This is a genomic window from Chloroflexota bacterium, assembly GCA_038040195.1.
Lineage (GTDB): Bacteria > Chloroflexota > Limnocylindria > QHBO01 > QHBO01 > DASTEQ01.
On the sequence record JBBPIR010000001.1, the window covers coordinates 488539 to 546209 of the forward strand.

At 69.6% G+C, this 57671-nt stretch carries 56 protein-coding genes and 1 tRNA gene (2 of these 57 only partly in view); 37 read left to right on the top strand and 20 right to left on the bottom strand.

The features are described from left to right. The 3 genes from AABM41_02475 to AABM41_02485 form a co-directional block, all read left to right on the top strand. A protein-coding gene (locus AABM41_02475; GenBank protein MEK6191172.1) for an amino acid permease crosses the window boundary here: on the top strand, positions 1-553 show its final stretch. Its footprint begins 1070 nt before the window's first position; 553 of the gene's 1623 nt are visible here — the last part of the coding sequence; its start codon lies beyond the left edge, outside the window; the stop codon is at positions 551-553. Positions 554-641: 88 nt separating this feature from the next. Further along, a complete protein-coding gene (locus AABM41_02480; protein ID MEK6191173.1) occupies positions 642-1607 on the top strand; it encodes a phosphotransferase in 966 nt (321 codons plus the stop codon). Next, positions 1600-4026, top strand: a complete 2427-nt coding sequence (locus tag AABM41_02485) for an FAD-dependent oxidoreductase (GenBank protein ID MEK6191174.1) — start codon at positions 1600-1602, stop codon at positions 4024-4026. The genes AABM41_02480 and AABM41_02485 overlap by 8 nt, the downstream gene beginning before the upstream one ends. 23 nt (positions 4027-4049) lie before the next feature. Here AABM41_02485 and AABM41_02490 read toward each other — a convergent pair whose 3' ends face one another. From AABM41_02490 to AABM41_02500, 3 genes are read right to left on the bottom strand one after another with little or no spacing between them, the layout of a single operon-like run. Further along, positions 4050-4787, bottom strand: a complete 738-nt coding sequence (locus tag AABM41_02490) for a gamma-glutamyl-gamma-aminobutyrate hydrolase family protein (GenBank protein ID MEK6191175.1) — start codon at positions 4785-4787, stop codon at positions 4050-4052. Between the two features lie 52 nt (positions 4788-4839). Beyond that, complete coding sequence (locus tag AABM41_02495) at positions 4840-5106, bottom strand: GlsB/YeaQ/YmgE family stress response membrane protein (GenBank protein ID MEK6191176.1); 267 nt, start codon at positions 5104-5106, stop codon at positions 4840-4842. A 25-nt stretch (positions 5107-5131) separates the two neighbouring features. After that, on the bottom strand, positions 5132-5344 hold the full coding sequence (locus AABM41_02500; GenBank protein MEK6191177.1) for a hypothetical protein: 213 nt from the start codon (positions 5342-5344) through the stop codon (positions 5132-5134). Positions 5345-5498: 154 nt separating this feature from the next. Between AABM41_02500 and AABM41_02505 the strand changes: the two genes are divergently transcribed. Continuing rightward, positions 5499-6347 carry a neutral zinc metallopeptidase gene (locus AABM41_02505; GenBank protein MEK6191178.1) on the top strand — a complete coding sequence of 283 codons (849 nt, stop codon included), beginning with the start codon at positions 5499-5501 and terminating at the stop codon, positions 6345-6347. A 64-nt stretch (positions 6348-6411) separates the two neighbouring features. Here the strand turns inward: AABM41_02505 and AABM41_02510 are convergent, their stop codons facing one another. The 3 genes from AABM41_02510 to AABM41_02520 all read right to left on the bottom strand — a co-directional run bounded on the left by AABM41_02510 (position 6412) and on the right by AABM41_02520 (position 10754). Beyond that, positions 6412-7404 (bottom strand): phosphoribulokinase, encoded by a 993-nt coding sequence (locus AABM41_02510; protein ID MEK6191179.1) that lies wholly within the window; start codon positions 7402-7404, stop codon positions 6412-6414. Positions 7405-7407: 3 nt separating this feature from the next. After that, complete coding sequence (locus AABM41_02515) at positions 7408-8745, bottom strand: ribulose-bisphosphate carboxylase large subunit (protein ID MEK6191180.1); 1338 nt, start codon at positions 8743-8745, stop codon at positions 7408-7410. Between the two features lie 689 nt (positions 8746-9434). Continuing rightward, positions 9435-10754, bottom strand: coding sequence for an ATP-grasp domain-containing protein (locus tag AABM41_02520; protein MEK6191181.1), 1320 nt, complete (start codon positions 10752-10754; stop codon positions 9435-9437). Between the two features lie 35 nt (positions 10755-10789). Between AABM41_02520 and AABM41_02525 the strand changes: the two genes are divergently transcribed. The 3 genes from AABM41_02525 to AABM41_02535 all read left to right on the top strand — a co-directional run bounded on the left by AABM41_02525 (position 10790) and on the right by AABM41_02535 (position 14312). Next, positions 10790-11377, top strand: a complete 588-nt coding sequence (locus AABM41_02525; GenBank protein MEK6191182.1) for a NifU family protein — start codon at positions 10790-10792, stop codon at positions 11375-11377. Positions 11378-11501: 124 nt separating this feature from the next. Next, on the top strand, positions 11502-13256 hold the full coding sequence (locus AABM41_02530) for an FAD-binding protein (GenBank protein MEK6191183.1): 1755 nt from the start codon (positions 11502-11504) through the stop codon (positions 13254-13256). 84 nt (positions 13257-13340) lie between these two features. Next, on the top strand, positions 13341-14312 hold the full coding sequence (locus AABM41_02535) for a glycosidase (protein ID MEK6191184.1): 972 nt from the start codon (positions 13341-13343) through the stop codon (positions 14310-14312). On the opposite strand, the gene AABM41_02540 is transcribed toward AABM41_02535, so the two are convergent. The 9 genes from AABM41_02540 to AABM41_02580 form a co-directional block, all read right to left on the bottom strand. Next, positions 14309-16642: a glycosyltransferase family 4 protein gene (locus AABM41_02540; GenBank protein ID MEK6191185.1), complete on the bottom strand. Its 2334-nt coding sequence runs from the start codon at positions 16640-16642 to the stop codon at positions 14309-14311. The two genes, AABM41_02535 and AABM41_02540, sit on opposite strands and share 4 nt — an antisense overlap. A gap of 345 nt (positions 16643-16987) precedes the next feature. After that, positions 16988-17062 (bottom strand) — tRNA-Thr (locus AABM41_02545). After that, on the bottom strand, positions 17042-17914 hold the full coding sequence (gene nth / locus AABM41_02550; protein MEK6191186.1) for an endonuclease III: 873 nt from the start codon (positions 17912-17914) through the stop codon (positions 17042-17044). Before nth ends, AABM41_02545 begins: the two co-directional genes overlap by 21 nt. 23 nt (positions 17915-17937) lie before the next feature. Continuing rightward, complete coding sequence (locus AABM41_02555) at positions 17938-18225, bottom strand: hypothetical protein (protein ID MEK6191187.1); 288 nt, start codon at positions 18223-18225, stop codon at positions 17938-17940. A gap of 1 nt (position 18226) precedes the next feature. Continuing rightward, positions 18227-19402, bottom strand: coding sequence for a glycerate kinase (locus tag AABM41_02560; GenBank protein ID MEK6191188.1), 1176 nt, complete (start codon positions 19400-19402; stop codon positions 18227-18229). Beyond that, positions 19399-21309 (bottom strand): glucosyl-3-phosphoglycerate synthase, encoded by a 1911-nt coding sequence (locus tag AABM41_02565; GenBank protein MEK6191189.1) that lies wholly within the window; start codon positions 21307-21309, stop codon positions 19399-19401. The genes AABM41_02560 and AABM41_02565 overlap by 4 nt, the downstream gene beginning before the upstream one ends. Continuing rightward, entirely contained in the window at positions 21309-22610 is a 1302-nt protein-coding gene (locus AABM41_02570; GenBank protein ID MEK6191190.1) for a glycosyl transferase family 2, read from the bottom strand. Before AABM41_02570 ends, AABM41_02565 begins: the two co-directional genes overlap by 1 nt. Then, positions 22607-23305, bottom strand: a complete 699-nt coding sequence (locus AABM41_02575; GenBank protein MEK6191191.1) for a hypothetical protein — start codon at positions 23303-23305, stop codon at positions 22607-22609. Before AABM41_02575 ends, AABM41_02570 begins: the two co-directional genes overlap by 4 nt. Further along, on the bottom strand, positions 23302-24570 hold the full coding sequence (locus AABM41_02580; GenBank protein ID MEK6191192.1) for a DEAD/DEAH box helicase: 1269 nt from the start codon (positions 24568-24570) through the stop codon (positions 23302-23304). Before AABM41_02580 ends, AABM41_02575 begins: the two co-directional genes overlap by 4 nt. 102 nt (positions 24571-24672) lie before the next feature. Here AABM41_02580 and AABM41_02585 point away from each other — a divergent pair, with 102 nt between their 5' ends. Together AABM41_02585 and AABM41_02590 are read left to right on the top strand one after the other, a co-directional pair. Further along, positions 24673-25419 carry a ZIP family metal transporter gene (locus AABM41_02585; protein MEK6191193.1) on the top strand — a complete coding sequence of 249 codons (747 nt, stop codon included), beginning with the start codon at positions 24673-24675 and terminating at the stop codon, positions 25417-25419. Continuing rightward, a complete protein-coding gene (locus AABM41_02590; protein MEK6191194.1) occupies positions 25416-25907 on the top strand; it encodes a transcriptional repressor in 492 nt (163 codons plus the stop codon). The genes AABM41_02585 and AABM41_02590 overlap by 4 nt, the downstream gene beginning before the upstream one ends. Here AABM41_02590 and galE read toward each other — a convergent pair. From galE to AABM41_02605, 3 genes are all read right to left on the bottom strand, one after another. After that, positions 25897-27006, bottom strand: a complete 1110-nt coding sequence (gene galE, locus AABM41_02595) for a UDP-glucose 4-epimerase GalE (protein ID MEK6191195.1) — start codon at positions 27004-27006, stop codon at positions 25897-25899. The genes AABM41_02590 and galE overlap by 11 nt on opposite strands. Before the next feature lie 113 nt (positions 27007-27119). Then, entirely contained in the window at positions 27120-28553 is a 1434-nt protein-coding gene (locus AABM41_02600; GenBank protein MEK6191196.1) for an HD domain-containing protein, read from the bottom strand. Then, positions 28508-29038, bottom strand: a complete 531-nt coding sequence (locus tag AABM41_02605; GenBank protein MEK6191197.1) for an HNH endonuclease — start codon at positions 29036-29038, stop codon at positions 28508-28510. The genes AABM41_02600 and AABM41_02605 overlap by 46 nt, the downstream gene beginning before the upstream one ends. Positions 29039-29141: 103 nt before the next feature. On the opposite strand from AABM41_02605, the gene pdxS reads away from it, so the two are divergent. From pdxS to AABM41_02725, 24 genes are all read left to right on the top strand, one after another. Then, on the top strand, positions 29142-30056 hold the full coding sequence (gene pdxS, locus AABM41_02610) for a pyridoxal 5'-phosphate synthase lyase subunit PdxS (GenBank protein MEK6191198.1): 915 nt from the start codon (positions 29142-29144) through the stop codon (positions 30054-30056). Then, positions 30050-30655, top strand: a complete 606-nt coding sequence (pdxT, locus tag AABM41_02615) for a pyridoxal 5'-phosphate synthase glutaminase subunit PdxT (GenBank protein MEK6191199.1) — start codon at positions 30050-30052, stop codon at positions 30653-30655. The genes pdxS and pdxT overlap by 7 nt, the downstream gene beginning before the upstream one ends. Beyond that, positions 30652-31713 (top strand): hypothetical protein, encoded by a 1062-nt coding sequence (locus AABM41_02620; protein MEK6191200.1) that lies wholly within the window; start codon positions 30652-30654, stop codon positions 31711-31713. Before pdxT ends, AABM41_02620 begins: the two co-directional genes overlap by 4 nt. Before the next feature lie 26 nt (positions 31714-31739). Further along, complete coding sequence (locus AABM41_02625) at positions 31740-33437, top strand: R3H domain-containing nucleic acid-binding protein (protein MEK6191201.1); 1698 nt, start codon at positions 31740-31742, stop codon at positions 33435-33437. A 2-nt stretch (positions 33438-33439) separates the two neighbouring features. Further along, entirely contained in the window at positions 33440-34060 is a 621-nt protein-coding gene (gene tmk / locus AABM41_02630; GenBank protein ID MEK6191202.1) for a dTMP kinase, read from the top strand. Positions 34061-34075: 15 nt separating this feature from the next. Continuing rightward, positions 34076-34405 carry a cyclic-di-AMP receptor gene (locus tag AABM41_02635; protein ID MEK6191203.1) on the top strand — a complete coding sequence of 110 codons (330 nt, stop codon included), beginning with the start codon at positions 34076-34078 and terminating at the stop codon, positions 34403-34405. Positions 34406-34417: 12 nt separating this feature from the next. After that, on the top strand, positions 34418-35026 hold the full coding sequence (locus tag AABM41_02640; GenBank protein MEK6191204.1) for a DinB family protein: 609 nt from the start codon (positions 34418-34420) through the stop codon (positions 35024-35026). Next, positions 35023-36153, top strand: a complete 1131-nt coding sequence (locus AABM41_02645) for a hypothetical protein (protein MEK6191205.1) — start codon at positions 35023-35025, stop codon at positions 36151-36153. Before AABM41_02640 ends, AABM41_02645 begins: the two co-directional genes overlap by 4 nt. 98 nt (positions 36154-36251) lie before the next feature. After that, positions 36252-36611: an NADH-quinone oxidoreductase subunit A gene (locus tag AABM41_02650; protein MEK6191206.1), complete on the top strand. Its 360-nt coding sequence runs from the start codon at positions 36252-36254 to the stop codon at positions 36609-36611. 77 nt (positions 36612-36688) lie between these two features. Next, positions 36689-37231, top strand: a complete 543-nt coding sequence (locus AABM41_02655; protein MEK6191207.1) for an NADH-quinone oxidoreductase subunit B — start codon at positions 36689-36691, stop codon at positions 37229-37231. Continuing rightward, on the top strand, positions 37171-37806 hold the full coding sequence (locus tag AABM41_02660; protein ID MEK6191208.1) for an NADH-quinone oxidoreductase subunit C: 636 nt from the start codon (positions 37171-37173) through the stop codon (positions 37804-37806). Before AABM41_02655 ends, AABM41_02660 begins: the two co-directional genes overlap by 61 nt. Then, a complete protein-coding gene (locus AABM41_02665; GenBank protein MEK6191209.1) occupies positions 37803-39086 on the top strand; it encodes an NADH-quinone oxidoreductase subunit D in 1284 nt (427 codons plus the stop codon). The genes AABM41_02660 and AABM41_02665 overlap by 4 nt, the downstream gene beginning before the upstream one ends. 9 nt (positions 39087-39095) lie before the next feature. Then, complete coding sequence (gene nuoH / locus AABM41_02670; protein MEK6191210.1) at positions 39096-40115, top strand: NADH-quinone oxidoreductase subunit NuoH; 1020 nt, start codon at positions 39096-39098, stop codon at positions 40113-40115. An 11-nt stretch (positions 40116-40126) separates the two neighbouring features. Further along, positions 40127-40975 (top strand): NAD(P)H-dependent oxidoreductase subunit E, encoded by an 849-nt coding sequence (locus AABM41_02675; protein ID MEK6191211.1) that lies wholly within the window; start codon positions 40127-40129, stop codon positions 40973-40975. After that, the gene (locus AABM41_02680; protein MEK6191212.1) at positions 40975-42321 is read left to right on the top strand and encodes an NADH-ubiquinone oxidoreductase-F iron-sulfur binding region domain-containing protein; all 1347 of its coding nucleotides are present in this window, start codon (positions 40975-40977) and stop codon (positions 42319-42321) included. The genes AABM41_02675 and AABM41_02680 overlap by 1 nt, the downstream gene beginning before the upstream one ends. Before the next feature lie 10 nt (positions 42322-42331). Next, positions 42332-44716, top strand: coding sequence for an FAD-dependent oxidoreductase (locus AABM41_02685; protein MEK6191213.1), 2385 nt, complete (start codon positions 42332-42334; stop codon positions 44714-44716). 41 nt (positions 44717-44757) lie between these two features. Next, positions 44758-45162 (top strand): PAS domain-containing protein, encoded by a 405-nt coding sequence (locus tag AABM41_02690; GenBank protein ID MEK6191214.1) that lies wholly within the window; start codon positions 44758-44760, stop codon positions 45160-45162. Continuing rightward, positions 45159-46004 (top strand): MBL fold metallo-hydrolase, encoded by an 846-nt coding sequence (locus AABM41_02695; GenBank protein ID MEK6191215.1) that lies wholly within the window; start codon positions 45159-45161, stop codon positions 46002-46004. The genes AABM41_02690 and AABM41_02695 overlap by 4 nt, the downstream gene beginning before the upstream one ends. A 30-nt stretch (positions 46005-46034) precedes the next feature. Further along, entirely contained in the window at positions 46035-46577 is a 543-nt protein-coding gene (locus AABM41_02700; protein MEK6191216.1) for an NADH-quinone oxidoreductase subunit J, read from the top strand. Between the two features lie 3 nt (positions 46578-46580). Next, complete coding sequence (gene nuoK, locus AABM41_02705) at positions 46581-46889, top strand: NADH-quinone oxidoreductase subunit NuoK (GenBank protein MEK6191217.1); 309 nt, start codon at positions 46581-46583, stop codon at positions 46887-46889. Positions 46890-46920: 31 nt separating this feature from the next. Beyond that, positions 46921-49131, top strand: a complete 2211-nt coding sequence (gene nuoL, locus AABM41_02710; GenBank protein MEK6191218.1) for an NADH-quinone oxidoreductase subunit L — start codon at positions 46921-46923, stop codon at positions 49129-49131. Position 49132: 1 nt separating this feature from the next. After that, positions 49133-50659: an NADH-quinone oxidoreductase subunit M gene (locus AABM41_02715; GenBank protein MEK6191219.1), complete on the top strand. Its 1527-nt coding sequence runs from the start codon at positions 49133-49135 to the stop codon at positions 50657-50659. A gap of 7 nt (positions 50660-50666) precedes the next feature. Beyond that, positions 50667-52118 (top strand): NADH-quinone oxidoreductase subunit N, encoded by a 1452-nt coding sequence (locus AABM41_02720; protein MEK6191220.1) that lies wholly within the window; start codon positions 50667-50669, stop codon positions 52116-52118. Beyond that, positions 52103-52801 (top strand): hypothetical protein, encoded by a 699-nt coding sequence (locus AABM41_02725; protein ID MEK6191221.1) that lies wholly within the window; start codon positions 52103-52105, stop codon positions 52799-52801. The genes AABM41_02720 and AABM41_02725 overlap by 16 nt, the downstream gene beginning before the upstream one ends. A 10-nt stretch (positions 52802-52811) precedes the next feature. On the opposite strand, the gene AABM41_02730 is transcribed toward AABM41_02725, so the two are convergent. Further along, entirely contained in the window at positions 52812-53504 is a 693-nt protein-coding gene (locus tag AABM41_02730) for a hypothetical protein (protein MEK6191222.1), read from the bottom strand. Continuing rightward, positions 53501-54274, bottom strand: a complete 774-nt coding sequence (locus tag AABM41_02735; GenBank protein MEK6191223.1) for an ATP-binding cassette domain-containing protein — start codon at positions 54272-54274, stop codon at positions 53501-53503. Before AABM41_02735 ends, AABM41_02730 begins: the two co-directional genes overlap by 4 nt. Before the next feature lie 130 nt (positions 54275-54404). Between AABM41_02735 and AABM41_02740 the strand changes: the two genes are divergently transcribed. The 4 genes in view from AABM41_02740 to AABM41_02755 are tightly spaced (at most 24 nt apart) and all read left to right on the top strand, a layout consistent with a single transcriptional unit that may run on beyond the window. Further along, positions 54405-54770, top strand: coding sequence for a metalloregulator ArsR/SmtB family transcription factor (locus AABM41_02740; protein ID MEK6191224.1), 366 nt, complete (start codon positions 54405-54407; stop codon positions 54768-54770). Continuing rightward, on the top strand, positions 54760-55434 hold the full coding sequence (locus AABM41_02745; protein ID MEK6191225.1) for a CDP-alcohol phosphatidyltransferase family protein: 675 nt from the start codon (positions 54760-54762) through the stop codon (positions 55432-55434). Before AABM41_02740 ends, AABM41_02745 begins: the two co-directional genes overlap by 11 nt. 5 nt (positions 55435-55439) lie before the next feature. Further along, positions 55440-56657: an inositol-3-phosphate synthase gene (locus AABM41_02750; protein ID MEK6191226.1), complete on the top strand. Its 1218-nt coding sequence runs from the start codon at positions 55440-55442 to the stop codon at positions 56655-56657. Between the two features lie 24 nt (positions 56658-56681). Then, a protein-coding gene (locus tag AABM41_02755; protein MEK6191227.1) for a lysophospholipid acyltransferase family protein crosses the window boundary here: on the top strand, positions 56682-57671 show its 5' portion. The gene runs 18 nt beyond the window's last position; only the first 990 of its 1008 coding nucleotides appear in the window; it begins with the start codon at positions 56682-56684; the stop codon falls past the right edge of the window.

Consider the following 57671-nt stretch of genomic DNA (forward strand, 5'->3'; position numbering starts at 1 on the left):
CGGCCGGACCTGGGGTCACGTCACCAAGGCCTTCAAGACGCCGGCCAATGCCGCAGTCGGGGTTGGAGTGCTGGCGGCCATCCCGTTCCTGATCACCGGCGGATACGCCGCGTATTACCTTGCGATTGCCGCTACCGGGATGATTTACCTCAGCTACCTGATGTGTAACTGGGGCGTGCTCCGGGCCCGCCGGCGCGGCTGGCCGCACCAGGGCGCCTGGTTCAAGCTCGGCAGCTGGGGAACGATCATCAATATCCTGGCCCTGATTTGGGGCACCGCTATGGTCATCAATATCGGGTTGTGGGAGAGCCCGATGTTCGGCGACTTCGGAAACGAGCTGCGGAGCATCTGGACCAACCCACCGATCAACACCTTCCTGCAATGGCAGGGTGAGTTCCTGAGCGACCTGCCAGCGTGGCCCGTCTTCGAGACGGTGGTGATCGCGGTGCTCGGACTTGGGGTGATTTACTACTTCGCCACCGGTCAGCGCGGCAAGGAAGACACCTCCACCCTGGAGGCGGACACCGCCACCGGCGAGACCCTGATCGCGTAAGGTCCATTCGCGCCCCCCAGGCGAGCGGCTCGGCGCTCCGGCGTCCGAGCCGCTCGCGTTTCCGCACTGACCACGAGGGCTGCGTTCGTTGACCGATCCCCCCGCGCCTCCCGCTGATGAGCCCCTCCGCGGCGAGCTGGCAGACGAGCTGACCGACGCCCTGCAGCGGGTTCCCGAGACAGCCGGTCGCGACCTCACCTTCGTCCCGCTCTCAGGCGGGATCACCAACCGCAACTTCCTGATCACGCTGGCCGGCGAAGCCGATCGGTACGTCATCCGCCTGGCCGGGAACGACACCCACCTGCTCGGCATCAGCCGCGAGGTCGAGCACGCGGCCACCGTGGCCGCCGCCGGGGTGGGCGTCGGGCCCGAGGTGGTGGCCTTCATCCGGCCCGAGGGCTACCTGGTGACGCGCTTCATCGTCGGCACCCCGGTCTCCCTGGAACAGGTCCACGACCCGGCGACCCTGGCCCGCGTGGCGGACTCCATCCGCCGCATCCATGGCGGCCCGGCCATCCCCGGCCTGTTCGTCCCGCTGCGCGTGGCCGAGGCCTATCGCGCACTGGCGGCCGCGCGCGGCGTCCCCGATCCCGCGGACTGGGAGGCGGCCTACGCCGCCGGCCGCCGGATCGAGCGGGCCCTCCTCGACGCTCCGCTGCCCCTCCATCCGTGCCACAACGACCTGCTCAACGCGAACTTCATCGACGATACGGAGCGGATCCGAATCGTGGACTGGGAGTACGCCGGGATGGGCGATCCCTTCTTCGACCTGGGCAACTTCAGCATCAACCACGAGCTGACCGCCGACGAGGATGCGGCGCTCCTGTCCGCCTACGACCGGACCGATGTGCCCGATCCCGCCCGCCTGGCGCGAGTGGCCCTGATGCGGGTGGTCTCCGACTTCCGCGAGGCGATGTGGGGCGTCCTCCAGCAGGCCATCAGCACCCTCGACGTGGACTTCGTCGAGTACGCCGACGGGCATTTCGCGCGCCTGCTGCGCCACGCGGCGGAGCCACGCTTCGAGCGGGCCTTGACCGAGGTCGAGGGTGGCTGACGCCGTCCGGGTGGTCATCATCGGGGGCGGCGTCGGCGGCACGGCCATCGCCTACCACCTGGCGCGGCTGGGCTGGACCGATGTCGCCCTGGTCGATCGGGCCGAGCTGACATCGGGATCGACGTTCCACTCGGCCGGCCTGGTGGGGCAGCTGCGGGCCAGCCCGACCCTGACCCGGATGATGGTCGACTCGGTGGCCACCTACCGCCAGCTGGCCGCCGAGACCGGGGTCGACCCCGGCTGGCGGGAGGTCGGTTCCCTCCGCCTGGCGTCTTCGCCGGAGCGGATGGAGGAGCTGCGCCGCCAGGCCGGTTGGGCCAAGGCCTACGGCCTGGAGATGGAGCTCGTGTCGGCCGATGAGGCTCACCGGCGCTTTCCGCTCATGTCGACCGACGGCGTCCTGGGCGCCGCGTGGCTGCCCACCGATGGCTATCTCGACTCTTCGGGCCTGACCCAGGCCCTGGCCGCCGGCGCCCGCCAGAACGGGGTGTCCATCCGGGCCCGGACCCGGGTGACGGGGATTGCCGTCGAGCGTGGGCACGTGACCGGCGTCGAGACCGAGGAGGGGCCGATTCGATGCGAGGTGGTCGTCAACGCCGGGGGCATGTTCGCGCCCGAGATCGGCCAGATGGCGAATGTGACGGTGCCCAGCATCCCGTTCGCGCACCAGTACCTGGTGACCGAGCCGATTGCCGGCGTCACGGCCGACCTGCCGCAGCTGCGCGACCCGGACAACCTGGTGTACTTCCGGCCCGAGGTGGCCGGGCTGGTCATGGGCGGCTACGAGCGGAATCCGGCGGCCTGGGGCCTGGACGGGATCCCGGCCGACTTCAATGGCAAGCTCCTGCCGCCGGACTGGCCGCGATTTGAGGAGATCAGCCGCGGCGCGCAGCGGCGCGTGCCCGCCATGGCCGAGGCCGGAGTCCGACAGGTCGTCAACGGCCCGGAGGCCTTCACGCCCGACAACGAGTTCATCCTCGGCGAGTCCGAGGTGCGCGGGTTCTTCGTGGCGGCCGGCTTCTCGGCCCACGGGATAGCCGGCGCTGGCGGGGTCGGTCGCCAGTTGGCCCGCTGGATCGTGGACGGGGAGCCGGAGTACGACCTGTGGAAGATGGACATCCGCCGCTTCGGGGCCCAGTACCGCTCGCGTGACTACACCCTGGCACGCGCTCACGAGAACTACGCGACGTACTACGACATCCATTACCCGAAAGAGGAGCGCCAGTCGGCCCGCCCGCTGTGGATGTCCCCGACCTACTCCCGGCTGACGGAGCTGGGCTGCGCGTTCGGCGAGAAGTCGGGCTGGGAGCGGCCGAACTGGTTCGACGCCAACGCCCCGGCCGGCGACGAGTCCCTTCGCCCGCGGGGCTGGGCCGGAATGCACTGGTCGCCCGCCATCGGCGCCGAGCACCAGGCCACCCGTCAGACCGCCGCCCTGTTCGACGAGACGAGCTTCTCGAAGATCGAGATCAGCGGCCCAGGCGCGCTGGCCTTGCTCCAGCGCCTGTGCGACAACGACGTCGACCGGGCGGTGGGCCGCATCACCTACACCCAGATGCTGAACCGGCGGGGCGGGATCGAGTGCGACTTCACGGTGACCCGGCTGGGAGAGGATCGGTTCTTCATCGTCACCGGCACGGCCTTCGGCAACCACGACCTGGGCTGGATCCGCTCGCATGCGCCGAAGGACGGATCGGTCCAAGTGGCAGACGTCACCTCCGCCTGGGCGTGCCTGGGCATGTGGGGCCCGCGAGCCCGCGACATCCTGGCATCGGTGAGCGCGGATGACGTGTCGAACGAGGCGTTTCCGTACCTGACGGCGCGGAACATCTCGGTCGGGCAGGCGCCGGTGCAGGCGTTGCGAGTCACCTACGTCGGGGAGCTGGGCTGGGAGCTGTACACCCCCATGGAGCACGGGGCGGGGCTGTGGGACACGCTGTGGGCGGCGGGGCAGAGCCACGGGATGGTGGCCGGAGGCTATCGGGCCATCGACAGCCTGCGGCTGGAGAAGGGCTATCGGGTGTGGTCGAGCGACATCACCCCTGACGACAACCCCGACCAGGCGGGCCTGGGGTTCGCGGTGCGGATGAACAAGGCTGTCCCGTTCATCGGTCGCGAGGCGTTGCTGGCGGCACGCGACGCCGGCCTTGATCGGCGCCTGTGCTGCCTGGTGCTGGACGAGCCGTTGGCGGTGGCGCTGGGCAATGAGCCGATCCAGGTTGGGAGCGCGGTGGTGGGCCGGGTGACGAGCGGGGGCTACGGGTTCACGGTCGCGGCCAGCATCGCCTACGGCTACCTTCCGGTGGAGCTGGGCGCGGTCGGCACCCGGGGCGAGGTCGAGGTCTTTGGGGAGTGGGTCGGCTGCACCGTGAGCGCCGAGCCGCTGTACGACCCGGAGGGGCTCCGGATCAAGTCCTGACCCCCGCCCGCCAGGGTTGGCGCTCAGCGCGCGGCGTACTCCCGGGCCGCGGCCAGGAACGAGGCCCACAGGTTCTCGAACTCGGGCGACGTGAACTCGGTCCGCTCGGGATGGCTCTGGACTGCCATCAGCCAGCGGTCCGGATCGGTGTCCTCCAGGGCTTCCACCAGGTCACCGTCGGCATGCGCGCTGTAGCCGCTAATGCGCAGGCGCTGCCCCACCTGTTCGGGCCGGATGGCCTGGTGGTGGTAGGTGTTTACCGAGGCCACTGTCTCGCCCAGGATCACCTCGAGCCGCGTGCCGGGTTCGATGTCCAGGTCATGGGAGGTGGCCTCCGGCGCGGGGTACGCGGGGCTGGTGTGGCCCTCGAGGTCCTGGACCAGGGACCCACCCCGGAAGACGTTGATGGCCTGCATCCCGCGGCAGATGCCGAACACCGGGACGCGGCGCTCCTCGGCCACGGCGAATGCGGCCTGCTCAAGGGCGTCGCGACCGGGCTCCACCACGGTCGTCGGGTGCGGCTCCTCGCCGAACAGCGCGGGGTCCAGGTCGGCCCCGCCGGAGAGGAGCAGGCCATCCATGGCCACGAACGCCGCCTCACGCTCGGCGGGGCTGCTGTCCTCGTTGAGGACGATGACCTCGCCTCCGTGCCGCCGCACCCCCTCGAAGTAGCGGTCGTTCTTGCGCCACGCCACTTCTTCGTTGCGCGCGTGCTCCGGCGACTGCACGGTGACCACGATCCGCGGGTTTCGCTGTACCACGGCCCGATCTTACGCGGCCCGGGCACCCTTCACGCTTCGCCCGCGTGCTGGGTCACATAGGCCGTCGTCGACTGGTCACCATCTGGAACAGGAAGACGACGATGATCGCGCCCACGGTGGCGGCGACGAGTGTCGAGATGTTGATGCCGGTTGTGTAGTCCTCGCCGGTCAGCGAGCTGAAGAGGAAGCCCCCAAGCACGGCGCCAACGATGCCGGCCACCAGGCCGCCCAGCCATCCATAACGCTCGTCACCAGGAACCACTTTGCTGGCGATCCAGCCGGCAATTGCCCCCACCACTAACCACGCAATGATGCTCATGTCTCCACTCCCTTCGGTTTGCCGGTCAGCCGAGAGATCGGATCACCCACGCGCTCGGGGCGGGGGCGGGTGGCTCTTCAGCCGGAGGTGCGGTCGTTCCGCCCCCGCTGCCACCCAAGAGGAAGTACCACACGATGAAGCCGATGACCAGGATCGCCACGACAAGCCCGACGATCATGCCGGCTCCGTAGCCACCTGACGAGCCATCGCTCGGAACGTTGACGTTCGTCTGTCCCATGGGCCGATAAACCTCCGTGCTCTGGGGCGACTGGTGTCGGAACTAACGCCCGTGAGATCATCGAGTGGGACGCTGGCTTCGTCAAGCCCTTAGGTCCCTCCTGAGCACGGGTAAAGATGCAAACTGCAAGGATGCAAACCGGATTGAGGACGAGATGACCTTCGAGCCAGGCGCGCGCCTCGACCCCGGGCAGGTCCGTGACGTGCGAGGCAAGGGAGGCGTGCTGGCGGTCGGGGGTGGCATCGGCGGCGTGATTCTGCTGGTTCTCTTTGTCGCGCTGGGCGGCGACCCGTCCCAGCTGCCGCCGGGGCTGCTCGAGGGCCAGACGGTCGGCACCGGCCAAGAGAGTGACCTGACGGAGGAATGCCAGACGGGGGCGGATGCCAACCTGCGCGACGACTGCCGCATCGTCGGCTACGTGAACAGCGTCCAGGCCTACTGGACTGAGGCCGTGGACGGCTATACCCCGGCCCTGACCACGTTCTTCACCCAGGCGGTCAACACGGGCTGCGGCACGGCCTCGAGCGCGGTCGGCCCCTTCTACTGCCCGCCTGACGAGAGCGTCTACATCGACCTCGGCTTCTTCGACCAGCTGGAGACCCGCTTCGGCGCCGAAGGTGGGCCCTTCGCCGAGGCGTACGTCATCGCGCACGAGTACGGCCACCATATCCAGAACCTGCTCGGGGACCTCCAGCCTGGCGGAGGAACGGGTGCCGAGAGCCATGCGGTGCGCACCGAGCTCCAGGCCGACTGCTACGCGGGGGTGTGGGCCAGCAATGCGGTTGAAACGGGCTACCTGGAGCCGATCACGCCTGAGCAGGTCGCCCAGGCGCTCGACGCCGCCTCAGCCATCGGCGACGATCGGATCCAGGAGCAGACGCAGGGACAGGTGAACCCCGAGACCTGGACGCACGGCTCGTCCGAGCAGCGTCAGGCGTGGTTCCGCGTCGGGCTCGACAGCGGCGACCCGAACGACTGCGACACGTTCAGCGCCGACATCTAACTGAGTAGCCGCCCTCGACCGATGAGCAGAAGGCCCTGCTCGTCGAGCGCTTCCGGCAGTGGGTTCAGCCGCTCGCCGCCGCCGAGGCCGCGGAGGCTCCGAACGTCAACCCGCGCTCCAAGCCGGCCTGCACGACCTGATAGGCGATGAGGAGTTGCGTGAGCGCCAGCGGGTCGGAGTGCCGCTCCACGCTGCCGTCGAGGTAACTGCCGATCTCCCCGGGACGGAGGTGACGATGCGTCTCCATGTGCGCCCAGATTCGCTCATCGAGCTCGAGAGAGCGTGAGGGCGAAACCGCTCCGTCGATCTCCAGGATGGAAGCGCCCGTAGCGTCCGCCTCCTGCTCGAGGCGAATCGGGGGTGGCTCGTCCGCGGCGGCGCTCGCCAACACGTCGCCGAGGTCGAGCCGAGGAAGCCCAGGGCCGAGCCTGAGACGCACGTTCAGATGGGCGTCGTGATCGACGGCGGTTCCGGCCCGGAAATAGCCGGCCGGTGGGTAGAACTGGACGAGCATATCGGCGTACGCGCGCTGGGGTGCGAGGTACCGCCGATGGTCATCGCGCCTGTCGACGATCTGGCGGATGACTTCCGGCACGCTGTATCCGCGCTCCGCGCAGTCCCGCTTAACCTTCCAGGCCCACTTCAGCTCCTCCTGCGGCTGCAGCCACACGCGAACATCAAACGCGTTTCGCAGGTTCGCGGTCATCAGCGGAAAGAGGCCGCGGATGACGACGATCTCGCGCGGCTCGACATCCTCGCGCTGGCCGAAGGTCCCCGTCGAGTGGTCATAAGTTGGCTTCGAGATGGTCTCGCCGCGTGCAACAGCGGCGACCTGTCGCGCCATGAGCTCAATGTCGTTCGCGGCCGGGTTGAGGGCGGTCACGCCGAGCCGCTTGCGCTCTGCTCGGTCCAGCTTGTGGTAATCGTCGAGGCACAGGTTGGTGATCCGCTCCGCGCCGAAGATCCGATACAGGCCCCTGACCAGCGTCGTCTTGCCGCTGCCGCTGTCGCCTCCCACGGCCACCATGATCGGGCGATGGAAGTTCGTCGCCGCCATCAATCAGAACCTCACGCCCGACCACAGGTCGAGCGCCTGGCGCAATTCGGGGCAGGTACGCGCCGCGTGCGCGAGCGTCTGCCCGGCGGCCACCGCCTCCACCGCAACCCGCGCGGCGGTGGCACCGGCCCGGCTGCCGCCCGGATGGCCGTGCACGCCTCCACCGAACAGGAAGAAGGCGTCCGTCCCGAAGACCTCGTCGAGCTGGGGAACGTGGCCCGGGTGCAACCCGCCTGAGGCGACGGGAACCAGGGGCTTGAGCTCGCCCCAGGCCTGGTCGAACAGCGTCCCACCCCCGGCCGGCGCGAACGCGGCGGTCATCATTCGACGCCGCTCGCCCATCTCCTGGATGGTTCCCTCCAGCTTCCCGACCCCGGTGCCGACGTGGACGTGGTCCGCGCCCATCAGCCGCGCCCACTTGGCGATGACCAAGAAGTCCACGCCGTGGTCGGGGTGGCGATCCATCACCGCATGCATCGCCCGATGCGCGTGCAGCGCCAGGCCCAGCCGCTCGGTCTCCGCACGCAGCGACGCAGTCGCCGCGAAACCCGCCGTCAGGAAGTCGACCATCACGAACCGGCCGCCCTCGTCGGCCACCAGGTTGGCGCGGCGAAGCATCTCGCTGGTCTCGGCGGCGGTGACGTTGGCCCAATAGCCCTTGCGCTCCCCGGTCTCGGCCTCCGCGCGTTGCACGAGCTCCAGTGTCCGCCGGATGCGCTCGTCGAACGGCGACCAAGCCTGACTGTTCAGGTTCTCGTCGTCCTTGACGGTGTCGATCCCGCCCCGCAGCGTCTCGTAGGCGCGCCGCGCATGCTCGGCGGGCGAGAGCCCCAGTTTGGGTTTGATGGTAGATCCGGTCATCGCCCGGCCATGAACGTTCAGCTTCTCCCGGACGCCGGAGATGCCGAACGCAGGCCCTGGGAACGATTCGACCAGGGGTAGGGGGATACGCATGTCGAGCAGGCGAAGCGCGCTCACCGCCTTGAACCCAAAAACGTTGCCCACCACGCTGGACAGGATGTTGGGGATGCTGCCGAACTCGAACAGGTCAATCGGGTACGCGATCAAGGCGACGTCGGCGGCGATCCGGTACACCCGCGCCCGGAGCTGGTAGGCCAGGCCCTCGTCATCCTCGCTCACCTCGGTCCAGGTCCCCGTCGAGGACTCGGCCGCCACCGCCGCCGCGGCCTCCTCCATCGAGGTGTCCTCACGCGGGGCGAGCTTGAACGCAACCAGCAAGTCAGTCGCGGCGGGAACGTAGTCGAGGGCCAGATACAGCTCTTGGTACGAATGAACCCCACTGGTCCGCTCAGGTCCCGTCTGCGTTGAAGGCTGGGTCATGGCACCGTGGCTCCCTCTTCGCTTCCCATCTCAGGCCTCCCTACACCTCCGCGGCCGCGTTGAATTATGGTCAGCCTGAGTGCCCTCGGCAGGTTCGAACAGGGCCGTTCGTACCGAAAACGCCCCGGCAACGAACCTTCGCGACACAGGATCAGCCGCACCGGCAGCCGTTGTCCAACCGCGCCGGCTCCGGTGGTGAGCGTCAACAGGGGCTCTGACCGAACAAACGGTCGAGGTCAAAGCCTTCTGGCCTGGCTTCGTGCTCGATGTTGGAGCCGAAGGTGGGATTCGAACCCACGACCGACGGTTTACGAAATGCGGCCAGCTCCGTCCACTGGCGTCGTGTCATGCTCACTGAGAGTGGACGCCGCAGAATTGCCGTCCGCCGAAATCCGCAGGTAGCGCTCCCGTCCATCCCGTGGGGCGTCAGCAGGGGCGTCACCCGCTAGATGCAGCCCTGGAAACGTTGTCCAGGGCCTCGGCTGGGGCCGGCGGGACGAGAACTCCAGTCGGGCAACTGCGGGGAGTCTACGGGCGCCTTAAGGCGGGTGCCAGTTGGTGAGTGGGGTAGTAGACATAGCGGTCCGAAGTTGCCGGTAGCGCGGTATTGGTCAGAAGTTGCCGGCGCAGTCCGAGTCGCGCCACTCTCAGCGAGGAAGCTGGTACAGGATCCTGCCTCCGGGCAACGGTCAGGATGGTGGGTCCGGGGGTGCCGTCCGCACTGAGCCATCCGCCTCGTCGATGATGACCTCGAGCATGGACCAGGCAACGCGGAGGGCCATCTCCACCGCAGCTGGACTCGCGGCCCGGGCGAACAGGAAGCCGAGGTACCGGTCACCTTCGGGGAGCGGAACGAGCGCCTCCCCGCGCGGGATCGTGATCGACAGGCCGTCGATGTTGGGGACGGCCCGGGCGGCCGACTGACCGCGAACCTCGCGAAGCCGCCCGGCGTGCCGGATCGGGAGCATGAGGACGCCCGACGCGGACCGCTCGCGGTGGTGGGGCGGCAGGTCGAGGCCGGCGGCGTGGCGGAGGATGAGCTCCTCCAGGCTGACGCCGGCGCCGAATCGAAGGGTCCGAGCGCACAGCCCGCCGATCGAGCGAGCGGCGACCTCGAGGACCCACGCCCCCTCGTCGTTCAGGCGGACCTCGGCGTGGATCGGGCCTTCGCGAAGGCCGAGCGCCCGAGTGGCCAAGGCGGCGGTCGCCTCAACCTCGCGTCGTCGCTTCGGGGAGAGGCGCGACGGGGTAACGAAGAGAGTCTCTTCGAAGAACGGTCCGTCGAGCGGGTCGGGCTTGTCGAAGACCGCGAGGACCTCGAGCTCACCGGCGCGGAGCAGGCCTTCGATCGCCAACTCGACACCGGGAATGAAGTCCTCGACCAGGATCCCGGGGACGCGCGCAGGTTTGGCGGGCGCCGCGGGCTTGCCGACCGTGGCGGCGGTGGCGGCGGTCTCATCGCAACCGAGGATTCGGGCAACCCGCCGGAAGGCGGCAACCAGCTCGGCCGGGTCGTTCGCCCGGATGACGCCCTGGCTCCCCGACCGATCGAGTGGCTTCACGACGCACGGGTAGCGGGTATCGGCCGCGAGCGCAGCGAGGGCGGCCGGGCCTGACGTGGCCGGATACGTTGCAAATCGTGGGGTCGGCAGACCGGCGGCCGCGAACGCCGTGCGGGCGTGCGCCTTGTCACGGCTCCGCTCGACCGCGGCCACCGAGTTGTGCGGCAGGCCGAGCCGTTCGGCTGCCGCGGCGGCCACTAGGGTCGACCCGTCGTCGACGCCGACGACGGCATCGAGCCGACGTTCGCGGGCGTACCGCTCGATCGTCGCGGCGCCCCGCTCGGCATCGTCGAGCTGGACACGGATCGTCCCAGCCCCGGCCACCGACTCGAGCACGTTCCGTCGCTCCGCCCCGACCACCACGTCCACCCCGAGCCGATCCGCAGCGGCGAGGAAGTCGGCCGTACGGTAGGTCCGCGTCGGGAGGAGCAGGAGGATCCGGGTCATGGCCGAATTCTGCGCCAGTTGTACGATTCAGCGAAATGGACGCCCCGCTCCTGCTCATCACACGCGAGGCGCAGGCCAAGGTCGCGGCGGCCGCCAGGAGCGCCGGCTACCCCGACGCCCGGCTTCGCGTGGCGATTGCCGGTCGGCGCGGAGCGAGCTTCGCATATGACCTCTCTCTGGTTCGGCCGGACCGGGTCGACCCGGCGGACCTCGTCGTCGAGACCCCGCTCGGCGTCGTCTATGTCGCGGCTGCCGATGCCGAGCGACTGCGCGGCGCCACGATCGGCCTGGACGCCACCGTATCCGGCGGGGCGATCGCGATCGACAACCCGAACGTCGGCTGGACCGATCCACTCGCCGTGCGGGTCCAGGAGGTACTCGACACGCAGGTCAATCCCGGCGTTGCCGCCCACGGCGGCTACATCGACCTCCTCGAGGTCCGGGACGGGACGGCCTACATCTCGATGGGCGGTGGATGCGTCGGCTGTGCCCAGGTGGACGTCACCCTCCGTCAAGGGGTGGAGGTTGCTATCAAGCGGTCCGTTCCCGAGATCGTCGCTATCGTCGACACCACCGACCACGCGTCGGGCACCAATCCCTACTACCAGTCCGCCAAGAAGTAGGGATGAGCATCACGCACTTCCTCGATGGCGACTAGCCGATTCGTGCGCGTTGACACTGTCGTGGGATTGACCGTGACGACATGATTGCGCCCGGCACGGCCGGCCTCGGAGAGCTGGCGACCGTATGAGCCCCAGACCAGAGAGCCGCACGCGCCCGTGCAACGTCCTGGTCATCGGGACCGGCGGGGCCGGCCTCAGAGCTGCGATTGCGGCCCGCCAGGCCGGTGTCGACGTGGTGGTCATCGGCAAGCGGAGCCGACTGGATGCCCATACCGTGCTCGCCGCCGGCGGTATCAACGCGGCGCTTGGCACCGTCGACCCGGAGGACTCATGGCAGCAGCATTTCGCCGACACCATGCGAGAGGGCTATTACCTGAGCGACCCGCGCGTCGTCGAGATCATGACCAGCGAGGCACCGCTGGCAATCAATGAGCTCGCTGAGTGGGGCTGCCCATTCGCGCGCACCGACGACGGCAAGCTTGACCAACGCTACTTCGGCGCCCACACGTTTCGGCGCACGTGCTACGCCGGGGACTACACCGGGCGAGCCGTCCTGTCTACCCTGGCCGAACAGGTGCAGAAGCTCGATATCCCGGTGATCGAAGACCAGTACGTCTCGCGCCTGCTCACCGCCGACAGCCAGTGCTTTGGTGCGCTTGCCTTCGATCTCCACACCGGGGATCGCACGGTCTTTGAGGCCGACGCAGTCGTCCTGTGCGGCGGCGGGCATACGCGCATCTGGCGTCGCAGCTCGTCGCGGCGCGACGAGAACTACGGCGAGGGCATGTGGCTGGCCTTCCAGGCCGGGGCGCGCCTGATGGACATGGAGCTCGTCCAGTTCCATCCCACCGGGATGCTGCTGCCGGAGGAGGCCGCCGGCACGCTGGTCACCGAGGCCGTGCGCGGCGAAGGCGGGCGACTGTACAACGCCGAAGGCGAGCGCTTCATGCAGCGCTACGACCCCCAGCGGATGGAGCTGAGCAGCCGCGACCGCATCGCCCTGGCCAACTACACCGAGATCCAGGAAGGCCGGGGCGGCCCCAACGGCGGCGTCTTCCTCGACGTGACCCACCTGGGCAAGGACGTGATCCTGGAAAAGCTGCCGCGGATGTACCGCCAGTTCGTGGAGTATCAGATGCTCGACATTGCCAAAGAGCCCATGGAGGTCGCGCCCACGGCGCACTACTCGATGGGCGGGATCGTGGTCGATCCGCCGACCCACGCCACCGACGTTGGCGGACTGTACGCCGCCGGCGAATGCACGGCGGGACTGCACGGTGCCAACCGGCTGGGTGGCAACTCGCTGGTGGAGACTCTGGTGTTCGGTCGGCGCGCCGGTGAGGCAGCGGCGCGATCTTCGCTGGAGCGCGAATCGCGGCTTCGCTCCAAACAAGTCACCGACGAGGCACACGCCGACCTCGACAGGCTGATCGACAACGGTACCGAGCTCAGCCGGGCCCTGCAGCGCGCGGTCCGCAACATCATGTGGGAGCACTGCGGCGTGGTGCGCGAAGCCAGCGACATGGAGCGGGCACTCGGCATGCTGGACGAGGTCCGCTCAGCGCTGCCGAGCGTCGACGTGCGCCCCAGCGAAGAGGGATGGGGCGACCTGGCCCACGTCCTCGACGTCCAGGCCATGCTGGGCACCGCCGAAGCCACCCTGCGGGGGGCGATCGCGCGCGAAGAGAGCCGTGGTGCGCACAACCGTTCGGACTTCCCGGAGCTGGATCCGGCGATGGAGGTCAATTTCATCGTCGGGCGCGGCAGTGACGCCCGGATGGCGCTGGAACCCGCACCCGTTCCGGCGGTCTCCGTGGAGCTCCGATCGTGGCTCGCGCGAGCGGGGAATATCGACCCCGCGGGGCGGCTTCTAGAATGACGCGCTCGCGTAGGTAGATAGAGCGGTCCGAAGTTACCGGACTTCGTCGAACCCGCCGACCGAGCCGGTCTAGACTCACTGCCAATGTCCTCCGGCCGCGCCCTTTTCACGCGCTTTCCCGGTAATCCGATCATTCGTGCAGCCGACCTTCCCTACGACGCGAACGCGGTCTTCAACCCGGGCGCAGCCGAGGTCAACGGTGAGACCGTCCTTCTCCTTCGCGTGGAGGACCTCCGCGGCATCAGCCACCTCACCGTTGCCCGCAGCCGGGACGGGGTCAGCGACTGGCGAATCAACAGTGAGCCGAGCTTGCGCTCCGCCCCGGTGCGGTACCCGGAGGAGGTGTGGGGCATCGAGGATCCGCGGCTGACGTGGCTTGAGGAGATGCAGGCCTGGGTGATCGCCTACACCGCCTACAGCCGGCGCGGCCCGCTCGTCTCCTTTGCACGCACGGCCGACTTCCGATCCTTCCGGAGGTTTGGCGCGGCGCTTCTGCCGGAGGACAAGGACGCCGCCCTGTTTCCGCGGCGATTCGGCGGCCGATGGGCGGTCATCCACCGTCCGACGCCGGTGCACGGGAACGCGAGCATGTGGATCTCCTATTCGCCCGACCTACGCCACTGGGGCGATTTCAGCCTGCTCCTCGAGCCACGCGAGGGCGCGTGGTGGGACTCGGCCAAGATCGGGCTGGGACCCCCGCCGCTGGAGACCCCCGAGGGCTGGTTGGTCATGTACCACGGTAGTCATCTCACGGCCAGCGGCGCCCTGTACCGGACTGGGCTCGCCCTGCTCGATCTCGAGGACCCCAGGACCGTCCTGCGACGCAGCGACGAATGGGTGATCGGGCCGACTGAGCCCTATGAGCGGGTCGGCGACGTGGGCGGCGTCGTCTTCCCGTGCGGCTGGGTGCTGCATCGGGCGACCAACGAGCTCCGCGTGTACTACGGCGCAGCCGATACGTCCGTCGCGCTCGCCACCGCGCGCCTGGACGATGTGCTCGAGTACCTGCGCAGCTCCCCCCGGCCGACGCCGCAGAGGCGCCGGGTGCGCCTCTAGCGGGCGACCTTCACGGCCGCCTGCAGGCCACGCAGGCTAGCGGGTGCCTGCCGAACCTCGCGGATCCGTTCCACGGCCAGCAGCCACGCGAGCGTCGACTCGGCGCCGCAGTTCGCGTTCACCCCATACGGACCCAGCCCGTCGTGGCAGGCTCCGGCCTGCGGGACGGCCAACGCCAGCCCGAGATGATTCTCGCCGAGGAACCACGCGTAGGCGCGCTCCATGTCGTCCAGCCAGCGGGCATCACCGGTCACGATCAGGGCAGCGCGAGCGGCCTCCAGCAGCGACGTCGCTTCGATCGGCTGCTGGTCGAAGGACGCCGGGCGCCCACCACGGGGCCACCAGCCGCGGTTCCCGATGGGGACCAGGTGTCCGTCGGCGTCCGTCTGCGCGGCGAGCAGCCAGTCCAGCAGGCGGGCGCCGAGCTCGACCCAGCGGTCCTGGTTCAGCAAGTCGCCGGCGCTGAGGAGCGCCTGCGGCAGGGTCCCGTTGTCGTAGGTCACCGTCGCCTCTGGCCATGGCCAATCGGCAGTTGCAGGCGGGATGGATGCCGCCAGCGTTGTGGTGAGGCTCGCGAGCGATTGCCGCAGCGCTGGGCTCCCCGCAGAACGCAGGGCGGCCGCGCAGCCTAGGATCGCGTAGCAGCGTGGCCGGAGGTGAGCGAAGGCCAGCGCAGCCGGCAGGGCGGTGGTGAAGAGCTTCGACGCCAGGCGACGCGCCACATGGTCGTCGGAGCGGGCCAGGAACTCCCCGAGCGCCTGCAACGCGCGGCCGTGGCAGTCCTCGGAGCCGATCCGTTCAAGCCACACACCATCGGCACTCCGGAGGTTCCGGAAGCGTCCCGCCGCTGGGTCATAGGCGTCATCCAGAAAGCGCAGCGATCGGTGAATCGAGGCCGTCACCGCTGGCCCTGGAGCCTGCTCCGCGTGGAGCAGATCCACCACCAGGGCACGCGCCACGTCATCGGTGCAGGTGCCGTGGCGCGGATCGGCAGTTTCGCCAATCGCATGCTGCCAGATCCCGCGCCCGGTCCCCAGGCGGGAAAGATGATGCCGTTCGATCCGCGGGAGGACCCGCGCCGGCAGAGTCTTGGCGGTGACGCGACCGTCAGACCGGGCGGCCTCTGGCCCGATCATCTGGACCGGTCGCAGCGCATGGCGCGCTTCGCCGGCCACCTGGGAGAAGATTGCCCGGTAGCCGTCGCCGACGGCGTCCCAACTCATGTCGGCGGCCAGCGCGCGTGCGCGGTTCCCGATTTTCTGCCGCTCAACGGGATGGGTGAGGAGCGCGAACAGCCGGTCGGCGAGCGCCTCGACGTCGTCGAATGGAAACAGGACCCCGCGGCCGTCGGCGAGGAGCTCCCGCGCGTACTCGTAGGGTGTCGAGATGCACGCTCGACCGGCGGCCACGGCATATGCCAGCGTCCCCGAGGCAGCCTGCTCGGCGTTCCCGTACGGGGTGACGAAGAGGTCCGCGGCCTGCAGCCAGGCCACCAGCTCGTTGTCATCGACGTAGCGATCCACGAACAGGAGGTGACGCTCGAGGCCGAGCGCCTGCGCCCGCGCAGCGAGGGCAGCGCGATAGCGTTCCCCGTTTCGGAGCCGCACCTCTGGGTGCGTGGCACCGACGATCGCGAATCGAGTCTGTGGGACACGATCGCGGATTCTGGCGAGGGCATCGATCACCAATTCGAGGCGCTTGGCTGGACCAAGCAGGCCGAACGAAAGGATGAGAGGCCCTTCTGGCAAGCCGAGGCGGGCCCGTGCCTCGGCTGGGTCGACTATCTCGATCTGCGGTACGCCGTGGGGAATGACCTGCAATGCATCGGACGGGGCCTCGTATTCGGTGCTGAGCAGGTGCCGCGCACGTTCGCTCATTACCACGACACGCGCCGATCGCCGCACCAGCTCGACGAGGATGGCGCGCTGGAGCGGTGTGGGATGGGGGCGGACCGTGTGCAGGGTGGTGACGAGGGGCACCCGCAACGCCGCCGCGAGCCCGAGGACGTGACGGCCGGATGGGCCACCGAATATGCCGTACTCGTGCTGGAGCGAGACGACCTCGGTACCAGCGACGGCCAGGTGGGCGGCGGCGGCGACATACGCCTCGGCGTCGGAGCGCTTCAGGCGGAAGGTGACCTCGGGCGGATACCGGGGCGGGTCCCGGCGGCCGCGGTCTACCGCGACCACCAGCGGTGTGCGCGCGCCCGGCGGTGTGAGATCTACCAGTGCGTCGCGCAGGTCACGCGTGAAGGTGGCGATCCCGCAACGCCGAGGCGGATAGGTCCCTACCAAGGCCAGGGCCGGAAGGTCCTGCCACGTCGCGGTCATCCTCACCTCCCGGCGCGGGCACAGCAGGTGTCGCGGATGGAGCGACGCCATGCCCGGCCCTGATGGCTGCGACGACCACGTGCATCAGCAGAGATCGTGGACCTGAGCAGCGGGGTCCGGATCTGCGAACACGCGTCGCGGCTGCACGTGCTCATGGAGCTGCGCAACTTGAGCGGGCCCCGTCGCGGGGCCTCGTGGTAGCACCCGATGGTATCGCCGGCGGTGGCCGCGGGTCAAATCGCCGCATTCGCGGCGAGCCGGCGTTCAGGTCGCAGCCGGGGCGTCAAACCGAACAGACGATCGCGCCTCCGATTCGTGAGCGGGGCAACTTCGTGCTCAGAAGACTGGAGCCGAAGGTGGGATTCGAACCCACGACCGACGGTTTACGAAACCGTTGCTCTACCCCTGAGCTACTTCGGCCCGATCGCCGGCCGATTTTAGCGCCTCTCCCTTTGCGCTCCCCAACCTGACCGAGGGCGGCGCCCAGCCGTGGAGCAGCTCGTCGTGGTAGCGCGGCCCGCGCTCCAGCGAACGGGGAATGGGGGCCATCCGCGCCTTTCCGCGCTGGACCAGGGCGAAGTACGGGCACAGGTCGGTGAGCGGGCACAGGCCGCAGATGGGGCGCGGGGCGCGGCACACCTCCCGCCCGTGGCGTATGAGCAGCACGTGCCCGGCGTACATGGCCTCGGGCGGCACCACTTCCTCCAGCAGGTCGTGGGCCCGGGTCAGGTCGGTCTTGGGCGGGAGCAGGCCCAGCCGGGAGGCGACTCGATAGACGTGGGTGTCGACCGGCAGCGCGGGCCGGCCGAACGCGAACAGGAGCACGATCGATGCCGTCTTGCGCCCAATCCCGGGCAGGCCCACCAGCCACTCGCGGGCCCGCTCGAGCGGCCACTCCCGCAGGTACCCGAGGTCCCAGGTCCCGTTCGTGGCGTCGTGGACCTCGGCCAGAACGAGCTGGATGCGGCGGGACTTGGTTGGGGCCAGCCCGCCGGGCCGGATGACGTCTGCCAGTTCGTCGGTCGGCGCAGCCAGCACGGCGTCCCACGACGGGTAGGCAGCCCGCAGGGCCACGAAGGCGCGGTGCGAATTCGTGTCGGCCGTGTTCTGGGCCAGCACGGTCAGGACCAGCTCCGCGACGGGGTCCAGCCGCGGACCGGACCAGACCGGCATTCCGTATCGGTCAGCCAGGCGTTCCAGGATGGGACGGATGCGCGCGCGCCGCACGCGGCGCAGCGCGGCCAGCCGGCGGCGGTTGACCCGCGATCGCACCCTGCGAGGTCGTGCGGCGTCCGTCACGCGGCTCCCAGCCTCGCGGTCTCGCGGGCATACCCGGCCCAGGCCCCGGCTCCGAGTCGCGAGGCCTGGCCCAGGTCGACGATCCGACCCCGACCATCCTGCCGCGTGGCCCACGCGTCCGCGTGGTCGGGTGAGCAGAGCAGCACGGTTGGGGTGCAGAACTCGGCCCTCAAGTCCGTTCCGCCGGCGGCCAACCACAGGCGCTGGGGTGGCTCGGCCTCGGCCCCGATCGGTACCCGGAGCGTGAATGCGGTGCGCCGCACGATCTCGTCGACGTCTCGCACGTTAGCCTCGGCTCCCCAATCCCTGACCGATGTCGATGCTGCGCGCCAACCGGGCAGCCGCATTGGCCAGCAGGCGTTCGGTGTCGGCCATGGCGATTTCCAGGCCGAGTGGTCGATCGATGATGGGCTGCACCACGGCGAACGCCCCCGACTCCTCGACGATCTCGGCGCCTGGGCCCAGGCCGCCGCACAGCAGGACGACCGGGGCATTGCCGGCATGATGGGCCACCCCCAGCGCCGCCTTGCCGGCCAGGGTCTGCTCGTCGGCCCGCCCCTCCCCGGTGATGACCAGGTCCGCCCCCTCGCAGGCCGCCGCCAGGCCCACCAGGTCGGCCACGACCTCCACGCCGGAGCGCAGCTCGGCGGAGGTGAAGCCCAGCAGCCCGGCCGTTGTCCCGCCGGCCGCGCCGGCGCCTCGGACCTCCGCCACGTCGCGACCCGTCGCTCGTCGGATCTCGGCTCCCCAGCGCACCAGGGCCTCGTCCAGCTCGGCGACGGCGTCGGGGTCCGCGCCCTTCTGCGGCCCGTAGCTCGCGGCTGCGCCGTTCGGCCCGGTCAGGGGGTTGGTGACGTCGGAAGCGATCAGGATCTCGACCTCGGCCAGCCGCGGATCGAGCCCGTCGGCGTCGACGTGGTCCAACGTCGCCAGGGCCGCGCCGCCGTCCGGCACCTGGCCCCCGCGGGCGTCGAGCAGCCGGAGCCCCATCTCGACCAGCAGCCCCGCCCCGCCATCGGTGGTGGCCGATCCGCCAAGGCCAACCACGATCCGTCCCGTGCCGGCATCCAGCGCCGCCGCGATGAGCCGTCCCGACCCCCGGGTCGTGGCCAACCGAGCACTGGTCGACGTCCGCTCCGCCAAGGCCAGCCGCGCCAGCCCGCTGGCCGCCGCCATCTCCACGAACCCCGTTGCACCGCCGTCGAGCGCCAGCCAGTCCGCGCTGATCGGCCGGCCCAGGGGATCGGTCGTCATCACCGTGTTCCGGGTGGCCGCGCTTCCCCGAGCTGCGGCGATCGCGGCCAGGGTCCCCTCGCCCCCGTCCGCCATCGGGATCTTCACCACCACATCGTCGGGCCGCGCCGAGGCCCAGCCGCGGGCCATGGCCTCGGCGACCGCCACCGAGTCCAGCGCACCCCCGAACGAGTCGGGAGCCACGACCACGCGCAGCGGCGGGCTCATCGGGAAAGCTCCTTGCGCCTCGCGAGGTAGGCGGGGATCGTGTTCATCGGCGGTCGAATCTCGTCCCCCACCTCGCGGACCTCCAGGCTGAATTTGTCACCTTCCTGGCGGATCTGCTTCATCCGCTCGCCCATGTCGGTCAGCAGCTCAATCCGCTGACGCTCCTCCAGCTTGGTGATCCCGGCCTTGAGGATGACAAAGGCCATCCGCGACAGGTCCAGCAGCGACTGGTTGCGATGGATGCGGCGCTCGAGGTCGACCTGCCCGATGCCGGACAGGCCGACGCGGTCCAGGATGTCGATGAGCAGCCCGATCTCGACCGCGTAGCCGGTGAAGAACGGCACCGACTCGAGGAGCGCGCGACGCCCCGCGTACTCCCCGGCCAGGGGTTGGATGATGCCGGACAGCTCGGGGAAGAACAGGTTGATGAGCGGGCGAGCGGTCAGCTCTGTCACCCGTCCGCCCTCGTCGGGCTGGCGCCGCCCGCCAGCCGTCAGGGGCCGTTGGTAGAAGGCCTTCACGTAGTGGATCCGCGACTCGCGCAGGAGCGGGCCCAGCAGGCCGTACACGAAGCGAGGCTGGATGTTGCGGATGTCGGTGTCGACCCAGACCACGATGTCCCCGCGCAGCTCGTACAGGCTCTTCCACAGCGCTTCGCCCTTGCCGACGTGGCTCCCCAGCTCCGGGAGGATGGTGTCGTGCTGGCGGACGGGTGCCCCCAGCTCGCGGGCGATCTCCACCGTTCGGTCGGTGGAGGCCGAGTCGATGACGAGCAGCTCGTCCACCAACGGCACGCGGTCCATGAGCGCATCGCGAATGCGACGGATGACCAGCCCGATGGTCTTCTCTTCGTTCAGGGTCGGTAGTCCCACGCTGATGGTCAGGCCCTGGCGCTCCTTGAGGTCCACCAGGCGCTTGAGGTCGCGAAATTCGCTGGTGTCGAACGTGTTCTCGGCAAACCAGCGGTCGACCACGCTCGGCAGGCTGCGGGTCTGCTCGATGGCGGCGTCCGCGGCGGGCAGGCTTCCGGTCTCGGCCCGGAGATGTTCGAAGGTGACTGCGGTGAACGGTTGTCGGGTCTTGACCACCATCACGGTTGGCTTGGCGCGGCTGGCGACTGTCTCCGCCAGCCGCCCGAACAGGCGCCGGCCCGATCCGGCTCCGGTCGGCTGGGCAGAGGCCCCGACCACAACCAGGTCGTGGTTCGCGGCCTCTTGCAGGATGGCGCCCCGAACGGTCGGCGCCTCCACCAGCAGCTGGCGGACCTTGACCCCTCGGGTATTACGCCTGACCAGGCGGCCAAGCGCCGCCCGCTCGTCCTCGAGCGCGGCCGAGCCACCCTCGGGCGGGACCACGTGCAGAACGACCAGCTCAGCGCCGAAGCCGCGCGCCAGGTCGGTGGCCAGCGAGAGCGCCAGCTCGGCATTCGGACCTCCCCGAACCGGGACCAGGATGGAGCGGACGGTTCCCAGTGCGCGCTGCTTGACCACGGCGATATCGCATGGGGCCTCACGGACGACCTGGTCAATGGTGGTCGAGAAGACCGCGTGCCGCAGGCCGGTCGGTTGGGGGCCGCCCCAGCCGAAGACCACCAGGTCGGCCCCGATCTCGGCCACCGCCTCCACGATCCCCTCCGACGCCTGGCGGCCGATGCGGACCGCGGTATGGACCTCGACCGACGCGTCGTCCCGGAAGTCAGGCACCCGCTGGAGCAGGCGGCGGGCCTGGCGCGCGCGGCTGGCGCCCTCCGCCAGCGACACGCCCTCGGGGACCTCGACGATGCCCAGCGCGGTGATCTCGGTGGGCCGCCGGTGGGCGAGGTGGGAACCGATGCGGATCAGGTCGCGCGCGGTGCGCGGGTTGGCCAGCGGCATGAGGACCCGATACGGACCACGCCGGCGGGCCATCAGCCCGGCCCCCCGACCTTTCCCCCGGCCGACTGCGCCTGCCAGGCGCGGACCAGCCAGGGCTTGAGGTCCTCGAACTCGCGGGCCTGGCTCTCGACCAGCCGTTCGGCCTGCTCATCGGTCATCTCACGAGCCTCATTGAAGAAGCCCGCGGTACGCCCGAAGTACAGCCCGGTCAGGCCCGCCAGCAGCGCGTCGCGGTCGATGCCCGGCCGTTGAAAGGCGAGCAACGCGTCGTAGAGGCAGCGGATCCAGAGCTCCGAGGGGAAGGTGAAGGCCGCAGGGTCCTCGGCAGGCAGCGCCAGCACCCGTTCCAGCTGCTCCCCGGCCAGGGTCCGCTTCCACACCTGGCGCTGGGCCAGGCGCGCGGTCTCGAACGCGTCCACGAGCTTGGCCTGGTTGACCGTTATCGCCTCTGGCAGCACCACCCGCTCGAAGCCGTACTCGGGAACCGGCTGCGAGCCGCGGACCGGGAGCCACGCCTCGGACATCGAGCCAGCCAGCCGGAACAGGGTGCCGACCACCTGCCGGAACATGGGTCCCAGGTCAGAGGCGGGATCCTTGGGGTCGTGGATCTTGGCCCCCAGCCTGGTCTGGCACACCGCAAACCCGGCGGCCAGGGCGTGGTGAGTCATCCAGACGTCGATCCCGAACTTCGCCGTGGCCTCGTCCCAGTCGTCGAGTTCCAGCAGGGCGTTGACCAGGTCGCGGCTGAAGGCGAACTCGCCCCCGATCGGCTGGCGCATCCGCCGCCCATACAGGGTCCGCGTCAGGGGGTAGGCGATCTGGTTGGTGATGGTCCCGTCGAACTTGTGGCGCGCGTACAGAGGGGCCACGTAGTCGTAGCCGCCCTTCAGGATCGGACCCGCCAGCAGCTCTATCCACTCGGGCACGATGCTCCGCAGGTCGGAGTCGACCAGCACCAGGGCCTCGACCTTCAGCTCGCGGGCGACCTCCAGCAGCGCCCGGACGGCGGACCCCTTGCCGCTCGGCCCGCGGTAGGTGACCGCGACCCGTCGCAGCCGATGCGGCGGCCGGACCAGGATCATCTTTTCGAGGTAGGCGGGGCTCTCCGTGCTGACCGCCACCCGTGGCGTGTCGTCGGGCGATCCCCCGTCGGCGTTGACCAGGACCGGCTTCAACTCCGGGAAGTACTGGACCATGCCGGCCATGGCGGCCCGGACGACGTAACCGATGGTGTCGGCGTTGCCGAAGCTGGGGATCCCGACCATGAGGTCCGCCTGGCCGACCCCCCGCACTGCGGACCGACCGCGCGCATCGAGGGCGGAGGCGACGCTCACCGGGTGATCTCGCGCTTCTTGCGTCCCTTCCAGAACAGGCCGGTCACGCCGGGGTGCCGGTCTGGGTCGATGGTGATGATGATCCAGTCCTCGTTCGACGTCCCGGGCCGGTAGCGCGAGTTGGCGTGCTTGGCCACCGCGCGGCTGAATCCGTTCTCCTGCCAGGCGTGGAACCACGACCGGAGTGGCATCTTGATCGAGGGCGTGACCCGCAGCCGAACACTCTCGCTGACCACCCCCGACAGGAGGCGGCGGCGCTCCTGGTACGGGTGCTCACCCAAGAACTGCCCGTCCAGCTCGATGAGGTCGACGACCACGAATGCGCGCCGCTTCTCCAGCTGCGCGGGATCGGGTCCGTCCTCGGGCAGATCGCCGGCCTCGTCGGCCAGCGCTTCGGACCAGCGTTCGGCCGCCGATCCGCGACCCAGGAACGGCTGTGCGGTCCAGATCCCGTCCAGCACCGCCTGGTCGGCGTCGACCGAGGTCCGCAGCACCTCGGCCAGGTCGCCGTAGAACTCGTCGACGGCGTGTCCGCCGGCATCGGTCAGGCGAATTTCGCCGTCCGCGACGCGAGCCAGCAGCCGTTCCCCGATCCAGTACGGCTCGAACGACCAATGCGGACTGTTGATTCCGACGCTCGCCTCGGTGGCGAGCTGGGGGCGGATCGGCTCGTCGCCCAAGGGCTGATCGGTCATCGGTACAGGCCCAGCTCCCCCTCTTCGACCTCCATGCCCACCTCGGACCGGATGGCCTGCCACGCGTCGAGATCCCACTCGGCGACGAACGTGATGGCCGTGCCGGCACGCCCCATTCGCGCCGTGCGACCCACCCGGTGGACGTAGGTGTCCGCGTCCTCGGGGATGTCGTAGCTCAGGACGTACGGCAGGTCGGTGATGTCCAGCCCGCGGCTGGCGACATTGGTGGCCACCAGGAACTGGATCTCCCCCGCCTTGAAAGCGGCCAGCGTCTTCTCCCGCTCCCGCTGGGACAGGCCGCCATGGAGGGCGGCCGCGTTCCTGCCCCGCCGCTTGAGCGAGGCGCTCAGCCGATCCACGCCGATCTGGGTATGGCGGAAGATGAGGAGCCGATCGAACCCGAACCCATCGGCCAGCTCAATCAGGGCCGCCACTTTGTCCTGCTCGGCCACGAAGTAGACCATCTGGCGGACCGTTTCGACCAACTTCAGCTCGGGACGGACCGCGATGTGGTCCGCGTCGCGGCGCATGAACCGATCGCAGATGCGGAGGATGGCGTACGGCATGGTGGCGCTGAACAGCGCCGTCTGGCGTTGGCGCGGGCAGCGGGCCAGGATCGTCTCCACGTCCACGATGAAGCCCATGTCCAACATCCGGTCGGCCTCGTCGAGGATCACGGTCCGCACCGATTCCAGGCGCAGCTCCCCTCGACGGATGAGGTCGAGAACGCGCCCCGGGGTGCCGATCACGACTTGCGCTCCGCGCTGGAGGGCGGTGATCTGGCGGTCCATGGCCGCTCCGCCGTAGATGGCCACCGTCTTGACGTTCCGGAAGCGCCCGATGCGGGCGATCTCGGCGGTGACCTGCTGGCACAGCTCCCGGGTGGGGGTCAGGATCAGGGCCTGGACCGATTTCGAGCCGGGGTCCACGTGCTCGACGATGGGGATCCCGAACGCGGCCGTCTTGCCCGTCCCGGTCTGGGCCTGACCGATGAGATCGTGGCCCGCCCGGAGGGGCGGAATAGCCCGGGCCTGGACCTCGGTGGGCGTGACGTAGCCCATCTGCTCCAGGGCGCGGGCGATGGTGACCGGGACCTCGATGTCCCCGAACCGATACCCGGCCGCAGCGGCCATCACGGCCGCAGTCAGCGCGGAGAGGGGTTCGGCAGTCGGTTCGGCGGTGGGCTGGCGGCCGTCGGTGTGCGGCGGCGGGACCGGCGCGCGGCGACGCGTTCGGCGACGGGGCGTGGTCGGGGTTGGCGGCAAGCAGTGGCTCCGGCAGGTTGTTGATCGGTTGCTCGGATCGTAGCACGGGCGCTTCCCGCGCCTTGACGGCGGCCCATTACGCGTTGATACTGCGTCTCAGGTATGACTCCCCTCCTGGTCGCCATGTCGGCCACCGCTGTCCTGTCTGCCCTGGGCGGCGGGGTGATGGCGTTGCGGCTCGTCCGGCAGGTGGGCTACGTCATCGCGGTCGGGGCCGGGATCCGGATCGGAGCCGCGTTCTTCGACCTGCTACCCGAATCGGTGGAGTTGATGGCCGGTGCCACGAACTTGGCCATGTTATTCGCGGCGGTGGGCTTCCTCGCCTTCTACGTGATCGAGAAGGTGACGCTCCTGCACGTCGGCCACGAAACGGCGACCGAGCTCGACCACGACGACGCGGCCCACCGTCACGTGGGGCTCATCGGGGCCGGCGCGATGTCGGTCCACAGCCTTCTCGACGGGGTGGCCATGGCGGCCGCATTCCAGGCCAGCCCGGAGCTCGGCCTCGTCGTCAGCCTGGTCGTCGTCATCCATCGGTTCAGCGACGGGATCGGCATCGTGAGCCTGCTGCTCGCCAGCCGCGTACCGCAATCATCGACCATGCGCTGGGTCTTCGTCGTGAGCCTGGCACCGGTGCTCGGGGCTGCGGTGACCGCGATCATCCCGATCCCTGATCCGATTCTGGGGGCCCTGCTGGCCACCTTCGCGGGCTTCTTCCTGTACGTCGGCGCTGCCGAGCTCTTACCCGAAGCTCACCGCAATGAAGGCTCGCGCTGGGTGATCGTGGCCACGCTGGTCGGCGTGGCGGCGATCATGGCCATGACCTGGGGGCTGGAAGCGCAACTGTGAGCGCAGCGACCGCGCGCCGGCTTCGGCTGGCAGGCCAACGCGTCACCACCCAACGGCTGGCCGTGGCCGCAGCACTGTCCTCTGCGCGCCACCAGGTCACAGCCCAGGAGCTATGGGAGCGGATGCGCCCCCGTCACCGCAACCTGGGCCGCGCGACCGTGTTCCGGACCCTGGAAGCGCTGACCGAGGCCGGCCTGGCCCGACGGCTGGAGCGCGACGGCCACATTTACGCCTACGTCGCCTGCCGCCCGGCCCATCACCACCACCTGGCGTGCCGCGTCTGCGGCACGGTGGAGGAGGTCGGGGAGGAGCTGGTGGCCGAGATCAGCCGGCGCGCGCGACGCGAGCTGGGGTTCGAGATCGAGGACGCGAGGATGGACTTCTACGGCGTGTGCCGCCGATGCGCCGCCGAGGCGGCCGAGGCTCAGGCGGCGGCCGATGCATCCGCGGCCGCTGAGGTGGCCGAGACGGCTCCGCCTAGTAGCTGACCCGGGTCGAAACCCGCTCGACGGAAGCGGTCGGTCCGGCGTCCGCGGCCGCCACACCATCCGACGACTGGCCCGCACCTCCCCGCCCGTGATGGCGCGGGGCGCGCGGCTTGCGCTTGGCATAGCCGGTCGGATGGGACAGCTTCCAGGCCCAGGCATCGGCCAGCATCTGCTCCAGCGACGACTCCCGCGGCTGCCAGCCCAGGTCGCGGCGAGCCCGACGGGATGAGGCCACCAGCCGTGGCGGGTCGCCGAGCCGGCGCTTGACGACGCGGGCCGGGATCGCGCGGCCGGTCACCTTGCGGGCGGCCTCGATCACCTCGCGGACCGAGAACCCGGCCGCCGAGCCCAGGTTGTAGACCTCGAACGAGGGCTCCGCCTCGCCGGTTGCTTCCAGGGCCAGGAGGTGGGCCGTAGCCAGGTCGCGGACGTGGATGAAGTCGCGGATGCATGTCCCATCGGGTGTGTTGTAGTCCTGGCCGAAGATCCGCACGTCGGGCAACTCGCCAGCGGCCACCTTGAGCACCAGCGGGATGAGGTGGGTCTCGGGGTCGTGGTCCTCGCCGTTGCGCTCGGTGGCGCCGGCGCAGTTGAAGTAGCGCAGGCTGATGGCGCGGAAGCCATGGCAGGCGGCGTACCAGCGCATGGCGCCCTCGAAGGCCAGCTTCGTCTCGCCGTAGGGGTTGATCGGCTCGGTCCGGTCCGCCTCGGCGATTGGCACCCGCTTGGGCTCGCCATAGACCGCGGCCGTGGACGAGAACACGATCCGGTTCACGCGTCGCTCACGCAGGGCCTCGAGCAGCTTGACGCCGTTCGCCACGTTCTCGCGGTAATACAGCTCCGGCTTCTCCATCGACTCGCTGACCAGCGAGCGCGCGGCGCAATGAAGGACCGCCTGAATCCGATGCTCGCGCAGAACGCGCTCGACCCGGTTCTGGTCGCTCAGGCTGCCCACCACCAGGCGCACGTCGCGGATCACCGCATCGCGGTGCCCGAACTTCAGGTTGTCGTAAACGGTGACGTCGTGACCGGCGTCAATGAAGGTCTCGACGCTGGTCGAGCCCACGAAGCCGGCACCACCGACGACCAGGATCCGCACGCGGCCAACCTAGCTGACAGACCGATGGACGGGCAGGGCAGCCCGTCGGGTACTGACGCTCATGCGGGGAAGGGCTCCTCCGATGGGTCCGGGTCGCCGATTGTAGCAGCGGGCTAGGCCGATTCCGAAGCGCCAGGTCCGGTGTTGTGGTGCTTCGACGCACCACCCTGGCCGGCCGTCGCCGCCTCGCGGGCCAACCGCAATAGCGGCTCCCGGTTGTTGAGCGCGGGGTCGTCCAGGACGGCCTGCAGCAATTCGTCGAGGATCCGCCCGATTTCCGGGCCAGGCGCCATGCCAAGCTCCGCGATGAGATCATCCCCATCCACCGCCAGCTCGCGGACCGAAAGGACCGCGGCTCCCCGGAGTGCGGCCAGGCGCCGCTCCAGCTCGTCGGCGGCGCGGTCACGCAGCTCCGGTCCGACCGACGCGGCGGTATCGGCGCGGCGCAACGCCAGCAGATCGTCCAGCGGCTGGCCGGCGCCGATGCGGCGCAGGAAGCGGCGCACGGCGGCATCGGACCAGTCGGACGTGTAGTGGATGAGGTGGTGACGCACCAGGTGGCTGACGCGATCGATCTCGGTGCGGGGGAAGGCCAGCTCCCGCAAGCGGCGCTCGACGAGCTGAGCGCCGACCGACTCGTGGCCGATGAAGTGGCCGTCGGCAGCGGTGGGCGCCTTGCCCACGTCGTGGAGCAATCCGGCCAGGCGGAGCACCGGGTCCGCGGCCGGCAGCGCATCCACGGCCCTCAGGGAGTGATCCAGGGCGTCGCCACCCAGGACCTTGCCCTGCTCCACGCCCCGCAGGGCCGCCAGCTCGGGAAGCACCACGCCCAGCAGCCCCAGCCGCTCCATCAGGGAGAACCCGCGTGACGGCTCCTCCGCGGCCAGGAGCCGGAGCAGTTCGTCGCGCACCCGCTCCCCGGAGAGCTGCTCCGCGGCCGGGGCCAGCCGCGTCGCGGCGGCCTCCGTGGCGGGGTCCAGGGTTAAGCCCAGGGTGGTGGCGAAACGCACGGCCCGCAGGAGGCGCAGCGCGTCCTCGGTGAATCGCTGCTCCGCGTCCCCCACCGCGCGCAGGGCGCCGGCCGCCAGGTCCGCCTGCCCGCCGTACGGGTCGACCACGTGGCCGCGCCCCGCGGCCAGGTCATCGGGCACCCAGGCCATGGCGTTGATCGTGAAGTCGCGTCGTTCCAAGTCGTCCTCGAGCCGCGTCCCCCACCGCACCTCCGACGGGTGGCGCGCGTCGCGGTACCCGGCTTCGGTGCGGTAGGTCGTCACCTCCACCGCCATCGGTCCGGATCGGACGGTTACGGTCCCGTACGGATTGACCCAGGTGGAGTCCGGGAACAGCGCGGCCACCACGTCCGGAGGAGCGGACGTGGCCACGTCCCAGTCGCCGGGCTCGACCCCGCGGACCAGGTCGCGCACGCAGCCCCCGACCAGCGCGGCCTCGTGACCGGCGGCAGCCAGGTCACCCAGGACGGCGGTGACCGGGGCGGGGAGCCTCAGTTCCGTGGCTTGGGCTCGTCCAGGAACAGGAACGTCCGCCAAGCGTCGTTCCGCTCATCGGTCAGATAGGAGCCATACAGGTAGCGCGCGTCGGCGCGCGGGGCGCGCGGCTCGCGGCGCAGGGCCATCCGCGACTCGGCCAGAGTCTTGGAACCCTTGCGATGATTGCAGCGCCGGCAGGCGGCGACCAGGTTTTCCCACTCGTGGCGGCCGCCGCGGTGGCGTGGTACGACGTGGTCGATCGTCAGGTCGTGGGTGGCGGTGCCGCAGTACTGGCAGCTATGGCGGTCCCGGGCGAACACCTCGCGCCGCGAGAGCTTGACCCGGGGCTGGGGCCGGCGGACGAGATACACCAGGCGAATGACCGATGGCGCGTCGAAGGCGCGGCTGACGGTGTGGATCACCTGGTGGTTGCGGGCGATCAGCTCCGCCTTCTCGGCGCCGAGCAGCCGGAAGGCGCGCCTGATGTCGCAGACGTTGAGGGCTTCGTAATTCTGGTTGAGAACCAGGACTGGTGCGTTGAGCAATCCGAGCCTCCGTGCGCGCGATGATAGCGGAGCCGCCAACGAGGCCCGGCAACCAGGCCCACCGATCGGATCCTCGAGGGGCCGCGAGTACAATGCGGGCCTGATGACGACCACCGAGCCAACCACCCACGACCTCACCCAAACCTCGACCTGGGCGACCAAGGTCGGGCTGGCGCGCATGCTCGCCGGCGGGGTGATCATGGACGTCGTGACCGCCGATCACGCCCGGATTGCTGAGGAAGCGGGCGCGGTGGCGGTGATGGCCCTCGAGCGCGTCCCATCCGACATCCGCAAGCACGGTGGGGTGGCCCGCATGAGCGACCCCAAGCTGATCGAGGACATCAAGCGGGCGGTCACCATCCCGGTCATGGCCAAGTGCCGGATCGGCCACTTCGTCGAAGCCCAGATCCTCCAGGCCCTGGAGGTCGACTACATCGACGAGTCGGAGGTCCTGACTCCGGCCGACGAGGCGCACCACATCGACAAGCACCGCTTTGACGTGCCGTTCGTGTGCGGCTGCCGCGACCTGGGCGAGGCCCTGCGCCGGATCGGCGAGGGCGCGGCCATGATCCGGACCAAGGGCGAGGCGGGCACCGGCAACGTGGTCGAGGCCGTGCGCCACATGCGCGCCGTACGGTCCGGCATCGCGCAGCTGCGCACCATGCGTTCGGACGAGCTCTTCGCTACCGCCAAGGAGCTGCGCGCCCCGCTGGAGGTCGTCCGGCAGGTGGCCGAGCTGGGCGAGCTGCCGGTCCCCAACTTCTCGGCCGGCGGCGTCGCCACCCCTGCCGACGCGGCCCTCATGCGCCAGCTCGGCGCGGAGGCCGTGTTCGTAGGCAGCGGGATCTTCAAGGCCGAGCATCCGGAGAAGGTCGCGCGGGCCATCGTCAAGGCCACCACCCACTACGACAACGCGGAGATCCTGGCCGAGGTCAGCGCGGGGCTGGGTGAGCCGATGCGTGGCCTGGAGCTGGCCGAGATCCCTGCCGAGGAGCGGCTGGCCACCCGGGGTTGGTAGGCACAGAGCGCCGGCCACGGGTCGGCATCCTGGCGCTGCAGGGGGACGTTCGCGAGCACGCCGCCGCGCTGCGCGAGGTGGGCGCGGAGCCAGTGGAGGTCCGCCTTCCACGCGACCTGGCCGGCGTGGAGGCCCTCATCCTGCCCGGCGGGGAGAGCACCACCATGCGGCGCCTGATCGACGCCTACGGCCTGGCCGAGCCGATCCTCAGCCTGGCGGCCTCGGGTGCGCCGATGTGGGGCACCTGTGCGGGCATGATCCTGCTCGCCCGCCGAATCACCGATGGCGATGAGCCGATCCTGCCGCTGCTCGATATCGAGGTCCGGCGCAACGCCTACGGGCGCCAGCTGGACTCGTTCGAGGCCGACCTGGCCGTCCCGGCCCTGGGGGACGAGCTGCTCCACGCGGTCTTCATTCGCGCGCCGGTGGTGACCGATGTGGGACCGGGGGTCGAGGTCCTGGCCACCGATCCGATGGGGCGCACGGTGGCCGTGCGCCAGGGCCGCCTGCTGGCCACCGCGTTCCATCCCGAGCTGACCGGGGATCGGCGCTTCCACCGCGCGCTGGTAGACCTCATCGGGGTCGAGACGCGAGCATGAACAGCGTGGCCAACGATGCCGGCGAGGTGCGTGCCGCGCGCCTGACCGACCGCCAGGCCCTGGCCGAGCTGTCGGGACAGGTCCATGCCGCGTCGGACGCGTATCGGCGCAGCCTGGGCGTACCCGCCCCAGCGGGGAGTCCCGGCATCCAGCTGTCCACCCTCATCCCGTCGTGGATCCCACTGCGCCCGCCATCGGTCCACCTGGTGGCCGAATCGGACGGGGCGCTGATCGGCTCATGCCGGGCCATCACTGAGCCGCACCGTGACGACTGGGTGATCATCGAGCTCGACGCCGCCGACGGGCCGATGGCCGGCGAGGTGCGCTGGGCCCTCCTCGAGGCCCTCATCGCAGAGGGGGCCAAGCGCGACGTTGCGCGCTATCACGTGGCCTGCGCGGACGTGCCCGAGAACCTCCAGCTGTTCGGGACGGCAGGCTTCATGGCATACGCCCAAGAGGAGATCCTGTACCGCCCGGCCGAGGAGCCGGGGAGCACCGGGCGGAGCTGGCTGCGCCGCGGCTTCCGGAATCGGCTGCCCAGGCGGGGAGCCGTCGCCGCGGACATCAACCTCCAGCCCGCCGGGGCGCCCGACGCCTGGCACCTGTTCGACTTGTGGAGCCACTGCACCCCGCCCGCCGTCGCGAGGGTGGAGGACTACCGCGCCGCGGACTGGGAGTCGGCGGGCCACGAGGCCATCGTCCCGCGCTCCAGCCTGAACCCCATCCTCCACTTCTCCGCCGTCAGTGCCTGGCTTGCGCCACTCGACCAGCGGGCCGGGGGATTCGCCCAGCACGGGGCGAGCCGGGTGGGACCGCACTACCTGCGCTTCCTGGTCCGCGACGGAACCGACGGGGCCGCCATGCTCAGCGCTGTCCTGGGACGCCTGCCCGCGGACGCGCTCGCCGCCGGGATCCTGGCTCCGGTGCGAACATACGAGTCGGCGGGACTACAGGCAGCCGCGGACGCAGGCTTCGCACCGGTGGGACGAGTCACCCTGCTGGTACGCGAGGTGAGGGCCACGGCACGCCAACCGGCGATGGTGCCGGCGGTCAATTGAGCAGGCAACCGAGCGCGGAGGAACGCGTGGCGAAACTCGAAACCACCGACGACCTCGAGGCCCTGTTGGGGGCGCTGCCCCCGGAGGTCATCGAGCGCGTCCGCGGCTTGGGGTCGCGGGCCGACCTGTTGGAGGTCGTCCTGGACCTGGGCCGCCGGCCGGAGGCCCGCTTCACGCATAGTGAGGAGCTCCTCCTGGAGCGTGAGGTCACCGAGGCCGACATCGGCTGGGTGGTGGACCGCATCGGCGCCTTCGGTGACGACAACCGGGCCGGCATCGAGCGCACCCTGCATCGGATCAGCGCCATCCGGAATCGGTCCGGCAAGGTGGTGGGCCTGACCTGCCGCATCGGGCGGGCCGTGTTCGGAACCATCGACATCATCCGCGACATCGTGGAGTCGGGGCAGAGCCTGCTGATCCTGGGCCGGCCGGGGATCGGCAAGACGACCATGCTGCGCGAGGTGGCTCGCGTCCTGGCCGACGACCTGGGCAAGCGGGTGGTGGTGGTCGACACCTCCAACGAGATCGCCGGCGACGGGGACATCCCGCATCCGGGGATCGGTGACGCGCGGCGGATGCAGGTCCGGACCCCCACCGAGCAGCACGCGGTGATGATCGAGGCGGTCGAGAATCACATGCCCGAGGTCATCGTCATCGACGAGATTGGGACCGAGTTGGAGGCGGTCGCGGCCCGGACCATCGCCGAGCGGGGTGTCCAGCTGGTGGGCACCGCCCACGGCAACACGCTGGACAACCTCATGCTCAACCCGACCCTGTCCGACCTCATCGGTGGGATCCAGACCGTGACCCTGGGCGACGAGGAGGCCCGGCGGCGCGGGACCCAGAAGAGCGTCCTGGAGCGCAAGGCGCCGCCGACGTTCGACGTGGTGGTCGAGATCGTGGAGCGGGACCGGGTCATCGTCCACCGCAGCGTGGCAGAGACGATAGACGCCATCCTGCGCGGCCACATGGTGCCGCCCGAGTCGCGCTGGCGGGACGAGGCAGGCGAGGTGCGCGCCGCGACCAAGTATGACTACCGGATCCAGGAGGCAGCCTCCAACAGCTCGATGTTCGTGACGCCCGAGCCGGGCGGACACGGTACGTTCAGCCGGCGCACCGGCTTGTCTGGGCTCCAGCCGCTCCCCGGGGGGCGGGGTCAGGGGTCGATCGAGGAGGCGATGCTCGCATCGGACGTTTCCTCGGACGTGGCCCAGGCCACGACCGCCCGCGAGCGCGAAACGCGTGTGGCGAGCATGCGGCCCATGGCCGTGTTCCCGTATGGCGTCAGCCGCAAGCGCCTGGAGCAGGCGGTCCGCGAGCTGGGCGTGCCTGTGACCGTGGCCCGCGACCTTGAGGAATCGGATGCGGTCATCACCCTGCGGACGTACTACCGCCGCAAGCCACCGGCCCTGCGCGACGCGGAGGCGGGCGGTACCCCGCTGTTCGTGCTGAAGACGAATACGCTGCTCCAGATGGAGTCCATGCTCGCCAACCTGTACGAGCTGGAGGCCAATCCCCAGGAGGCCGCCCTGCGCGAGACCGCAGAGGCCATCGGCCTGGTGCAGGAGAGCGGCCGATCGATGGAGCTGGCGCCCCAGAACGCTTACGTGCGGCGCCTTCAGCACCAGATGGCCGAGCAGCACAACCTCATGAGCCGCTCGCGGGGCAGCGAGCCGAACCGCCGGGTTCAGCTCCTTCCCGAAGAGGGGCGCGCCTGGCGCTAGGTTTGTTCATCACCCTGGAGGGCCCCGAAGGCAGCGGCAAGAGCACCGCCGCCCGCCACCTGGCCGAATGGCTGCGCACCCGCGGCGTGCCGACGACCCTGACCGCCGAACCGGGCGGAACTCCGGTGGGCGAGGAGATCCGGCGACTGCTTCTCCACATCCGAACGCTCTCCGACGACCTCGATCCCAAGGCCGATGCGCTCCTGTTCGCCGCCGGTCGCGCCCAGCATGTCGAGCGCCGCATCCTCCCCGCCCTGCAGCGGGGCGAGTGGGTCGTCTGCGCCCGCTACCTCGACTCGTCCATGGCCTACCAGGGAGGCGGCTACGGCCTCGACATGGACGCCCTGCGCGACCTCCAGGCGTTCGCCACCGGCGGGTTGAAGCCGGACCTCACCATCCTTTTGGACGTGCCGGTCGAGATCGGCCTCGGGCGCAAGCGGCGCGACCGTTGGAACCGGTTCGAAGACACGGAGAGCGCTGCCTTCTTCGAGCGCGTGCGACGCACATACCTTGATCTGGCCGCGGCCGAACCTGGTCGGTACCGGGTCCTGGACGCCTCCGGATCGGTCGAAGAAACCGACGCAGCCATCCGCGAGCTGGTGGCGCCGCTCCTGCATCGGTAGGGCATACTGCGGCCGATGAAGCTGGTCACCGCCGTCGTTCACAGCGAGGACGCCGGAGCCCTCGTCGACGCCCTGCTCGAAAAGGAGTACCGCGCCACCCGGCTGAACTCGTCGGGCGGGTTCCTCAAGCAGGGCAACGCGACCATCCTGATCGGGTGCGAGGACGACCAGGTGGACGCCGTCTTGGCCCTCATCAGCGCCAACTGCCACGCCCGCAAGCAGTTCGTGAACCCCATGCCCCCGATCATGGAGCCGGGCGAGTTCTACATGCCCTACCCGGTCGAGGTCGAGGTCGGCGGGGCCACCGTCTTCGTCCTTCCCGTCGAGCGCTTCGAGCGCTTGTAGAGACCGATAGTGATGCGCGCAAATTCGCGCGCCTGGGTGGACGAGCTGGAGTTCGGGGCGCCGGACGTGCTGGCCGTCTGGCGGCTCATCGATCCTGCCGATTTCAGCAAGGATTATTCGGCGATCCGCGCCGAGCTGAGTCGCCGGGCGGGAACGGGAAGCGCCCCTCGTGTGTTGGCCGAGCAGGAGGCAATCGCCGACGCTCTCGAGGCGGTCCTGGCCGAGATGCCGGAGGAGCTCCTCCTAGCGCCTGGAGGCGAGGACGACTGGAACGTGGCCCAGGCCTTCGCGCACGCCACGGGGTCGCGGCGCTACCTGGCCGCGGCGGCCGCCTTCGCAGCTCGTGGCGAGTGGCCCGATCCCCCGCCCGTAGTCACGCCGGGCATCCCCGGCCCGGCCGATGCCGACCGCGAGACGTTGCTCATGCTGTTGAACAAGAGCCGTCGCTCCATGGCCCTGTCGGCCGCGGCCATCGCCGGCCACGAGACCGATCCATGCCCCCTCGACCATCCGCTGATCGGCACCCGGCTGCTTTGCGGGGAATGGCTCCTGTTCTGCGGAGTCCACGACCTCATGCACCTCGAGCAGCTCCACGACCTGCTGGACCGCGCCTCGGGATGAGCGGCGACCAGCGCCCCGCGCCGCTGGTCCTGATGGGCGCCCCCGCCGCCGACGAGGCACCGTTTGGCTCGTACGCAGCGGGGCTGGCCACCGGCCGGCACTTGCTGGCCGCGGAGCTCAGCCAGCGGCTGGCCCGCCAGGGCGCCGCCGTGCAGCTGATCCCGCCGGCGGTGGAGGCCGGGCCGTTTCACTGGGGAAGTTGGTACTCGCGCGCTGCCCGAGCTGCGTTGGACGAGGCCGGCGACCGAGTAGACGCATTGGGTTGGGTCGGCGCCGGGGCGCTGGCCATGCTCGGGGATGAGGCGTTGGACGCGCTGCTGAGCCCGATCGCCGGAGAGGTGGTCACCAACAACCGTTTCAGCTCCGATGCGTTCGTTGTGGCCGGCGACCTGAGTGCCGCGCTGGGAGTTTTGGCCGGACTGGGAGCCGATAACGGCGCCCCGCGAGCCCTGGAAGCGGCCGGTTTCACGGTCCGCGACCTCTCTGACGCGCCTTGGACCCGATTCGACGTCGACACGCCGCTCGATCTCGCCCTGCTGCGCTTGGCGACGCGCATCGCCGGCACGCGGACGCTGGATCCGGCGATTGTCGCGTTCCTCGAGGGCGCGCAACTGCCCGGCAGCCGATCACTGGAGATCCCGCGCCTCGAGGATCTGCTGGCGGTCCTCAGGAACCGGAATGCGGAGCTGGTTGTGGCCGGCCGCGTTCCGTCCAGCGCTTTCGCCTACCTCGAGGAGCAGGCCGCCTGCCGGGTGCGCCTTTTCGTGGAGGAGCGTGGGATGCGAGCGGCACCCGGCCACCGTCCACGATCCTTACTCGCGGATTGGGTGACGGAACACGGGGGCGCCTCGCTTATGGAGCACCTGGCGACCCTCGGCGATGCGGTCATCATCGATACACGGGTCGTGATGGCGTCCCTTGCCGGCTCATCGGACACCGCCGCTTGGCCATCGCCAGAAGAGCGTTATGCCTCCGACTTCGGCGACCCTTCGCCTATAGCCACTCCGTGGCTCCGCGACCTCACCACGGCGGCGGCGTCCGCATCGGTCCCGTTCCTACTCGGCGCCCACACTCTGGTCAGCGACGGCCTCCGCATCCTCACAGACGCCGCCTGGCTTGGCAGGTAGCCGAGTTCGTCGTCGGAAGGCTCTCCTGATAGACTCTGATCAGGAGATTTGATCCGCATTGCGGGCCGTAGCGGCCCGCTCGAGCGAGCACAACGACGATGGACCAGACCGGGCTGCTCTACGTCCTGGGATTCGGCTTCGCCGCCACGACGTTCGTGTTCGGCACGATTCTGTTCTCGTGGCTGATCACGCATCGGCGCAAAGAGGCCCAGAAGGGGCTGCCCTACGAGTGCGGGATCGACACCATCGGTGACACCTGGTCCCGCTTCGGGCTGGCGTTCTACCTGTACGCCCTGCTGTTCGTGGCCTTCGACGTGGAGATCATCTTCATCTACCTCTGGGCGATCGTGATTCGCGACCTCACGCTCACCGGCATGATCCTGATGGGGATCTTCCTGGTGGTCCTGATGTACGGCGAGTTCTACGCCTGGAAGAAGGGTGACCTGAAATGGCGATAACAACCGCTCCCCGAGCTGACGAGCCGATCGTCATCCCCGACGCGGCCGGCGACGATCCGCTGCTGGGCGAGTTCGGGATGGAGAACCACCCCCAGGGTGGGTTCCATGGCCTGCTGGAGGTCATCCCCACCCGGGCCGATTACATCCTGGACCTGATCCGGGCCAACTCGCTGTGGCCGCTCCTGTCCGGCCTGTCGTGCTGCGCCATCGAGATGATGAGCACCGCCACCAGCGTCAACGACATCGACCGATTCGGGATGTTCCCGTTCCGCGCCTCGCCGCGCCAGGCTGACGTCCTGATCGTGGCCGGCACCCTGACCACCAAGATGGCCGGTCCGCTGGTGCGCCTGTGGCAGCAGATGCCGGAGCCCAAGTGGTGCGTCGCCATGGGCACCTGCACCACCTCCGGCGGACGCTTCAAGCGCAGCTACAGCGTCGTCCAGGGCGTGGACCGGGTCATGCCGGTCGACGTCTACGTGCCGGGTTGCCCGCCGCGCCCCGAAGGCCTGATCTACGGGCTGATGAAGCTCCAGGAACTGGTCAAGCAACGCCGCGGCCAGTGGGCCACCTATGCCGACCGGGGTCCGGACCTCCGATCCTGGGAAGGAGACGTGCGCTGAGCGCACCGGCCGCGGCGGGCCCGCTGGTCCGGCTGCTGGGCGACCGGCTCGCCGACGCGGCGAGCGAACTGTGGACCGACGAGGACACGGTCGAGATCCAGGTTCCCCGCGACAAGATCGTCGATTCGCTCCGCACCCTGCGCGACGACGCGGACTTCGGCTTCTTCTTCCTGGCCGATGCGGCCGCGGTCGACTACGGGGTCGGCAACTGGTTCGAGGTCGTCTACCACCTGTACTCGGACCGCCACCCCACCTGGCTGCGGGTCCGGGTCAAGGTTGACCGCGAGAATCCGGTGACGCCCAGCATCACCTCGCTGTGGGAAGGGGCGATGTTCCACGAGCGCGAGATGTACGACATGATGGGCATCGTCTTCGAGGGCAACCGCGACCTGCGGCGGATCTACATGTCGCCGGACTACCGGTCCTTCCCGCAGCGCAAGGACTTCCTGCTCCCCGATGACGCCGCCGATTCCGCCGCCGCCGGCAACCGCCCGCTGGAGCGGCCCGAGACCTGGGACCTGAGCAAGCTGGCGGACGCCGCCGCGCACCGCGACGAGCCGGGAGGCCCGGTGTGACGACCACCAAGCCGCCGCAAGCTGAGGACGCGGAGGAGCCACGCTCCGACGAGCCGCGCATCCCCGACCCGCTGGTATTGGACGCCATGGCCACCGGCGCGCCGCGCCAGGAGTTCTTCGGCTTCGACATCGTCCCGCCCCCCGACCGGCCGCCCCAGACCGAGCGCGAGCAGGAGGTCTACACCCTCGGCGACGGCGAAATGCTCGTCAACATGGGCCCCCAGCACCCCTCCACCCACGGCGTGATGCGCCTGGTGGTCAAGGTCCGCGGCGAGGTGGTCATCGACATCGACCCTGTGCTCGGCTACCTGCACCGAGGGATCGAGAAGCTGTGCGAAGAGGCCACCTACACCACGGTCCTGACCTACGTGGACCCCATGGACTACATGTCGGCCATGCACAACGAGCACGCGCCGGCGATCGCGTTCGAGAAGCTGTACGGGATCCAGGCACCGCGCCGGGCGGAGTACATCCGGGCCCTGGTGGTCGAGCTGAACCGGGTGTTCAGCCACGGCCTGATGATGGGCTTCCTGGCGCTCGACATCGGCGGCCTGACTCCCATCCTGTACGGCTTCATCAACCGCGACGAGGTGGTCGAGATGCTGGCCGCCATCTCCGGCCAGCGGATGCTGTTCAACTTCTTCCGAGTGGGCGGCGTGAACTTCGACACCAATGACGAGTTCATGTCGCGCCTCGGCCGATGGCGGGCCAACGTCCTGGACAACGTCGAGATGAACGAGAAGATCCTGACCGATAACGAGATCTTCCGGGCTCGGACCAGGGGGATGGGCACCCTGAGCGGCAAGGAAGCGATAGCTCTGGGGGTCAGCGGACCCAATCTGCGGGCCAGCGGGGTGCCGTTCGACGTCCGCAAGGCCCACCCGTACTGCATCTACAACGAGCTCGAGTTCGACGTCATCACCCACACCGAGGGCGACACCTATGCCCGCTACATGCAGCGCATCGCGGAGCTGAAGCAGTCCATCCACCTTATCGACCAGATCGTGGACAAGATGCCCCACGGCCCGGTCCAGGCCCAGGTGCCGGGGATCATCCGCCCTCGCCCCGGACGCGCCTATGCGGCCATCGAGTCGCCCCGTGGGCTGTACAGCGTGTACGCCATCAGCGACGGCGGCCCGAACCCGTATCGGTTCCGCATGCGCGACCCGAGCTTCATCAGCCTGCAGGTCATGCCCAAGCTCATGCCCGGGCACCTCATCGCCGACACCATGGCGATCATGGCCAGCCTGGATCCGATCATGGGCGGCGTGGACAAGTAGGGGGCCGAAATGGATCCGGCGACCATCGAAACCCTGCTCGGCGTCGGCCGTTTCGTGGCGGCAACGACCCTGCTGCTGCTGCTGACCGTGCCGACCGCGTTCATCGTGGGCCAGCTGGAGCTGAAGATCATCGCCCTCATGCAGCTCCGCTACGGCCCCAACCGGGTCGGCCCGCGCGGGATGTTCCAGAGCGCGATCCACGGCTTCAAGATCCTGGCCAAGGAGGACCAGACGCCGGATCGAGCCGACGTCCCGGTCTTCACCCTGGCGCCGTGGATGGTGTTCATGGCGGCCGCCATGAGCATGCTGGTCATCCCGTTCGCCCCGGGCCTTGTGGCCTTCGACTCCGACATCGGCGTCATCTACTTCTTCGCCATCATCGGTCTGTCGGTGGTCGGGATGCTGGTCGCCGGTTGGGCCAGCTACAACAAGTACGCGCTGCTGGGCGGGCTGCGGAGTGCGGCCCAAATGGTCAGCTACGAGATCCCGTTGACCCTGTCCATCGTGGGCGTGGTGGTCCTGACCGGGACGTTGTCGTTCACCCACATCGTCGAATGGCAGCTGGAGCACGGCTGGGCGGTCATCTGGCAGCTGGTCGGCTTCCCGATCTTCTTCATCGCCGCCGCCGCGGAGATCAACCGCACCCCGTTCGACATGGTGGAGGCCGATTCGGAGATCGTGGCCGGCCCGTTCACCGAGTACTCGGGCATGCGATTCGGTTTCTTCTATTTTGCGGAGTACGTCGCACTTTTCATCATGTGCGGCATCCTGGTCACCCTCTTCTTCGGCGGGTGGCTGGCGCCGTGGCCCTTCCCGGCCCAGCTGGACGGCTTCGCCGGCACCGTCTACGGCCTGGTCTGGTTCTTCCTGAAGACGTACATCTTCGTGTTCATCGCGATCTGGGTGCGGGCTACCCTGCCCCGCGTGCGAGTCGACCAGCTCATGGGCATGGCCTGGAAGGCGCTCCTCCCGCTGGCGCTCATCAATCTGTTCGTGACCGCCGCGGTGGTCCTGATCTTCAAGCTGTGATGGCCTGACACATGGCGATCCCCGGCTCCGGCCTGCTCACCGGCATGGGCGTCACCCTGCGCAACCTCTTCCGCCCCAAGGTGACGCAGCAGTACCCCGAGGTGCGCCCCGCCATGGCGGAGCGTTGGCGGGGTCGGCTGGACCTGATCTACGACCCGTTCGGGGAGCACAAGTGCGAGGTCTGCTTCCAGTGCGCCATGGTGTGCCCGGTGGAAGCCATTGACATGAGCGGCTTCGACTCGCAGGGCAACAAGATCCGATACGGGCTGCCCGAGATCTACGACGAGCGCCGGGACCCCAACGCCTTCCGACGGGCCGGCCTTCCATCCAGACCGATGCGCAACGCGGCGCGCTGGGAGGAAGCGGTAGATGACGCCTGGGTCGACCAGGTCGTAGATGGATTTGGCGGGCGTCCGGAGTCGCTGGTGGCCATCTTCGTCGCGGTCCAGACCCGATACGGGTACCTGCCCGAGCCCGCGTTGCGCCGGATCAGCGACAGGATGACGATCCACTGGGCCCAGGTCTTCGGGGCTGCCGGGCTGGGCGGCTTCCGGCTGCTGCCGACCGAGGGGCACCTGGTCACGGTGTGCGACTGCGCCGCGTGCCGCTTCGCCGGAGGCGACAAGCTCCTGGCGGCCCTGGAGGAGGAGCTGGGGGTACGGGCCGGGGAGACGACCGATGACGGCGCATTCACCCTGGAGACCGATGCGAGCGTGGGAGCGGGCGCGATTGCGCCGGCGGTGCGGATCGACACCCTGGTATACGGGCCGCTCAACGTCGACGAGGCACGCCACCTGATCTACGCCCGGCGGGCGGAGAAGTCCCGCGCCGAGAAGCTCGGCGCCGGGGCGAGCGCCTGATGGCGGCCGGCCTCTCCCCGCAGATCCGGATCCTCCCCGGCGGGGAGCACCGCCTGCTGGCCGGGATCGGGAAGCTGGACCCCGAGTCGCTGGCTGCGTACCGCAAGGCCGGTGGCTACCGCGGCCTGACCCGCGCCATCACCAAGCTCTCCCCCGACGAGGTCATCACCGAGATCTTCGCGTCCCGCCTCCGCGGCCGAGGGGGCGCTGGGTTCCCGGTGGCCGACAAGTGGCGCGCCACCCGTTCCGCCCCCGGTGAGCGGAAGATCGCGGTCGCCAACCTGATGGGCGCCGACCCGACATCGCTGGGGGATCGGGCGCTGGCCGAGGGCAACCCCCACCTCGTCCTGGAGGGGCTGCTCATCGCCGCCGCCGCGGTGGGGGCCTCGGAGGCCATTCTGGCCGTGCGGCGCGACTGGACCGCGGGCATCGAGCGCCTCCGCAAGGCGGCGGCGGATGCCGAGGCCGCCCACCTGGCGGGCTACCTCATCCTGGGCACCGACGTATCGGTCCAGGTGTCGGTGTGGGAAGGCTCCGGCGCCTACGTGGCGGGGGAGGAGACGGCCCTCATCCACGCCCTCCAGGGCGACCGCGGCATGCCGCTCATCCGCCCCCCGTATCCTGCCGCGCGCGGGCTGTGGGGCGTCCCGACGCTGGTCCACAACGGCGAGACCCTGGCCCACGTGGCCTGGATCCTGGGCCACTCGGCAGGCGACTTTGCCAAGGTCGGGCCCGAGGAGGCGCCGGGCACCAAGCTGGTCACCATCGCCGGCGCGGTGCGCAACCCGGGTCTGGCGGAGGTCGCGATGGGCACCGTGGTCGCCGACATCGTCAAGCTGGCCGGCGGGTCGACCGGGACCGTGAAAGCCGCGTTCGTGGGTGGACCGGGTGCCGGCGCGCTGGCTGCCAACGAACTGTCTGACACGGGCTACGAATACGGCGCGCTGGGCGCCGCCGGCGCTCACATCGGTTCGGGATCGGTCCTGGTCACCGACGCCGCCACCTGCATGGTGGCCACCGCCCGCTTCCTGCTGGACTACTCCGCGCGCGAGGCATGCGGAAAGGCCGTCCCGTGCCGGATCGGTCCGTTGCGGCTGGTTGAGATCCTGGACCGCATCCTGGCCGCCACCCCGCGCCCCAACGACCTGGTCCTGCTGCGCGAGCTGTCGGCCAAGATCGCCGACACCGCCCTGTGCCGCCTCGAATCGCTCGCCCCCAAACCCATGCTCACCACCCTGGATCGCTTCGAGGACGAGTACCGCGCCCACGCCGAGCGGGGCGTTTGCCTGGCGGGCTCGTGCAAGACGGACCCGGTCTCCCCGTTGCTGGCGCCGCTGGCGTCATAGGATTGGACCGATGACCTTCGCAGGCAACGGCAACGGGAAAGGCAACAGCAGCATGGTGGGGCCCTTCGAGGACTACGCCCCCATCTGGCCGGTGGTGCCCGGCACGCGCAAGATTACGGTCACGATCAATGGCCGCCAGGTCCAGGCCGAGGAGGGCCAGACCATCCTCCAGGCCTGTCGGGTGCTTGGGCTCGAGATCCCCACCCTGTGCTACGAGCCCAAGCTGTCCCCGTACGGTGCCTGCCGGATCTGCGTGGTCGAGGTGGACGGCCAGGACAACACGCCCATCTCGTGCGGGACCGACCTCGCCGAGGGGATGGTCATAACCACCCACTCGGAGCGGGTCATCGAGAACCGCCGCCTGGTGCTGGAGCTGATCTTCTCGGACCACGACGCGTACTGCCTGCCGCCCTGCCAGTTCAAGTGCCCCACCCGGGTCGACATCCCCGGCTACCTGAAAGCCAACGCGGAGGGCAACTGGGAAGAGGCGACCCGCATCCTGAAGCGCTCGCTCCCCTTCCCGGCCATCCTGGGTCGGGTGTGCCCCGCCCCCTGCGAGACCCACTGCCGGCGCGAAGAGGTGGACACCGCCATCGCCATCCGCGACTCGCATCGGTACTGCGCCGACCGGGTCCTGGAGGTGGACGCGCCGGCCCCGCTGCCGTGGCCCAAGGAATCGGACACCGGGCGCCGGGTGGCGATCGTCGGTTCAGGGCCCGCCGGCATGACGGTGGCCTACTACCTCCAGCTGCGCGGGCATCACTGCGACGTGTTCGAGGCCGATCCCGAGCAGGGGGGAATGCTCCGCTACGGGATTCCCGAGTACCGCCTGCCCAACGGCTGGATGGACCGCGAGCTGAACCACGTCTGGGAGCTGGGCGCCACCTTCAAGCCGAACATGCGCCTGGGCCGCGACTTCCACCTGGCCGATCTGGTGGAGCAGGGCTACGACGCCATCTTCGTGGGCATCGGCTGCTACAAGCCCAACGAGATGGGGATTCCCGGCGAGGACGCCGACGGGACCGTCAACGCGCTGGAGAACCTGTACAACAGCACCCGCGGCATCCCGGTTCCCGCCCTGAAGGGGGCCAGCGTGGTGGTCATCGGCGGCGGCTTCACGGCCATCGACTGCACCCGGACCTCCCTCCGCCAGGGCGCAGCCGAGGTCAACCTGGTGTACCGCCGTGACCTGAAGGACATGCCAGCGCAGGACGAGGTCCACGAGGCCGCCGAGGAAGGCGCCAAGGTCACCTTCCAGGCCGCGCCGGTCCGCATCGTGACCGATGCCAAGGGCAAGGTGACCGGGGTCGAGTTCCAGAAGATGCACCTGGGCGAGGCCGATGAGAAGGGCCGGCGCCGGCCGGAGCCCATGCCCGGCACCGAATTCATCATCGAGTGCGACACGGTCCTGGGTGCCATCGGCCAGGGGCCGGAGCTGGCGTGGATCGACTCCGAGCCCGATGAGATCCGCTCCGGGCTGGAGGTCAGCCGCCAGGGGCGTCTGGTGGCCGATGCGAACACGTTCCGCACAGGCATCCCCAAGATCTTCGCCGCCGGCGACGTGAACCTGGGGGCCACCACCGTGGTGGAGGCCATCGGCGACGGTCGGCGGGCGTCGTATGCCATGGACTACTGGCTCCGCGGCCACGACCTGGACGACCCGCAGGTGCGGCGCATGGTGTCCGAGCCGCAGCCCTCGTTCCTGACCATCGTGCCCTTCACCGACGACGTGAAGGAGCCCCAGGCGGTGATGGGCAAGCTGGGCGCTGAGGAACGGCGCACGAACTTCGAAGAGTACGAGCACGGCTACACCCACGACCAGGCCATGGGCGAGGCCGCCCGCTGCCTGCAGTGCACGTGCGAGGCGATTGGCCACTGCGACCTGCGCGAGGCGGCCATCGAGTACGAGACCACCCTGAACATGACGATCGACGAGCGGTCGATCCAGGACAACCCGTATGTCGGCATCAACCACGGCTACGGCCGGGACGAGACCCACTCGTTCATCCTGCGCGATTACTCGCGCTGCATCGATTGCGGCCGATGCGCCCAGGTGTGCAAGGACATCGTGGGCGCCGGGTGCTACGACTTCATCGGAAAGGGCTTCGACTCGCTGGTTACGACCGCCGATTACGTCTCGTTGAACGAAACGCCGTGCGTGTCATGCGGGCGGTGCGCGGAGACGTGCCCGGTGGGGGCGCTCATGCCGCGGCCGCGGATCCTGGAGACGTACCAGCTCGACGTGAGCCGCTGCATCTTCTGCGGCATCTGCGCCGACGCCTGCCCCTACGACGCGCTCCGCTGCGGCCCGGAGTTTGAGTTCAGCGAGTACCAGCGCGACCTGCCCATGCTCGACATCCTCGAGATGTCCGACCGGGAGCGCCCCACCCGCTAGATCCGAGCCCGGGCCGGCGCTGGGCGGTATCCTCGGGCGGAATGACCGATCTTCCCCAGCAGCCGATCGAGATGATCCTGCTCCGCCAGCTGTCGGAGCACCTGTCCATTCCGATGTGGGTCATCGACGGCGAGGGGGATCTCGTCTTTTTCAACGAGGCGGCCGAGCCGACCCTCGGCGTGCGGGCCGACGACGTTGACCAGATGCCGTTCGAGACCTGGACCACGTCCTTCCGGCCCCGGGATCTATCGGGCAATCCGCTGCCGCCCGAGGCGCTGCCCCCGATCATCGCGCTGCGAAAGGGGGAACCGGCCCATGCCACGATCGAGATCACGGGCGGGGATGGGGTCGCGCGCCGGATCGGCGTCACCGCCTTCCCGCTGACCGGCGGCCACGGCGACATCATGGGCTCGGTGACGATGTTCTGGGAGTCCCCCAAGGCGTGATCGTCCGTCTGTGGGGCACCCGCGGGTCGGTGGCGGCCGCCGGCCCCCAGACCGCGCGCTATGGCGGCAACACGGCCTGCGTGGAGGTGCGCGGCGACGATGGGACGCTGCTCGTCCTCGACGCGGGGACCGGCATCCAGCGCCTGGGCGCTGAGGTCGCGATGGAGGCGGGGCGGATCGACATCCTGCTGACCCACCTCCACATGGACCACATCCAGGGCCTGGGCTTCTTTGCCCCGATCTTTCGCCCCGGCTGCGAGATCCACATCTGGGGTCCGCCCTCGCCGACGCTCCATCTGCGCGCCCGCCTGACGCGCTACCTCTCCCCGCCCCTGTTCCCCATCCGCTTGCGCGACCTGCGTGCCAACTTCGACTTTCACGATGCTCCACAGGAGCCGTTCCGGATCGGTCCATTCACCATCCTGGCCGATGAGGTCATCCATCCCGGCGCGACCCTCGGCTTTCGGGTCAGCGAGAACGGCCGTTCCCTGGCCTACCTGAGCGACCACGAGCCGGCGCTCGGGACGGGGAACGGAGATGGCAACACATCCTGGGTGAGCGGGCTGCGCCTGGCGCGCGGGGCGGACGTGCTCATCCACGACGCCCAATACACGAACGAAGAGCGTGCCGAGCGGCTGGGCTGGGGCCACTCATCGGTCGGCGAGGCCATTGCCTTCGCGCGCCGCGCCCAGGTCGGCAAGCTGGTCCTGTTCCACCACGATCCGGCACGAACCGACGATCAGATGGACGTCCTGGCCATGGCGGCCGCGGACCTGGCCGCGTCCACCGCCAACGGCCTGCAGGTGACCGCCGGGCGCGAGGGCGATCAGCTCTTGCCGTAGAATCGGTCACGGCCTCTCGAGCGAGGCCGTGTGAGCGCTCGGTCTCGAACGGGAGCCTCGACTCTGGACATCTCGACCGTCCTCTTCGTGGTGCTCGCCGCCGGCGTCCTCGGCGGCGGCCTGGCGGCCGTCCTGCTGCGGAACGTGATCCATTCCGCGGTGGCCATGATGGTCTCTTTCGGAGCCCTGGCGGGCACGTACGCCCTGCTCGGCGCGCCCATCGTGGCCGCCGCCCAGGTCCTCATCTACCTGGGGGCCATCAGCGTCCTGATCCTGTTCGCGATCATGCTGACCCAGGCCGGCGACGCCAACCTGCCGGCACCTTTCCAGCGCCAGGCGCCGTTCGCGGCCCTGGTCGCCATCGGGATCGTGGCCCTCGTCGGTTGGGCCCTGCTCCAGACCGACTGGCCCAACCCCAGCGTGATCATCCCGGTCGAGCTCGACGCCCTGGCCGCCGCCCTCTTCAACGACTACGCGCTGCCGTTCGAGATCGTGGGCTTCCTGTTGCTGGCCGCCATCATCGGCGCCATCTACCTCGCCCGACGGCCCGAAGAAGACGAGCGGATGAACTGACCGATGGGCCTCAACGGCTACCTGTTCCTGTCACTCGCCCTGTTCGGGATCGGGGCCTTCGGCTTCCTGGCCCGACGCAACGCGATCATGATGCTGATCTGCATCGAGCTCATGTTGAACGCGGTCAACCTGGCCCTGGTGGCCTTCAACGCGTTCGATTATTACGCCACCGATGACGCGGGCGCCGTCTTCTCGCTGCTCGTGATGGCCGTCGCGGCAGCCGAGGCGACGGTCGGCCTGGCCCTGGTCATCGCGATCATCCGCACCCGTCAGACCGCCGAGGTCGACGACTACGCCGATCTGAAGGAGTAACGCGCTGGACCTGCAGTCGCTCGTCGCCCTGATCCCGGCCCTGCCGCTGGCCGGCTTCCTGTTCGCGGTGCTGGTTGGGCCGCGCTTCGACCGCATTCCGGAGCACGCCGAGCACGATGACGAGCACGGCGCCGGGGCCGGTCACGACACGGGCGGCGACGCGCACGCCTCCCACGCCGAGGCGGTCGACGAGTCCGGGTACCGCGGCGTCCCGACCGAGGAGGAGCAGCGCGAGACCTCGCCCCACCGGGGCCACGCCGACGACCTGGCCAACGCCAACGGGGCCGATGGGATCATCCCCGACGAGCTGAACGACGGGCGCGGGCAGCCCGGTCACGTGACGCCCGGCGGGCCGCGGCCGGTCTACCGCTCGTGGTGGGTCCCGGTCGCATTGGTGGCCGTGGCCTGGGCCGCGTCAATGGCCATCTTCGGCGCGGTCATCTTCGGAGGCGCCGAGTACCGGGTCACCGTCTACGAGTGGATCGTGTCGGGTGATTTCCGGATCGAGATCACGTTCTTCGTGGACGCGCTGACCGCGGTCCTGCTGCTGGTGGTCAGCACGGTGGGCCTGCTGGTCCACGTCTATTCCATCGGCTACATGGACGGCGACCGCAGCGTCTGGCGCTTCTTCGCCTACCTGAACCTGTTCATGTTCAGCATGCTGCTGCTGATCCTGGCCGACAACTTCCTGCTCCTGTACGTGGGCTGGGAGGCGGTCGGCCTGTGCTCGTACCTCCTCATCGGCTACTGGTACAAGAAGCCGTCCGCGGCAGGAGCCGCCAAGAAGGCGTTCATCGTCAACCGGGTCGGCGACTTCGGTTTCGGGCTGGGCGTGATCCTGATCTGGACCCTGCTCGGCACGCTGACGTTCGACGAGGTGTTCGCGGGGATCGGCGGCCTCGAGGGCTGGCAGATCACCCTCATCGCCCTGCTCCTGTTCGCAGGGGCAGTGGGCAAGAGCGCCCAGTTCCCGCTGCACGTCTGGCTCCCGGACGCGATGGAGGGCCCCACCCCGGTCAGCGCCCTCATCCACGCCGCGACCATGGTCAACGCCGGGGTGTACCTGGTCGCCCGCGCCAACCCGATCTTTGCCCACTCGCCGGAGGCAATGGGCGTGGTGGTCGCGATCGGGGTGTTCACCGCCGTCCTGGCGGCGGCCATTGCGGTCACCCAGAACGACATCAAGAAGGTGCTGGCCTACTCGACCGTCAGCCAGCTGGCGTACATGTTCTTCGGGCTGGGGATCGGGGCCTGGGCGGCGGCCATCTTCCACCTGCTGACCCACGGCTTCTTCAAGGGCCTGCTGTTCATGGCTTCCGGATCGGTCATCCACGGGGCCGGCGGGGAGCAGGACATGCGCTTCATGGGCGGCCTCCGGGAACGCATGCGCTGGACGTACGGGACCATGCTCGTGGGGGCCCTGGCGCTGGCCGGGATCCCGATCTTCGCGGGGTTCTTCAGCAAGGACGAGATCCTGTCGGAGGCCTTCGCCCGCGGCTACCCGATCTACTGGGCGGTGGGCATCGGGGTCGCGTTCCTGACCGCGTTCTACACCTTCCGGATGATCTTCATGACCTTCCACGGCTCGTGGCGCGGGCCGGCGGCCGCCTGGAAGCACGTCCACGAGAGCGCGCGGACGATGGTCGCGCCGCTCGTCATCCTGGCCGTCCCTACCGCGCTGGCCGGGCTCCTGCTGGGCATTCCGCCCGAGGGCGGCACGATCCATCTGTGGCTGGAGGAGGTCTTCGCCAGTGCTGAGGGGCTCGGGGCCGGTATCCAGCCCGGCTCGATCCTGGCGGAGGCCATGGAGCACGGGGAGGCGCACGGCTTCGAGCTGTTCGGCCTTGGCGGGCTGCTGCTGCTGGCCGGGGCGTCGGTCGGCCTGGCCGGCATCCTGCTCGCCCGGCGCTGGTACATCCAGGATCCCGAGGCGCCCGCGCGTTTTGTGGAGCGCTTCCCGTTCGGGCTGGGGCCGGGCATGTACCGGGCCAGCCTGAACAAGTACTACTTCGACGACCTGTACCAGCTCATCTTCGCTCGCGGCGGCGTGGTGCTTTCAAATGCCCTGTGGTGGTTCGACGTGAAGGTCATCGACGGGGCGGTGAACGGCGTCGGCTGGTTGGCCCAGCGCCTGGGCGGCGGGTTGCGCAGGTCCCAGACCGGGCGGGTCCAGAACTACGGATTGGGGATCGCGGCCGGGTTGGTCATCGTCCTGCTGGTCTATGCCACGGTGGTGCGCTGACATGAGCGGCCTGCCGGTGCTGTCGCTGATCGTCTTCACGCCGCTGCTCGGCGTGGCGGCCCTGCTGTTCGTGCCGGGCACCAACCATCGGCTCATCCGCTGGGTGGCCCTGCTGGCGGCCATGGGAAGCCTGGGCTTCAGCCTATTCCTGGTGGGCTACGACCCCGCCGGGGCGGAGTTCCAGTTCCGCGAGGACCTTCCCTGGATCAGCGCATTCGGGATCCGCTACCAGCTGGGGGTGGACGGCATGAGCGCAGTGCTGGTGCTGCTCACCACGGTCCTGAGCGTGGTCAGCATCCTGTACTCCTGGGGGCCGATCCAGATGCGGGTCAAGGAGTACTACGCCGCGATGCTGCTCCTGATGGCCGGCATGCTCGGCGTCTTCGTGGCGCTCGACCTGTTCGTGTTCTACGTTTTTTGGGAGCTGAGCCTGATCCCGATGTACCTGGTGATCGGGATCTGGGGTGGGCCGCAGCGCATTTACGCCACGCTGAAGTTCGTCATCTACACGCTGGTCGGCTCGCTCCTCATGCTGGTCGCCATCCTGGCCGTGGTCATCGCCAACGCCAACCTCCCGGGCGGGACGTTCACGTTCAGCTACGAGGCCCTGCGCGGCGTCCCCTTCCCCGATCTGCTCCAGGCTGGCGCATTCATCGCGTTCGGGCTGGCCTTTGCCATCAAGGTACCGATGTGGCCGTTCCACACCTGGCTGCCCGATGCTCACGTGGAGGCCCCGACCGCGGGCTCCATCATCCTGGCCGGGGTCCTGCTCAAGCTGGGCGGCTACGGGTTCCTGCGATTCAGCCTGCCGCTGCTGCCCGACGCGGCCCAGTCCTTCGCGCCGCTCATGATCGGCCTGGCCTTGATCGCCATCATGTATGGCGCGCTGGTGGCCATGGTCCAGCCCGATCTGAAGAAGCTGATCGCCTACTCGAGCGTGTCGCACATGGGCTTCGTGATGCTGGGGGCGTTCGTCTTCAACACCCAGGGCCTGCAGGGCGCGATCTTCCAGATGGTCAGCCACGGGATCACGACCGGCGCCCTGTTCCTCTTGGTGGGCGTCATCTATGAACGCACCCACGACCGGCTGATCAGCCACATGGGCGGTCTGAACGCCCGCCTGCCGGCCTACGCCGCCCTGTTCGGGCTGTTCACCTTCGCGAGCATCGGCTTACCAGGCTTGTCGGGGTTCGTGGGCGAGTTCCTGGTCATGCTCGGCGCTTTCCAGTACTCGGCCTGGGTGGGGGCCTGGGCCATGCTGGTCGTGATAGCCAGCGCGGTCTACATGCTGTGGATGTTCCAGCGCGCCTTCTTTGCCGTGCCGTCGGACTGGATGCGCCGGGCCTGGGGCGGCCTGCATGACCTGACCCGGGTCGAGTGGCTGTCGCTGGCCCCACTGGTGGTCCTGGTGGTGGCACTGGGGGTGTTCCCGGCCCCCGTCCTGGAGGCCACCGCCGGGCCGGTGCAGCGCATCCTCGACGCGGTCCAGGGCGCCGCGGGGCTCAACCTGGTCGCCTGGCCGTGGTGAGACCGGTATGAACGACCCCGCGGCGCTGTACGCGCTCCTGCCCGAGGTGGCCCTGGCCATCTCGGTCCTGGTGATCATCACCGTCGACCTGTTCCTTCCCCGGGAGCGCAAGTGGCTGCTGACCCCGCTGACCGTGGCCGGCCTGGCGGCCACCGCGCTGGCCATCGGCGCGGTCTGGACCACCCCGCCCAGCGGGGCGTTGGCGGGAGGGGTCTATACCGTGGACCGGCTGGCGCTGGTGCTGAAGCTGGCGGCGGTCGGTATCGGCGTGTTGACGACCCTGTTCGCGCCGGGCTACCTGGTCGTCCGCCGCCTGCCGTTGGGCGAGTTCAACGCCATCCTGCTGTTCTCGACCCTGGGCATCTTCGTCCTGGCCAGCAGCGCGGATCTCATCACCCTGTTCCTCGGCCTCGAGCTGATGGTCATGCCAGCCTACCTGCTGGCCGCCTTCCACAAGACCGATCGGTTCAGCAACGAGGGCGGGCTGAAGTACTTCCTGCTCGGGTCATTTGCGAGCGCCATCCTCCTGTTCGGCATCGCCTGGACCTACGGCCTGACCGGCTCGACCGTGTTCACCGAGATCGCCGAGGTGTTCTCGGGCGGCTTGATGAACGGGGCGGTGCTGGTGGCGATCGGCTTCCTGACCGTGGGGGCGACCTTCAAGGCGGCGGCGGTGCCGTTCCACTTCTGGACTCCGGACGCCTACCAGGGCGCCCCGACGCCCATCACCGGGTTCCTGTCAGTAGGCCCCAAGCTGGGGGCCTTTGCCCTGCTGCTGCGCCTCTTCGGGGAAGCGCTCGGCCCGTTGCGCACCGACTGGCTGGACGTGTTCGTCGTGCTGGCGGTGGTGACCATGACGTTTGGCAACGTGGTGGCCCTGACCCAGACCAACGTCAAGCGGATGCTGGCCTACTCCTCGATCGCCCATACCGGCTACATCCTGGCCGGGCTGGCGGCGTTTGCAGCAGCCACAGATCCAAAGGTTGCCACCGAGGCCATCGAGGCGGTCGTGTTCTACCTGGTCGGCTACTCGGTGATGAACATCGCGGCTTTCGCGGTGGTCGGCATGCTGCAGCGCGACGTGCGCCGATACGGCGGATTGGGCTCATTCGCGGGCCTGGCCGGGCGTCAGCCGGCCCTGGCCGCAGCCATGACCGTCCTGCTCCTGTCGCTGACGGGCATCCCGCCCACGGTCGGGTTCTTTGCCAAGCTGTACGTCCTGCTGACGTCGGTCGACGCGGGCCTGGCCTGGCTGGCGGTGGCCATCGCCCTGAATGCCGCCCTGGCCGCGTTCTACTACCTGCGGGTGGTGGTCTACATGTACATGCGTGACCCGGAGGCTGAGCCGGCGGATGTGGAGCGCTCCGGGGTCGGCCGCCTGGCGCTGGGACTCAGCGTGGCCGGCGTGCTCCTGCTCGGCATCTTCCCCGGCATCCTGCTCGGGTGGCTGCCGGCTTGACCACCCGCCGTCCCCGGGGGCTGGCCCTCCCGCTGACCCTCGCCCTGCTGGGGGTGGTCCTGATCCTGTCCGGCCAACTGCCCCTGGACGAGGGCGCCCGCCCCAGCCTGGCGCCCATCCCGACCCCCAGCCTGGTGGCCCGGACCCAATCGCCCGGGGCCGAACCCTCGACGGATGGCACGCCCGAGGCCACCCCCGAAGCCACGCCGATCCCCAGCGACTGGGTGGCGACCCAGATCCAGGTCGAATCGGTGGGCGTCAATGTGGCTGTCCAGCGGCTCGCGCCAGGCCAGCCGCTCGGCGAGTGCTGCGCCTTCCTCCTCGCCCAGACCTCGGACCCGGGCCGCGGAACGAACTCGTACATCGTGGCGCACGCCCTGCGGCCGCTGTTCATCGGCCTGTGGAACGTCGAGCTTGGCGCCGAGGTGCGCATCCTGATGTCCGACGGCCAGGTCCTCCGCTACCGCGTGACCGAGGTCCACGCCAACGTGTCCTGCCCCGACCCGGACGCCGAGCCAATGCCGAGCCCGCCGTTGGACCTCCTCTATGCGGGCCCCGGGTGCGAGGAGGGAGGCCGCTGGACGGCGGCCACCGACCACGAACGGCTGACGCTCCAGACCTCCCAGGGCTTCAACCGCAACTGGGGCGAGTTGATCGTGGTCGCACTGCCCATCCAGCCCTGATCTCGACCCGTCAGAGGTCGCGCCGCCGGAACCGCAAGGCGGCGACGGCCCAGGCCAAGGCGGCCAGCGTCAGGCACAGGCCGATGGCCTGGAGGCCCACCGTGATCGGCCGATCGGCGGGGACCATCCCGGCCACCAGCCAGTAGCCGCTTGCGGGATGGACGGCCGTCTCACCCAAGAGGACGAGCGGCAGGGCTAATATCGCGGCTCCCCCGACGACCGCCACGAGCGTCACCCGGCTCGAAGCGTCGACGGCGATGGCCAGCGCAGCCGCCGACAGTGGCAGCGCCGGAGCGGCGGCGGCGACCACCGTCACCGCCACCGCGACTGGACCCGGCGCCCCTTCCAACGGAGGCGGCAGGGCGAGGGCGGCCAGGATCCCGGCCAGTACGAAGGCCACCAGCACGGCCAGCGCCGGAAGCGCCAGCCAAGCCCTGATGAGCGCGGTCCGGGGCACGGCCCGGACCACCAGCCACGCTGCGGCGCCCGAGCCGATTTCCTCGCTGAAGCCTGTGCCCACCAGGGCGGCGCTCAGGACGGCGGCCACCCCGAAGCCAACCGCCAGCGCCAGGCGACCGGCCTCCGAACCGAACTGGCCGTCGACGACGACCGCCACCACGGCCGCGATGGCCGGAAGGACCAGCAGGCCCAGCAGCCGGAGCTGAATCCACAGCTGACGTGCGACGTGGACGGTGAGGATCATGGGACCAGGTCGGCCATTGCGGTCAGGCCGCGCAACGAGAGGGGCAGACGTTGGGCGTCCAGCTCGCCAATCGGCGCGTGAAGCGCGACGCGTCCGTCGCGGATGAGGACCACCCGGTCGACAACACCGCCCTGCTGGGCCGGGTAGCGACTGGCGATGAGCACGGTTCGGCGCTCGCCCGGGATGCGGAGCAGCCGCAGTCGATCGGGCGCAGCATGGGCGCGCAGCGGCTCATCCAGGAGGAGGACTTCGGGGTCGGGGAGGAGGGCGGCTGCCAGCGCCGTCCGTTCGAGAATGATGCGCCCGGCATGCTGCAGCGGACGGTCGCGGATGGCGCCCAGCCGGAACGCCTGGAGGGATTCTTCGATCTCGCGCTGTCGTTCCGCTCCGTCGATTCCGGACAGGCGCGCGGCCAGGTCAAGGCTTTCGGCTGCCGTCATCCATCGCGGAATGCCTGGATCCGATCCAACGAACCCGATCCGCCGCACCCAGCCCTCGGGAATGGCCGTCTCGCGCTGGAGCCCGGCCAGGGTCACCGTTCCCCGATCCGCGCGCGCCAGGCCGGCCATGATCCGCAACAGGAGCGAAGGAGCCTCGGGGTCGATCCCGGCCAGCAGGACACGTGCCCCGACCGGTACCGCCAGCTCGACCCCGTCCAGGATCGGCCGGTTGCCAACCCGGCGAGCGAGGTCGACGACCTCCACCGCCACCGGCCGCAGGCGACCGGCGGCCGGCGACGACCACAGCGCGTCCGGCGTGGAGGTCGGCATGGCCGGACTCTACCGCGTCGCGATCGGCGAAGGGCGTATTGACACCTGCCCATTCCGGGGGATAGGATAAGCACGGCCTTATATAAAGACCACCTTACCTGTTCTCTTCAAGGGGACTCGAGCGACACACATGACCCTTCAGCCCGCCGACTCGATCGCCACCCGCGACCTCCGCCTGCTGCGCGACCTGTACCGCGCCCTGGCCGACCCCACCCGGCTCCGCATCTGCGCCATCCTGGGCGAGTCGGGGCCGCTCCCCGTCAATGAGCTGTCGGCTCGATTCGGCCTCTCTCAGCCGCTCATCAGCTGGCACCTGCGGATCCTGCGCACGGCGGGGCTGGTGGAGATGCGGCCCCACGGTCGCGAGAAGCTGTGCGCCCTGCGACCCGCCGCCTTCGCGGCGCTGACCGCCGCCCAGCAACGCCTGGTGGCAGGTGACCTGCGCGTGGCCGCCACCCAAGGGTTGGATGCGGGAGGCGTGCTTCGTGTCCGCTGACCCAACGCCCCGGGGCGATGCGCTCCTCTCGGCCCGGCTCAAGGAAGCGGGTCGGGTGGCCGTTGCGCCGGTGGTGAATGTCCTGGCCGCGGCGGGGGTCTCCCCCAACTCGGTCACGGTCTCCGGCCTGATCCTGGTCGCCGCGGCCTCGCTCCTGGTGTGGCAGCGATCCCTGCTCCTGGGCGCGGTGTTCCTGGCCGTGGGCGCGAGTCTGGACGCCATCGACGGCGGCCTGGCCCGAGCCCAGGGCGGCGCCACGCCCTTCGGGGCGTTCCTGGACAGCACCCTGGACCGCACCGGGGAAGCCCTCGTCTACCTGGGCATCGTCGCCTTCTGGCTGGATCGCACCGCGCAACCCTTCGTGCCGGTCATGCTGGCCGCCCTCGCCCTGAGCGGTTCGTTCCTGGTCAGCTACTCGCGGGCGCGGGCCGAGGCCGCCGGATTCACCGCCTCCAACGGCTTGGCGCCCCGACCCGAGCGGCTGATCATCCTGGTCCTGGGCCTGGCGCTGGCCGGGCTCGGCCATTCCATCGCTCTGATCGTGGCGATGGGTCTCATCGCCATCCTCGCCTGGGCGACTGTCGCCCAGCGTATCTGGAACGTTCGTCAGCAGGCGGCTTCCGCCGCCCTGCCTGCCCCCATCGGTCAAGACAAGGAGATCTGAACATCGTGGCCACCAACACCAAGATCGCGTCGAACGGGCGGAACGGGAAGCGTCGCCCGGACGGCAAAGTCCGGGTCGCCATCGTCGGCGTGGGCAACTGCGCCTCGAGCCTGGTCCAGGGGCGCCACTACTACGAGAACGCCCGTGTCGGGGACCAGATTCCGGGCCTCATGCACGTCGACCTCGGCGGCTACCACATCCGTGACATCGAGTTCGTGGCGGCCTTCGACATTGACAAGAACAAGGTCGGCAAGGACCTGTCGGAGGCCATCTACGCGCCGCCCAACAACACGTTCGTGTTCCAGCAGGTGCCCCACCTGGGCGTCACCGTGGATCGGGGCATGACCCTCGACGGGCTGGGCAAGTACCTGTCCCAGGTGATCGAGAAGGCGCCCGGCCAAACCTCCGACGTGGTCGGCATCCTCCGCGAGCGGGAGGTCGACGTCATCGTGTCCTACCTGCCGGTGGGCAGCGAGGACGCCACCAAGTGGTACGTCGAGCAGGCGCTTCAGGCGGGCGTCGGGTTCATCAACGCCATCCCGGTGTTCATCGGTCGCGAGGCCTACTGGCAGCGCCGGTTTGCCGAGCACGGCCTGCCGATCATCGGTGACGACATCAAGAGCCAGGTGGGTGCCACGATCACGCATCGCGTCCTGACCCGGCTGTTCATGGACCGCGGGGTGCGGGTGGATCGCACCTACCAGCTGAACTTCGGGGGCAACACCGACTTCCTGAACATGCTCGAGCGCGAGCGGCTGGAGTCGAAGAAGATCAGCAAGACGAACGCGGTGACCTCGATGCTCGACTACGAACTTGGCCCGGACAACGTCCACGTCGGGCCGTCGGACTACGTGCCGTGGCTGAAGGACCGCAAGTGGTGCCACATCCGGATGGAGGGAACCACCTTCGGCGACGTGCCGCTCAACCTGGAGCTGAAGCTCGAGGTCTGGGACTCGCCGAACAGCGCCGGCGTCATCACCGATGCCATCCGCTGCGCGAAGCTGGGATTGGACCGCGGGCTGGCCGGCACGCTGGTCGCGCCGTCCTCGTACTTCATGAAGTCGCCGCCCATCCAGATCCACGACGACGTGGCCCGGGAGCGGGTGGAGGCCTTCATCCGAGGCGAGGACAACGAGACCCTGGACGGCACCGAGGCGCCGCGTCCGGTACGGGCCAGGCATGCCCCGCGGGCGCCTCGCGCCAAAGCCGCCGCCCGGCGCTGAAGGTTTGGCTGAGGGCGTCCGCCCGTGACCGCTGAGGAAAGCCCGACTCGGGCTCGGGCGCGGCCGCATGCCGCGCGTGGGGGCGAGCGCGGGCGTGAGCGACTGGCGTACTGGGGTTACCGAGCGACCGAACGCGCCCTGAGCGCGCTGCCTCGTGGGGTCGTGCTGCCGGCGGCGGCGGCGCTCGCCAACGGCGCCTATGACGTGTCCGGCGCGAAGGGCGCCGTGATCCGGGCCAACATGGCCCAGGCCCTGGGCCTCCCAGTTGAGGATCCACGAGTGTCGCGCGCCGCGCGCCGCGCGTTCCAGAACTACGGGCGCTACCTGGCCGAGGTCATGCGGCTGCCGGCCCTGGACCCGGTGGAGGCCCGGCAGCGGGTCACATTCCACGGCTGGGAGAACCTGGCCGTCGCGCAGGGCACCGAGGGCAAGGGACTCCTCATCTGCGCGGTTCACGTGGGCGCCATGGATCTCCTGGCCCCAGCCCTGATGGTCGAGGGCGAAAAGATCAGCGTGGTGGGCGACGACACGACGTACGGACGGCTGTACGACCACCTGGCCGCGGTGCGTGGAGCGTTCGGGGTGCAGGTCATCGGGTGGCGCAACCTGCGCCGGCTGTACAAGGTGCTCCAGAGCGGCGGCAACCTCGCCCTCCTGTGCGATGGCGCCTACCGACCCGGCGACGTCCCGGTCGAGCTGCTGGGAGCCGCCACCACGTTCCCGGCGGGGCCGGCGGTGATCTCGGCGCGGACCGGTGCCGCCATCCTGCCCATCGGCGCGCGACGGACCGATGACGACCGGCTGGAGGCGTGGGGATACCCCGTCATCCGGGCCACCAGTTCCGAGCCGGCCGAGGTCTACCGCGCCACCCAGGCCCTGGCCGATGCCCTGGGCCAGGTCATCGCCGGCGACCCGGGCCAGTGGTACATGTTCCGCCCGGTGTGGCCCCAGACCGAGGCCGACCGGGCCGCTGCGGACGCGGCGTTGGCTCGAGCCCGGGCGGGCGAGGACTGG

Bases quoted from the DNA above. Each gene is read 5' to 3' on its own strand.
- AABM41_02680 (MEK6191212.1), top strand. From the start codon at position 40,975: ATGGCGGCCGGCCTCTCCCCGCAGATCCGGATCCTCCCCGGCGGGGAG.
- AABM41_02650 (MEK6191206.1), top strand. From the start codon at position 36,252: ATGGACCAGACCGGGCTGCTCTACGTCCTGGGATTCGGCTTCGCCGCC.
- AABM41_02735 (MEK6191223.1), bottom strand. From the start codon at position 54,274: ATGCCGACCTCCACGCCGGACGCGCTGTGGTCGTCGCCGGCCGCCGGT.
- AABM41_02675 (MEK6191211.1), top strand. From the start codon at position 40,127: ATGGCGATCCCCGGCTCCGGCCTGCTCACCGGCATGGGCGTCACCCTG.
- AABM41_02645 (MEK6191205.1), top strand. From the start codon at position 35,023: ATGAGCGGCGACCAGCGCCCCGCGCCGCTGGTCCTGATGGGCGCCCCC.
- AABM41_02585 (MEK6191193.1), top strand. From the start codon at position 24,673: ATGACTCCCCTCCTGGTCGCCATGTCGGCCACCGCTGTCCTGTCTGCC.
- AABM41_02530 (MEK6191183.1), top strand. From the start codon at position 11,502: ATGAGCCCCAGACCAGAGAGCCGCACGCGCCCGTGCAACGTCCTGGTC.
- AABM41_02690 (MEK6191214.1), top strand. From the start codon at position 44,758: ATGACCGATCTTCCCCAGCAGCCGATCGAGATGATCCTGCTCCGCCAG.
- AABM41_02520 (MEK6191181.1), bottom strand. From the start codon at position 10,754: ATGACCCGGATCCTCCTGCTCCTCCCGACGCGGACCTACCGTACGGCC.
- AABM41_02515 (MEK6191180.1), bottom strand. From the start codon at position 8,745: ATGACCCAGCCTTCAACGCAGACGGGACCTGAGCGGACCAGTGGGGTT.
- AABM41_02620 (MEK6191200.1), top strand. From the start codon at position 30,652: ATGAACAGCGTGGCCAACGATGCCGGCGAGGTGCGTGCCGCGCGCCTG.
- AABM41_02635 (MEK6191203.1), top strand. From the start codon at position 34,076: ATGAAGCTGGTCACCGCCGTCGTTCACAGCGAGGACGCCGGAGCCCTC.
- AABM41_02535 (MEK6191184.1), top strand. From the start codon at position 13,341: ATGTCCTCCGGCCGCGCCCTTTTCACGCGCTTTCCCGGTAATCCGATC.
- pdxS (MEK6191198.1), top strand. From the start codon at position 29,142: ATGACGACCACCGAGCCAACCACCCACGACCTCACCCAAACCTCGACC.
- AABM41_02720 (MEK6191220.1), top strand. From the start codon at position 50,667: ATGAACGACCCCGCGGCGCTGTACGCGCTCCTGCCCGAGGTGGCCCTG.
- AABM41_02505 (MEK6191178.1), top strand. From the start codon at position 5,499: ATGACCTTCGAGCCAGGCGCGCGCCTCGACCCCGGGCAGGTCCGTGAC.
- AABM41_02495 (MEK6191176.1), bottom strand. From the start codon at position 5,106: ATGAGCATCATTGCGTGGTTAGTGGTGGGGGCAATTGCCGGCTGGATC.
- AABM41_02540 (MEK6191185.1), bottom strand. From the start codon at position 16,642: ATGACCGCGACGTGGCAGGACCTTCCGGCCCTGGCCTTGGTAGGGACC.
- AABM41_02560 (MEK6191188.1), bottom strand. From the start codon at position 19,402: ATGAGCCCGCCGCTGCGCGTGGTCGTGGCTCCCGACTCGTTCGGGGGT.
- AABM41_02500 (MEK6191177.1), bottom strand. From the start codon at position 5,344: ATGGGACAGACGAACGTCAACGTTCCGAGCGATGGCTCGTCAGGTGGC.
- AABM41_02640 (MEK6191204.1), top strand. From the start codon at position 34,418: ATGCGCGCAAATTCGCGCGCCTGGGTGGACGAGCTGGAGTTCGGGGCG.
- AABM41_02655 (MEK6191207.1), top strand. From the start codon at position 36,689: ATGGAGAACCACCCCCAGGGTGGGTTCCATGGCCTGCTGGAGGTCATC.
- AABM41_02565 (MEK6191189.1), bottom strand. From the start codon at position 21,309: ATGGCCCGCCGGCGTGGTCCGTATCGGGTCCTCATGCCGCTGGCCAAC.
- AABM41_02525 (MEK6191182.1), top strand. From the start codon at position 10,790: ATGGACGCCCCGCTCCTGCTCATCACACGCGAGGCGCAGGCCAAGGTC.
- AABM41_02730 (MEK6191222.1), bottom strand. From the start codon at position 53,504: ATGATCCTCACCGTCCACGTCGCACGTCAGCTGTGGATTCAGCTCCGG.
- AABM41_02740 (MEK6191224.1), top strand. From the start codon at position 54,405: ATGACCCTTCAGCCCGCCGACTCGATCGCCACCCGCGACCTCCGCCTG.
- nuoH (MEK6191210.1), top strand. From the start codon at position 39,096: ATGGATCCGGCGACCATCGAAACCCTGCTCGGCGTCGGCCGTTTCGTG.
- AABM41_02685 (MEK6191213.1), top strand. From the start codon at position 42,332: ATGACCTTCGCAGGCAACGGCAACGGGAAAGGCAACAGCAGCATGGTG.
- nuoK (MEK6191217.1), top strand. From the start codon at position 46,581: ATGGGCCTCAACGGCTACCTGTTCCTGTCACTCGCCCTGTTCGGGATC.
- AABM41_02715 (MEK6191219.1), top strand. From the start codon at position 49,133: ATGAGCGGCCTGCCGGTGCTGTCGCTGATCGTCTTCACGCCGCTGCTC.
- AABM41_02575 (MEK6191191.1), bottom strand. From the start codon at position 23,305: ATGACCGATCAGCCCTTGGGCGACGAGCCGATCCGCCCCCAGCTCGCC.
- AABM41_02510 (MEK6191179.1), bottom strand. From the start codon at position 7,404: ATGGCGGCGACGAACTTCCATCGCCCGATCATGGTGGCCGTGGGAGGC.